At 31.7% G+C, this 43786-nt stretch carries 42 protein-coding genes (1 of these 42 only partly in view); 31 read left to right on the top strand and 11 right to left on the bottom strand.

The annotated features are described in order from the left end of the window. Positions 1 to 338: 338 nt before the first annotated feature. From LQ668_RS04475 to LQ668_RS04465, 3 genes are all read right to left on the bottom strand, one after another. Complete coding sequence (locus LQ668_RS04475) at positions 339 to 1853, bottom strand: peptide MFS transporter (protein ID WP_078357363.1); 1515 nt, start codon at positions 1851 to 1853, stop codon at positions 339 to 341. A gap of 993 nt (positions 1854 to 2846) precedes the next feature. After that, the gene (queF, locus tag LQ668_RS04470; RefSeq protein ID WP_078357364.1) at positions 2847 to 3347 is read right to left on the bottom strand and encodes a preQ(1) synthase; all 501 of its coding nucleotides are present in this window, start codon (positions 3345 to 3347) and stop codon (positions 2847 to 2849) included. After that, entirely contained in the window at positions 3347 to 4231 is an 885-nt protein-coding gene (locus LQ668_RS04465; RefSeq protein ID WP_078357365.1) for a DMT family transporter, read from the bottom strand. The genes queF and LQ668_RS04465 overlap by 1 nt, the downstream gene beginning before the upstream one ends. 374 nt (positions 4232 to 4605) lie before the next feature. Between LQ668_RS04465 and nrdI the strand changes: the two genes are divergently transcribed. The 8 genes from nrdI to LQ668_RS04425 all read left to right on the top strand — a co-directional run bounded on the left by nrdI (position 4606) and on the right by LQ668_RS04425 (position 13308). Next, positions 4606 to 5004: a class Ib ribonucleoside-diphosphate reductase assembly flavoprotein NrdI gene (gene nrdI / locus LQ668_RS04460; RefSeq protein WP_107508988.1), complete on the top strand. Its 399-nt coding sequence runs from the start codon at positions 4606 to 4608 to the stop codon at positions 5002 to 5004. Further along, a complete protein-coding gene (nrdE, locus tag LQ668_RS04455; RefSeq protein WP_107508987.1) occupies positions 4967 to 7072 on the top strand; it encodes a class 1b ribonucleoside-diphosphate reductase subunit alpha in 2106 nt (701 codons plus the stop codon). The genes nrdI and nrdE overlap by 38 nt, the downstream gene beginning before the upstream one ends. Before the next feature lie 27 nt (positions 7073 to 7099). After that, positions 7100 to 8071, top strand: coding sequence for a class 1b ribonucleoside-diphosphate reductase subunit beta (nrdF, locus tag LQ668_RS04450; protein WP_078357368.1), 972 nt, complete (start codon positions 7100 to 7102; stop codon positions 8069 to 8071). Between the two features lie 814 nt (positions 8072 to 8885). Then, entirely contained in the window at positions 8886 to 9302 is a 417-nt protein-coding gene (locus LQ668_RS04445; RefSeq protein ID WP_078357369.1) for a FixH family protein, read from the top strand. 136 nt (positions 9303 to 9438) lie between these two features. Beyond that, the gene (locus tag LQ668_RS04440) at positions 9439 to 10410 is read left to right on the top strand and encodes an ABC transporter permease (RefSeq protein ID WP_078357370.1); all 972 of its coding nucleotides are present in this window, start codon (positions 9439 to 9441) and stop codon (positions 10408 to 10410) included. After that, a complete protein-coding gene (locus tag LQ668_RS04435) occupies positions 10400 to 11365 on the top strand; it encodes an iron chelate uptake ABC transporter family permease subunit (RefSeq protein WP_239775912.1) in 966 nt (321 codons plus the stop codon). Before LQ668_RS04440 ends, LQ668_RS04435 begins: the two co-directional genes overlap by 11 nt. After that, on the top strand, positions 11362 to 12162 hold the full coding sequence (locus LQ668_RS04430) for an iron ABC transporter ATP-binding protein (RefSeq protein WP_078357372.1): 801 nt from the start codon (positions 11362 to 11364) through the stop codon (positions 12160 to 12162). The genes LQ668_RS04435 and LQ668_RS04430 overlap by 4 nt, the downstream gene beginning before the upstream one ends. 105 nt (positions 12163 to 12267) lie before the next feature. Beyond that, complete coding sequence (locus LQ668_RS04425; protein WP_107508986.1) at positions 12268 to 13308, top strand: ferrated catecholamine ABC transporter substrate-binding lipoprotein SstD; 1041 nt, start codon at positions 12268 to 12270, stop codon at positions 13306 to 13308. A gap of 229 nt (positions 13309 to 13537) precedes the next feature. Here LQ668_RS04425 and murB read toward each other — a convergent pair whose 3' ends face one another. Both murB and LQ668_RS04415 read right to left on the bottom strand, forming a co-directional pair. After that, a complete protein-coding gene (gene murB, locus LQ668_RS04420) occupies positions 13538 to 14458 on the bottom strand; it encodes a UDP-N-acetylmuramate dehydrogenase (protein ID WP_078357374.1) in 921 nt (306 codons plus the stop codon). A gap of 70 nt (positions 14459 to 14528) precedes the next feature. Next, entirely contained in the window at positions 14529 to 15050 is a 522-nt protein-coding gene (locus LQ668_RS04415; RefSeq protein WP_078357375.1) for a GrpB family protein, read from the bottom strand. A 95-nt stretch (positions 15051 to 15145) separates the two neighbouring features. Between LQ668_RS04415 and LQ668_RS04410 the strand changes: the two genes are divergently transcribed. After that, a complete protein-coding gene (locus LQ668_RS04410; RefSeq protein ID WP_078357376.1) occupies positions 15146 to 16033 on the top strand; it encodes an EMYY motif lipoprotein in 888 nt (295 codons plus the stop codon). A gap of 35 nt (positions 16034 to 16068) precedes the next feature. On the opposite strand, the gene LQ668_RS04405 is transcribed toward LQ668_RS04410, so the two are convergent. Beyond that, complete coding sequence (locus tag LQ668_RS04405) at positions 16069 to 16305, bottom strand: hypothetical protein (protein ID WP_239700461.1); 237 nt, start codon at positions 16303 to 16305, stop codon at positions 16069 to 16071. A gap of 164 nt (positions 16306 to 16469) precedes the next feature. Here LQ668_RS04405 and ytxJ point away from each other — a divergent pair, with 164 nt between their 5' ends. After that, a complete protein-coding gene (gene ytxJ, locus LQ668_RS04400; RefSeq protein WP_078357378.1) occupies positions 16470 to 16790 on the top strand; it encodes a bacillithiol system redox-active protein YtxJ in 321 nt (106 codons plus the stop codon). Between the two features lie 102 nt (positions 16791 to 16892). After that, positions 16893 to 18014 carry a glycerate kinase gene (locus LQ668_RS04395; protein ID WP_078357379.1) on the top strand — a complete coding sequence of 374 codons (1122 nt, stop codon included), beginning with the start codon at positions 16893 to 16895 and terminating at the stop codon, positions 18012 to 18014. Between the two features lie 70 nt (positions 18015 to 18084). On the opposite strand, the gene pepT is transcribed toward LQ668_RS04395, so the two are convergent. The 4 genes from pepT to gdpS form a co-directional block, all read right to left on the bottom strand. Beyond that, a complete protein-coding gene (gene pepT / locus LQ668_RS04390; protein ID WP_107508985.1) occupies positions 18085 to 19311 on the bottom strand; it encodes a peptidase T in 1227 nt (408 codons plus the stop codon). Positions 19312 to 19347: 36 nt separating this feature from the next. Beyond that, positions 19348 to 19812, bottom strand: a complete 465-nt coding sequence (locus tag LQ668_RS04385; RefSeq protein ID WP_078357381.1) for a threonine/serine exporter family protein — start codon at positions 19810 to 19812, stop codon at positions 19348 to 19350. A 13-nt stretch (positions 19813 to 19825) separates the two neighbouring features. After that, positions 19826 to 20593, bottom strand: coding sequence for a threonine/serine exporter family protein (locus tag LQ668_RS04380; RefSeq protein ID WP_016911793.1), 768 nt, complete (start codon positions 20591 to 20593; stop codon positions 19826 to 19828). A gap of 97 nt (positions 20594 to 20690) precedes the next feature. Beyond that, positions 20691 to 21761 (bottom strand): GGDEF domain-containing protein GdpS, encoded by a 1071-nt coding sequence (gene gdpS, locus LQ668_RS04375; RefSeq protein WP_078357383.1) that lies wholly within the window; start codon positions 21759 to 21761, stop codon positions 20691 to 20693. A 258-nt stretch (positions 21762 to 22019) separates the two neighbouring features. On the opposite strand from gdpS, the gene LQ668_RS04370 reads away from it, so the two are divergent. Further along, positions 22020 to 23075 (top strand): glycosyltransferase family 4 protein, encoded by a 1056-nt coding sequence (locus LQ668_RS04370; RefSeq protein ID WP_078357384.1) that lies wholly within the window; start codon positions 22020 to 22022, stop codon positions 23073 to 23075. A 151-nt stretch (positions 23076 to 23226) separates the two neighbouring features. Here the strand turns inward: LQ668_RS04370 and LQ668_RS04365 are convergent, their stop codons facing one another. Then, positions 23227 to 23877, bottom strand: coding sequence for a YigZ family protein (locus tag LQ668_RS04365; protein WP_078357385.1), 651 nt, complete (start codon positions 23875 to 23877; stop codon positions 23227 to 23229). A gap of 81 nt (positions 23878 to 23958) precedes the next feature. Here LQ668_RS04365 and LQ668_RS04360 point away from each other — a divergent pair, with 81 nt between their 5' ends. The 19 genes from LQ668_RS04360 to LQ668_RS04270 form a co-directional block, all read left to right on the top strand. Beyond that, positions 23959 to 24474 (top strand): hypothetical protein, encoded by a 516-nt coding sequence (locus LQ668_RS04360; protein WP_078357386.1) that lies wholly within the window; start codon positions 23959 to 23961, stop codon positions 24472 to 24474. Between the two features lie 73 nt (positions 24475 to 24547). Continuing rightward, a complete protein-coding gene (fakB1, locus tag LQ668_RS04355) occupies positions 24548 to 25414 on the top strand; it encodes a fatty acid kinase binding subunit FakB1 (protein ID WP_078357387.1) in 867 nt (288 codons plus the stop codon). A gap of 54 nt (positions 25415 to 25468) precedes the next feature. Beyond that, entirely contained in the window at positions 25469 to 26755 is a 1287-nt protein-coding gene (locus LQ668_RS04350) for a DEAD/DEAH box helicase family protein (protein WP_119634265.1), read from the top strand. After that, on the top strand, positions 26752 to 27435 hold the full coding sequence (locus tag LQ668_RS04345) for a ComF family protein (protein ID WP_078357388.1): 684 nt from the start codon (positions 26752 to 26754) through the stop codon (positions 27433 to 27435). Before LQ668_RS04350 ends, LQ668_RS04345 begins: the two co-directional genes overlap by 4 nt. 48 nt (positions 27436 to 27483) lie before the next feature. Continuing rightward, positions 27484 to 28056, top strand: a complete 573-nt coding sequence (gene hpf / locus LQ668_RS04340) for a ribosome hibernation-promoting factor, HPF/YfiA family (RefSeq protein ID WP_107508983.1) — start codon at positions 27484 to 27486, stop codon at positions 28054 to 28056. Positions 28057 to 28222: 166 nt separating this feature from the next. Next, entirely contained in the window at positions 28223 to 30754 is a 2532-nt protein-coding gene (gene secA, locus LQ668_RS04335; protein WP_119634266.1) for a preprotein translocase subunit SecA, read from the top strand. Between the two features lie 12 nt (positions 30755 to 30766). After that, a protein-coding gene (prfB, locus tag LQ668_RS04330; RefSeq protein ID WP_107508982.1) for a peptide chain release factor 2 occupies positions 30767 to 31877 on the top strand; the annotation gives its coding sequence in 2 pieces (ribosomal slippage) (positions 30767 to 30838 and positions 30840 to 31877; 1110 coding nt in all). A gap of 193 nt (positions 31878 to 32070) precedes the next feature. Then, the gene (gene cccB, locus LQ668_RS04325; protein WP_078357392.1) at positions 32071 to 32391 is read left to right on the top strand and encodes a cytochrome c551; all 321 of its coding nucleotides are present in this window, start codon (positions 32071 to 32073) and stop codon (positions 32389 to 32391) included. Positions 32392 to 32738: 347 nt separating this feature from the next. Continuing rightward, positions 32739 to 33677 (top strand): LysM peptidoglycan-binding domain-containing protein, encoded by a 939-nt coding sequence (locus tag LQ668_RS04320; protein ID WP_119634267.1) that lies wholly within the window; start codon positions 32739 to 32741, stop codon positions 33675 to 33677. A gap of 124 nt (positions 33678 to 33801) precedes the next feature. Continuing rightward, positions 33802 to 34377, top strand: a complete 576-nt coding sequence (locus tag LQ668_RS04315) for a TlpA family protein disulfide reductase (protein ID WP_078357394.1) — start codon at positions 33802 to 33804, stop codon at positions 34375 to 34377. Then, positions 34377 to 35027 carry an HD domain-containing protein gene (locus LQ668_RS04310; protein ID WP_016912676.1) on the top strand — a complete coding sequence of 217 codons (651 nt, stop codon included), beginning with the start codon at positions 34377 to 34379 and terminating at the stop codon, positions 35025 to 35027. Before LQ668_RS04315 ends, LQ668_RS04310 begins: the two co-directional genes overlap by 1 nt. A gap of 8 nt (positions 35028 to 35035) precedes the next feature. After that, positions 35036 to 35266 carry a DUF2198 family protein gene (locus LQ668_RS04305; protein ID WP_078357395.1) on the top strand — a complete coding sequence of 77 codons (231 nt, stop codon included), beginning with the start codon at positions 35036 to 35038 and terminating at the stop codon, positions 35264 to 35266. Positions 35267 to 35398: 132 nt separating this feature from the next. Next, a complete protein-coding gene (uvrB, locus tag LQ668_RS04300) occupies positions 35399 to 37381 on the top strand; it encodes an excinuclease ABC subunit UvrB (protein WP_119634268.1) in 1983 nt (660 codons plus the stop codon). Positions 37382 to 37386: 5 nt separating this feature from the next. Beyond that, positions 37387 to 40221, top strand: coding sequence for an excinuclease ABC subunit UvrA (uvrA, locus tag LQ668_RS04295; RefSeq protein ID WP_078357397.1), 2835 nt, complete (start codon positions 37387 to 37389; stop codon positions 40219 to 40221). A 16-nt stretch (positions 40222 to 40237) separates the two neighbouring features. Further along, a complete protein-coding gene (locus tag LQ668_RS04290) occupies positions 40238 to 40564 on the top strand; it encodes an SHOCT-like domain-containing protein (RefSeq protein WP_107508977.1) in 327 nt (108 codons plus the stop codon). 473 nt (positions 40565 to 41037) lie between these two features. Then, positions 41038 to 41970 (top strand): HPr(Ser) kinase/phosphatase, encoded by a 933-nt coding sequence (hprK, locus tag LQ668_RS04285; RefSeq protein ID WP_239738317.1) that lies wholly within the window; start codon positions 41038 to 41040, stop codon positions 41968 to 41970. Continuing rightward, on the top strand, positions 41970 to 42788 hold the full coding sequence (gene lgt / locus LQ668_RS04280) for a prolipoprotein diacylglyceryl transferase (protein ID WP_078357400.1): 819 nt from the start codon (positions 41970 to 41972) through the stop codon (positions 42786 to 42788). Before hprK ends, lgt begins: the two co-directional genes overlap by 1 nt. Positions 42789 to 42806: 18 nt before the next feature. Next, positions 42807 to 43289: an acyltransferase gene (locus LQ668_RS04275; RefSeq protein WP_325883769.1), complete on the top strand. Its 483-nt coding sequence runs from the start codon at positions 42807 to 42809 to the stop codon at positions 43287 to 43289. Between the two features lie 8 nt (positions 43290 to 43297). Next, a protein-coding gene (locus LQ668_RS04270) for a tetratricopeptide repeat protein (protein WP_078357402.1) crosses the window boundary here: on the top strand, positions 43298 to 43786 show its start. Its footprint extends 948 nt past the window's final position; 489 of the gene's 1437 nt are visible here — the first part of the coding sequence; its start codon is at positions 43298 to 43300; its stop codon lies beyond the right edge, outside the window.

Below are 43786 nucleotides of genomic sequence, written 5' to 3'. Positions count from 1 at the left end.
AATACAATCTTAAGATTTTGTACGTGCATGCTTGCCTAGGGGTATGGCTCGAGCCTGTAGTCTCTCACGCATACTATTCCCACAGGCGTCCGCACTTTACAAAATCGTTAACAATATCTATTTAAATACAATCTTAAGATTTTGTACGTGCATGCTTGCCTAGGGGTATGGCTCGAGCCTGTAGTCTCTCACGCATACTATTCCCACAGGCGTCCTCACTTTACAAAATCGTTACCAATAGCTATTTTTATACAAAAAATAAGAGCAGCAATTCATTATTAAAAATGAATTGCTGCTCTTTATGCTCATAACTAGCAAGATACTAGCTTCGATAAAAATTATTTAACGCCGGCCATCAATGTTTTGATTTTTGGACTAGCGATTAATAATAATACTGCAATGACAATTGCTATAATACCAGAATATAAGAAGTAATCATTAGAACTGATACTTGTATAAACTTTAACCATTTGAGCATTTAACCCTTGTGCCATAGCATTTGATAAGAACCAAACACTCATCATTTGAGCTGTAAATGCTTTTGGTGCTAATTTTGTTGTTGTTGATAAAGCGATAGGTGAAATACAAAGTTCACCAAGTGTTACAAGTAAGAAACTAGCGAATAACCAAAATGGGTTAATTAATGATGCGTCACTTGATAAAGGTACAACCATAATAATGTATGAAAGACCTGCTAAGAATACACCAATTGAGAATTTATAAACTGTTGGTGGATTGAATTTACCTAATTTAACCCATAAGATTGAGAACAATGGTGCAAATAAAATGATGAAGAACGGGTTAAGTGATTGGAACCAAGCTGCTGGTATAGAGAAATCAATTGCGCCACCAGTTAACTTAGACATACTTAATTGTGTTTTAGTATCAGCGAATTGTGCTAATACTGTAGAACCTTGTTCTTGAATCATCCAAAATGCTACTGCTGCAATAAATAATGGTATGTACGCATAAACTCTTGAACGTTCGTAATCTTCTGTTTTTTTACTAGCTGTAATTTTAACAAAGTAATAAATTGGTAATAGAACACCTAGAACCGAAATGAAGTTTGCAAAGTTCGGTAATGTTAATTGACCAAATAAACTTAAAATTACGCAAACAATAGCTATTATAACTACGCATATTGCAACGATTTTTGTGATTTTTTTCTTTTCTTCTGCATTCAATGGATCAGGTACTTCGATACCAGCAAGACCTAAATATTTTTTGTTAGTTAAGAAATAAATAACTAAACCAAGAAACATACCTACTGCTGCTACTGCGAAACCAGCATGGAAGCCTACATTAACTTGTAACCAACCGATTAATAGTGGTGATAATAATGCACCTAAGTTAATTGACATGTAGAAAATTGTAAATGCTGAGTCTAATCTTGGATCGTTCTTTTCGTATAATAAACCAACAGTTGAAGAAATGTTTGGTTTTAATAATCCAGTACCAATAATTAAGAATAGTAGTGCGACTAATAATAATGTGAAATTACTAGGTAATGATAATAGTATATGACCAATCATGATGAGTATTCCACCATAGAACAGTGCATGTCGTGTACCTGTAATTCTATCAGCAATCCATCCTCCGATTACACCACTCATGTAAACAAGTGCACCGTAAATAGATACAATTTGTAATGCTAAACCTTGGTCAATGCCAAATCCACCTTTTGCTACTGAATAGTAAATGTAGTAGGCGAGAATTGCTTTCATTCCATAATAACTAAATCTTTCCCAAAATTCGGTTAGGAATAATGTTGACAACCCTTTAGGATGACCAAAGAAACCAGTACGTGGTGTACTTTGAATAATTTCCTCTTTTGTATAATGTTTGTTACCCATTTTTTACTTCCCCTCATAATAAACTGTATTCATTTTAGATGTACTTAAAAATAGCACATGTTAAATTGTAATCGTTTCATAAAATAAACACAAGTTAAAGATTACTAATATTCATACAATAATGATTATTTGCAATAATTAAAACCAGTAGTATCAAGGGATGTAGAAAATAGAATTATTTCTTTAAAAATGTAAACGCTTTCTTATGATAAAGAGTAATAAGTTTATATATGTGAAAAAATAAAATAAGACGTAGATTAAGTCGGAAGTTAATCGAAGAGTTAGACCAAGTTGTAGGTTAAGTCGGAAGTTAATCGAAGAGTTAGACCAAGTTGTAGATTAAGTCGGAAGTTAATCTAAGAGATAGGGCAAGTTGTAGATTAATTCGGGAGTTAATCTAAGAGTTCAGTCAAGTTGTAGATTAAGTCAGTAGTTAATCAAAGAGTTTAAGCAAGTTGTAGATTAAGTCGGGAGTTAATCGAAGAGTTCAGCCAAGTTGTAGATTAAGTCGGAAGTTAATCTAAGAGTTCGACTAAGTTGTAGATTAATTGGGAAGTTAATCTAAGAGTTCAGCCAAGTTGTAGATTAATTGGGAAGTTAATCTAAGAGTTCAGTCAAGTTGTAGATTAAGTCGGGAGTTAATCGAAGAGATAAGCCAAGTTGTAGATTAAGTCAGAAGTTAATCTAAGAGTTCGACTAAGTTGTAGATTAATTGGGAAGTTAATCTAAGAGTTCAGCCAGGTTGTAGATTAAGTCGGGAGTTAATCGAAGAGATAGAGCAAGTTGTAGATTAATTCAGAAGTTAATCTAAGACATACTCAAATTCAACACCATACACTGAAAAGCTCATAGGGCATCAATGACTTTCATAAAAAATAAGAGCAGAGATTCATTTTTAATAATGAATTTCTGCTCTTATTATATTTCTGTTCCACTCCCTGTATATGCTACTATCTGTTATCTATATTTCTGTTCCACTCCCTGTATATGCTACTATCTGTTATCTATATTTTCAGGGTATAGGTCATGGTTCATCATGCGATATTCTGCCATTTTTTCATATTTTGAGTCAGGTCTTCCATAGTTAGTATAAGGGTCTATTGAGATGCCGCCACGTGGTGTGAATTTACCTAAAACTTCAATATAATGTGGATCCATTAATTCTATTAAGTCGTTCATAATAACGTTCATGCAGTCTTCATGAAAGTCTCCATGATTTCTAAAGCTAAATAAGTACAATTTTAAAGATTTAGATTCTACCATTTTAACATTTGGAATGTATGATATATAAATCGTAGCAAAATCTGGTTGACCAGTTATTGGGCATAAAGAAGTGAATTCTGGACAATTAAATTTAACGAAGTAATCTCTACCTTGATGTTTATTGTCGAATACTTCTAACACTTCTGGTTTATATTGATCATGGTATTGATTGTTTTGGTTTCCTAATAATGTGATATCTTTTAATTCTTCTTTATTTCGTCCTTCTGACATTATGATTCTCCTTTTGTAATTGATTCTTTAGGTTTTGGATTTCTTTGAGCTTTTTTGAACATATAATATCCTGCAAGGAATATAATGATGTATCCTAAATAACTTAATAAATCTGGAACTTCTTTAAATATGATGAAACCGAGTAAAGCACTAAATATGACAGATGCGTATACAAATATTGAAATGTCTTTAGCAGCTGCATGACTATATGCGATTGTTATACCAAACTGTCCAACTGTAGCGAATACACCTGACATTAATAATATGATGATTTGTGATAAAGTCATTGGTTCAAATGTGAAAATGACAAATGGGATTAATGCTACTGTTGAAAAGAATGAAAAATAAAATACTGTAGTATAGGATTTCTCACGTTGTCCTAATGGTCGCAAAGCAGTATATGCACCAGCTGCAAAGATTCCGGATAATAAACCTATAACTGCGGGCATTGTATCTGAATCCAATGAAGGCTTAATGATGAAAATTGAACCAGCAATTGCAATAACCATTGCAATAATTTGATATTTCCGAGCTTTTTCATTTAAAAACAACGCACAAAGTAGTATAGTCCAGAATGGATTTAATTTCATTAACATATCCGCATCACTCAATACCATATGATCGATTGCATATATGTTGAGTAAAACACCAATTAAGCCCAGTGTAGAACGTAAAATAAGTAATGGTTGGTTTTCTAATTTTCCGAAAAATGGTGCTTTATATTTGATGACGAAGTAAATAGGTACAATCATCGCGATGAGGTTTCTAAATAGTGATTTTTGAAAAACTGGTAAATCACCAGAAAGTCTGAAGAATACAGCCATTAAACTAAAACCAATTGAAGAAATGAGTATTGCAATGATGCCTTTAACTGTAGAGTTCATTTAAACACCTTCTATTTTTTATCAATGAACATATATTATCATAATTCACTTTAAAAAGTATATGTCATGTTGACTGAAATCATTTTTGAAACTTAATTTTATGAAAGTAATTTTCAAATGTTGATTTATCAACGATTGTCATATGTGGATGGAAAGTCAACCCTATTTTTTTAAAAAAAATAAGGTAATATAAGTGTTATGAATCATTTATAGTGTTATAATAAATCACATAATATAGTATCTACATAAAAAAGCAGACACAATATCTTGTGTTTTGCACATTTAGAATAAAATTGAATAAAGTGTTGGATTTTTTGTATTTTTATTTTATAAATGCAATTTATTAAGTATATATATGTGGCAGGTGAAAGTTAATGAAGATAATTTATTACTCTTTAACAGGTAATGTAAGACGATTCATTCAGAGGGCTGGGTTGTCTGATACAATGGCTCTCACTGAGGCAAACAAAACAAATGCAATTAATGAACCATTTATAATTGTGACAGGTACAATCGGATTCGGACAAGTTCCTGATACTGTACAAGATTTTTTGAATGTAAATCATCAACATCTGAGAGCAGTAGCAGGTAGTGGAAATAGAAATTGGGGACAGAATTTCGCGAAAGCAAGTGATGAAATCGCGAATAAATATCATGTCCCTTTATTGATGAAGTTTGAATTACACGGTAACCAAGAAATAGCAGATGAATTTAAAGAAAAGGTGGTTAATCTCTATGAAAATGATAAACAAACAGAAGCAAAATCATATTGAATTAAACAATAAAGTGACAAAGAGAAGAGAAGATGGATTTTTTGATATTGAAAAAGACCAAGAAGCATTAGAAGTATATTTAGAAGAAATTGCAGAAAAAACAATTCAATTTAATGACCCCATAGAGCGTTTGCACTTTTTAGTAGATCAAGACTTCTATTATGATCTATTTAAAGAATATAGCGAAGAATCACTAAAAGAGATAAACCAATTTGCAGATTCAATTCCTTTTCAATTTGCAAGTTATATGTCAGCAAGTAAATTTTTCAAAGATTACGCTTTAAAGACGAATGATAAATCAGAATATTTAGAAACTTACAAAGAACACGTTATTATTGTGTCTTTATATTTAGCAAAAGGTAATGTTGAACAAGCTAAGCAGTTTGTTGAAGGTATGATTGAACAACGTATTCAACCAGCTACACCAACATTCTTAAATGCTGGTAGAGCAAGACGTGGGGAACTAGTAAGTTGTTTCTTATTAGAAGTGGATGATAGTTTGAATTCAATTAACTTTATTGATTCAACTGCTAAACAATTAAGTAAAATTGGTGGCGGCGTAGCTATTAATTTATCTAAACTACGTGCTCGTGGTGAAGCAATTAAAGGTATAAAAGGAGTAGCTAAAGGTGTACTTCCAGTTGCAAAATCACTAGAAGGTGGATTTAGTTATGCTGATCAACTTGGTCAAAGACCTGGTGCAGGAGCAGTTTATTTAAATATCTTCCATTACGACGTATTAGAATTTTTAGATACTAAAAAAGTTAACGCAGATGAAGACATTAGACTTTCAACAATCTCTACAGGTTTAATCGTTCCTTCTAAATTCTTTGATTTAGCTAAAGAAGGTAAAGATTTCTATATGTTCGCACCACATACTGTTGAACGTGAATACGGTGTAACACTTGATGATATTAACCTTGACGAGTATTACGATGAACTTGTAGCAAATCCTAACATTATCAAAAAAGCTAAAGATGCTCGTGATATGTTAAATACAATTGCGCAAACTCAATTACAATCAGGTTATCCATACTTAATGTTCAAAGATAATGCGAATAAAGTACACCCAAACTCTGAAATTGGCCAAATTAAAATGAGTAATTTATGTACTGAAATTTTCCAATTACAAGAAACATCCATTATTAACGATTATGGAACAGAAGATGAAATCAAACGTGATATTTCATGTAATTTAGGATCATTAAACATTGTAAATGTAATGGAATCTAAGAAATTTAAAGATTCAGTCCATACAGGAATGGATGCTTTAACAGTTGTGTCTGATGATACAGAAATTAAAAATGCTCCAGGAGTTAGAAAAGCGAACAGTGAATTGCATTCAGTTGGCTTAGGAGTAATGAATTTACATGGTTATTTAGCTAAAAACAAAATCGGATATGAATCAGAACAAGCAAAAGACTTTGCTAATGTATTCTTTATGATGATGAACTACTATTCTATTGAGCGTTCAATGGAAATAGCTAAAGAAAGACAAGAAACATATGCTGATTTCGAAAAATCTGATTATGCTTCAGGTAAATATTTTGAAAAATACATTCAATCTGATATTAAACCACAATACGACAATGTTGCAGCATTATTTGAAGGCATTGAAATGCCAAATGCTGAAGATTGGAAAGCATTAGCAGAGGCAGTTAAAGAAAATGGATTATATCATGCTTATAGACTTGCTATTGCACCAACTCAAAGTATTTCATATGTACAAAATGCTACAAGTTCAGTAATGCCAATCGTAGATCAAATTGAAAGAAGAACTTATGGTAATGCAGAAACATTTTACCCAATGCCATTCTTATCACCAGAAACTATGTGGTATTACAAATCAGCATTTAATACAGATCAAATGAAATTAATTGATTTAATTGCAACAATTCAAGAGCACGTAGACCAAGGTATTTCTACAATCTTATATGTTAATTCAGAAATTTCTACGCGTGAACTTTCAAGATTATACGTATATGCTCATCATAAAGGTTTGAAATCACTTTACTATACACGTAATAAATTATTAAGTGTAGAAGAATGTACAAGTTGTTCAATTTAATCATTTTAATAAGATAGGAGATCTAACATGAAGGCAGTAAATTGGAATACACAAGAAGATATGACGAATATGTTCTGGCGTCAAAACATCTCACAAATGTGGGTTGAGTCAGAATTCAAAGTATCTAAAGATATGGCAAGTTGGGAAACACTGACTGAAGCAGAAAAAAACACATTTAAAAAAGCATTAGCTGGACTTACAGGTTTAGACACACATCAAGCAGATGATGGAATGCCATTAATCATGATGCACACTCAAGATTTAAGAAAAAAAGCTGTATATTCATTTATGGGAATGATGGAACAAATACATGCGAAAAGTTATTCTCATATATTTACTACATTATTGCCATCTAGTGAAACAAATGAATTATTAGATACTTGGGTTGTGGAAGAACCACATCTAAAATATAAATCAGATATGATCGTTGGAAACTACCATAAACTATGGGCTAAAGAAGCATCAATATATGATCAATATATGGCTAGAGTTTCAAGCGTGTTCTTAGAAACATTCTTGTTCTACTCAGGTTTCTATTATCCTTTATATTTAGCAGGACAAGGTCGTATGACAACATCAGGTGAAATTATTCGTAAAATATTATTAGACGAATCAATTCACGGTGTATTTACAGGTTTAGATGCACAAAGCCTGAAAAATGAACTTTCACAAGATGAACAAATTAAAGCAGATAGAGAAATGTATCGCATGCTAGATTTACTATATAAAAATGAGTATGAATATACAAAAACTTTATATGATGATATTGGTTTAACAAACGACGTAATGAATTACGTAACATATAATGCGAACAAAGCATTAGCAAACTTAGGATTTGACCCATATTATGAAGAAAAAGCATTCAATCCTATAATCGAGAACGCATTGAATACAAGCACTAAAAACCACGATTTCTTTAGTGTTAAAGGTGACGGTTACGTTATAGCATTAAACGTAGAAGCCCTAAAAGATGAAGACTTTATCTTTGAAGAAAAATAAGAATATAATGATCGTAGCCGAGACAAGTGAATTGTCTCGGCTCTTTTTTGTGTGGAGAAAGTGGGCTTTATAGGGGTGGGCTAGATTATGGGGCGTGGTTGCGGGAGATGATTGTGCGCTAACTGGCAGAATTCTGAATAATGCTCCTTAGATTGCGCTAACTGGCAGAATTCTGAATAGTGCTCCTTAGAAAGCTCTAACTGGCAGAATTCCGGATTATGCTCCTTAGATTACGCTAACTGGCAAAATTCCGAATAATGCTCCTTAGAAAGTTCTAACTGGCAGAATTCTGAATAGTGCTCCTTAGAAAGCTCTAACTGGCAGAATTCCGAATAGTGCTCCTTAGAAAGTTCTAACTGGCATAATTCTGAATAGTGCTCCTTAGGTTGTTCTAACTGGCAAAATTCCGAATAATGCTCCTTAGAGACAGCACCTCATACGGACATTATTCGGAATTATGTCCCTAACAGCACCTCATACGGACATTATTCGGAATTATGTCCCTAACAGTGCCTCATACGGACATTACTCAGAATTATGTCCCTAACAACACCTCATACGGACACTTCTCGTAATTATGTCCCTAACAGCGCCTCATACGGACATTACTCAGAATTATGTCCCTAACAACACCTCATACGGACATTATTCGGAATTATGTCCCTAACGACCTCATGCTTTTTATTAATCTGTATTACAAAATAACAACTATTATCTTTTGCCATAAAAAGTTAACATATTTTTCAATATTAATTGATTTTAATAGAAAGTAATTGTTTATAATGAAGGTAATAGATGAAAGGTGGGTTTAATCTTGAAAAGAATTTTACTTGGCTTATTAACAGTATTAGTTATATCTGTGTTAGCTGCATGTGGAAATGATAAGAAGGAAGAAGAGCATAATCATTCGGAGCATAAATCGTCTGATAAACCTCAAGCTTTGGAAGTAGCATTAAATGTACCGAAAGAGGCGGAAAGTGGAGAAGAGGTTGAATTATCAGCTGAAGTTACACTTGGTAAAGAAAAGGTTAAAGATGCAGATGAAGTAATGTTCGAAATTGTGAAAGATGGAGACAAAGGTTCTTCTGAGATGAAGAAAGTTAAAGAAAATAAAGATGGCGTTTATAAATTGAAATACAAATTCAAAGATGCTGGTAAATACAATGTAACCAGTCATGTAACAGCTAGAGATCAACATACAATGCCTAATAAAGATATTGTTATAAAATAATTTTTAAAGAGGCTGAGACAAATTAAATTGTCTCAGCCTCTTATCATTTTTTGAAATAGCATTGCTTTTAATTTTATTCTTCATTACAATAGAGATAATGATAATCGTTATCAACTAATGAGAAGTAGGGTGTGACATGGGAAAATTTTTAATGCGTTTAGATGTTTTGATTGTATTATTAGTTATCACGACATTCTTCTCGATTTTTATAGGTGTGTCCGAAGTAAAACCGTTACACATATTTAACTTATCTGATGAACAAAAAAATATATTAGTATCGAGTAGAATTCCAAGAACAGTGAGTATTATAATTTCGGGTAGTTCTTTAGCAATTTGTGGTCTTATTATGCAACAGCTTACCCGTAATAAATTTGTTTCACCAACAACAGCTGGAACTATGGATTGGGCTAGATTAGGTATCTTAATTGCGCTCATCGCTTTTCCAGACGCAAATATATTAGTCAAATTACTATTTGCTACATTGTTGAGTTTGTGTGGAACGATGTTGTTTATGCAAATTCTTCAACGAATTCAATTCAAAGATGTCATATTCATCCCACTAGTTGGTATTATGCTCGGCAATATTGTTTCTAGTTTTTCTTCTTTTATTGCTTTAAGAACGAATACAGTTCAAAGTATTGGGAACTTTATGCAAGGTAATTTTTCAATTATTACTAGCGGTAGATATGAAATTCTATACATAAGCATTCCTTTTTTAATACTTGCATTTATATTTGCGAACCAATTCACGATTGCCGGAATGGGTAAAGATTTTAGTGTGAATTTAGGGCTTAACTATCAAAAAGTCGTAAATATTGGGCTGATTATCGCTTCGATTATTACTGCATTAGTTGTTGTAACAGTTGGAACAATGCCATTCTTAGGTTTAATTATTCCAAACTTAATTTCTATATTTAGAGGTGATCATTTAAAAAATGCTCTACCACATACTGCTGTATTCGGGGCGTTGTTTGTTATGATTTGCGATGTGTTAGGTAGATTAATCATCTTCCCATATGAAATTACAATTGGATTAACAATTGGCGTAATTGGTAGTTTTATTTTTATAGTAATGCTGATGAAAGGACGTTCAAGAAATGCTCAATAAATTATCGCCCATACATAAATTAATCCTTTTATCCGTATTAACTGTTCTAATTGCAGCTTTGTATTTATTTTATAATATTAATCCGAATATTTTAGAGTACCAATTAACCGGTCGTGTAAGAAAAGTAATCGCTATGTTGTTAGTAGGAGGAAGTATTGCTGTTTCTACAGTGATTTTTGAAACGATAACCAATAACAGAATTTTGACACCATCCATTATCGGTTTAGATGCTGTATATATGTTTATTAAGACTTCACTAATATTTATATTCGGTTCAACTTCATCAATTGTATTAAACTATCATTTGAATTTCATTATTACACTTGTTGGCATGATTTTATTTAGCTTGTTTTTATTCCAAATATTATTTAGATCTAAAGATCAAAATGTATTCTTTATACTATTGCTTGGTATTGTTTTCGGAACATTCTTCTCCAGTTTATCTAGCTTCATTGAAATGATGATTGATCCTGAAGAATTTTTATCTATACAAAGCGCGATGTTTGCAAGTTTTAATGCTATTAATGAAGAATTGCTTACAATATCAGGGGCGGCATTGTTAATTATGATCATTATAGCGTTCAGAATTAGACCATATTTAGATGTATTATCATTAGGAAAAGATCATGCAATAAACTTAGGTGTTAATTATACAAATGTTACGAGATGGCTGATGGTTATGGTTGCATTGCTTGTAACAATTTCAACTGCGTTAGTAGGACCTATTACATTTTTAGGTTTACTCGTAGTTAATCTCGCACATGAATTTATTAAAGAATTTGAACACAAATATATATTGCCAGCTTCTATACTCATAAGTTGGATTAGTTTGTTTCTAGGTCAATGGGTTGTCGAACATTTATTTGAAGGTAATACAGAAATTAGTATCATGATTAACTTTATTGGAGGTATTTACTTTATATTCTTAATTTTAAAGGAGCGTAATGTAGCATGATAAAAGTCGAAGGATTAACAAAAACTTATCATCAAAATAAAGTCGTAGATGATGTTGATATAGAAATTGAAAAAGGCAAAATCACTTCTTTTATAGGTCCTAACGGCGCTGGGAAAAGTACGGTATTAGCTATGGTCAGCCGATTGATTGAAAAAGATAAAGGAAAAATTAAAATAGATAATCAAGATATTGCTTCAATGAAAAGTAACGAACTTGCTAAAAAGCTCGCTATTTTAAAACAAACGAATCATACGGAATTAAAAATTTCTGTAAGACAACTCGTTAGTTTTGGTAGATTTCCATACTCAAAAGGTAAATTAAAAAGACAAGACAATATTATGATTGATAAAGCACTCGATTATTTAGGGTTAACAAATATTCAAAATAAATATTTAAGTGAATTATCTGGTGGACAGAGACAAAGAGCATATATTGCTATGACGATTGCTCAAGATACTGATTATATATTGTTAGATGAGCCATTAAATAATTTAGATATGAAACATTCTGTACAAATTATGAAAATTTTAAGAAGACTTGTTAAAGAAATGAATAAAACGATTGTAATTGTTATACATGATATAAACTTTGCTTCTTGTTACTCGGATAGAATTATCGCGATTAAAGATGGAAAAGTAGAAATCGCTGGTTTTAAAAACGAGGTCATCAATGAACCGGTATTGAGTGATATTTACGATCTAGATATCAAAATACAAGAAATAAATGGACAACGTATATGTGTTTATTTTGATAATGAATACATTGAAGTAGATGAAATTAAAACTTTAGCTATGTAGTTAATAATACTTTAATCAATGAAAGGAGTGATGCTTGATTTTACATGGGCAGATAGGTTCTTGGACACATTTTATATCATTTAATCAGAAGGAGAATCATGAACTATGAAGAAAGTATTTGGTTTTATTATAATTAGCTTGTTATCAGTAGTGCTTGTAGCTTGTGGAAGTAACTCAAACAGCAAAGACGAAAAGTCATCAAAAGATGATACTAAAAGTGGTTCTCAAACTATAGAAATTCAATCGAAATATGAAGTTAGTGGCGAGAAAAAAGACGGCAGTGACTCTAAAAAAATTGAAGAAAAAGTAAAAGTACCAGTAAATCCTAAAAAAGTAGTCGTATTAGATTATGGTGCTTTAGATACAGTAGAAGCTTTAGGTGCTAAAGATGCAGTTAAAGGTGTGCCAAAAGGGGAAAATGGCGCGTCATTACCTGGATTCTTAGACACGTTTAAAGGCGATGACGTTGTGAACACAGGTTCAGTAAAAGAAGTGAATTATGACAAGATTGCTGAAATTCAACCAGATTTAATCTTATTCTCTGGTCGTACAGCAGGTACAGAAGTACAAGATGAATTGAAAAAAGCAGCTCCAGATGCAGCTAGATTATACGTTGGCGCTGATGATAAAAACTTATTAAAATCAGTGGAACAAAATACAACTAATTTAGGTAAAATCTTTGATAAAGAAGATAAAGCAAAAGAATTAATTGCTGGTTTAGATAAGAAAGTAAAAACAGCAAAAGAAAAAGCTGAAAAATCAGATGACAAAGCAATGTACTTACTAGTTAACGAAGGTGAACTATCTACATATGGACCTGGTGCTAGATTTGGTAGCTTAATTTATGATGTACTAGGCGTTAAACCAGTTGATAAAAATATTAAATCAAGTGGTCACGGTCAACCAATCAGTTATGAATATGTAACTAAGAAGAATCCAGACATTATTTACGCAATGGATAGAGGTAAAGCAATCGGTGGTAAAGAAAGCTCAAACAAAGCATTATCAAACGATGTCATTAAAGATGTAAAGGCAATTAAAGATAAAAAAGTAGTTAATGTTGATCCACAATTATGGTACTTAGCTTCAGGTGGCGTAAGAACAACTGAAAAACAAGTAGACGAAGTAATTAAAGGTTTAGAATAAATAAAAAGAGGCTGGGACATAAATACCCATTCTCAAATAAAAAGAGCTAATCCATATTTTCGGATTAGCTCTTTTTTCTTTATTTATAAAATCTACGATTTTGTACGTGCATGCTTGCCTAGGGTATGGTTCTAGCCTGTAGTCTCTCACGCATACTATTCCCTCAGGCGTCAGCACTTTACAAAATCGTGACAAAATATCCATTCTTATACAAAAAAATAAAGCACTTTTAATCTTCTAACTGTTCTCCTATAATTCTTACTTCTCTTTTTAATTCTATGTCGAATTTTTCTTTTACTACATTTTGTACATGTTTTATTATATTTTCATAGTCTGTAGCAGTACCGTTATCTACATTCACTATAAATCCGGCATGTTTTGTAGAAACTTCTACTCCGCCGATTCTATGACCTTGTAAATCTGCATCTTGAATAAGTTTGCCTGCAAAATGATTAGGAGGTCTTTGGAATACACTTCCACATGAAGGATATTCTAATGGTTGTTTATCTTCACGACGTTGTGTTAAGTCATCCATCGTAGCTTGGATTGAATTAATGTCACCGTCTTTTAATTTAAATGTTGCTTCTAATACAACTAAATGTTTACGTTGAACGATACTTGTACGGTAGTCTAATTCTAAGTCTTCACCTTTAATTACATGTAATCGGCCTGTGTCATCAACAGCTTTAATGTGATCTATACAATCTTTCACTTCGCCACCATATGCACCAGCATTCATATAAACTGCACCACCAACAGAACCTGGTATACCACAAGCAAATTCTAGTCCTGTTAAATGATGATCTCTAGCACGTCTTGATACATCTATTATAGCTGCGCCACTTCCACAAGTAATTGTTTGATTATTAACGGTTATTTCGTTGAATTGTAATAAGCTTATTACGATACCTCTTATACCACCATCTCGAATGATGATGTTAGATCCATTTCCTAAAAATGTGAGAGGGATTTGATTGTTATATGCAAACTCTATAATTTTTTGAACTTCAATATGTGAAGTTGGTGATAAATAAAAGTCAGCTTTACCGCCTGTTTTAGTGAATGTATATTTTTTTAGTGGCTCGTTCACTTTTATAAGTGATTTAGGGAGGAAAGTAGATAACGCCTCCAAAATTGTATGATTGTCCAACGTACAACGTCCTTTCTATATTGTGCTCATATTACTATTATATCAAGATTTATAATCTTAAGCGAATAGGTTAATTTTTATGCTCATTTAATAATTGTTGAAACCATTTTTGTTTTTGATTTTCATAGTCTTTAATGCTAAATGAGCTATGTAGTGCTGCTAATTTAAATGAGTCATAAGTTTGTATAATATTTTTATCATTTGTTAAAAGTGACTCTACAGTTAAATAATCATAAAGCATTTGGTTGTTTTGTTCAAGAATATGTAAACGCGTAATTTGTTTTAAGCTGATCAAATCTTCAAATTGAGCCATCATAACTTTTTTGTTATAGCCATTATGTAATCGATATATACGGTGATAGTTCAGTCTTTTTTCATCTAAGCTAGTAATATCATGTAAAGATTTTACAGTTACAAGGACATCAACTATTGGCTCAGTAGAATAATTCGTTTGCTTTGTCCCACCTATATGGTAAACATCTAAAACAGGTGTATCTAATAAATGAATTAATAAATGTTGAATTCTTTCAAAATTTAGTTTAAAATCATCAGTTGACTTTAGTTGAATAAAAGGTTGAGGAAGTTTTAACATAAAGACTCCTTTCTTTAATCATAATTGAATATACAATATAACATTTTAATTATCCATGAAATTAGGTATAATACAAGTGAAACAGAGGTGCAATGATGAAAATTAAATTACTTTATTTAATGATGTTTGTTCTTGTCTTTATTATTGCAGCTTGTGGTAATGAATTACATTCAGATCTTCAAAATTATAAAAAGGATATGAAACCTATTTATAAAAAAGAAAATTCAATTCTTAATGATATAGATAAATTAAACTTAAACCGGTTAGATCAACTTATTGGCACGGAAGTAACAGTTGAGAAGCGTAAAGAGTTGGATGAACTTCAAAATAAGCTTGAAAAGCAGATAATACCTGAAGTCAAAGATCTAAAAAAACAAGCTGAAAATATAGATGCAAAGACAAATGATGTTAAAGATGCTCATAATATATATGTGAGTAACGTAGCAAAGAAAGAAAAAACAATAACAGAATTAAATGAATATATTTCATTGTTCAAAAAATCTATTGAGTCTAATGAAAAAATATTAGAATATACAAGTGTTTTTGAACAAAATAAATCTGATGCAGAGAAAAATGCAAAGCTAGCCAAAAATAATGCAGAAGAAAAAGAAGATTATGAAGCACTCGTTTCAGTTATTGATAAAAACAGTGAAGAGTTAAGTAGTAAAGCAAAATATTTAAATGAAACTCAGAATGTTCAAGATAGAGCAGATTATATTGAGAGTGAAATTATTCCATTGTTTTCTAAAAATGTTAAATCATTAAATCAAACGAATATCTCATCTAAAAGAGTTAATCAAATGAGACAAGCTCAAATAGAGGTATATTATACGCTCATTAATTATTATAAAGAACGTAAAAAAGGGATTGTAATTGAAGATAAACTTCAAAAAATACAAGTATCAAACGGTATGAATGCTCAATTTACTTATCTAGGTAAAGATGAAAAGTATGACAAAGCAATCGAAAGGTTAGATAAATAAAACACACCAAATACATTAATTTTGGTGTGTTTTCTTCATTTTTTATTTATGGTATCTTCATTTTTACGATTCTTTGATAAATATATGTTTTTGCCTACTAATGATACGAACCAAATAGAAAATGCGATTATAAGAATAAACGATAATGCAGGTTGATTTGTAAAATCAAATAAAAACAGTATAGAAATAATAAGTAAACATGCATTAATCGTATCAATCATGCCCCATCTTTTAATAAGTGTGGGTTTAGCATCTTTGGACAAAACTGGCACCTCCTTAATATATAACTAGTATACCAAAATTGTCTTGTGGTTAATATTATAGTTTAAGGGTAAAGATAATAAAGCCAATTATTAAAAATAGAATTTGCCATATAAATGGATAGATGATATAGTGTTCAATTGTATTGGTTAAATTATGATAGAGGTGAATTAAAATGGTCGTGAAATTAACTTCCATCGATCAATTTGAAAAAGTACTCAATGATAATCCAAACGTATTTGTTATGAAACATAGCGGTACTTGTCCTATTTCAGCAAGTGCATATGATCAATTTAACAAATTCTTATATGAAAGAGACATGGATGGTTATTATTTAATTGTTCAAGAAGAAAGAGAATTGTCTGATTATATAGCTGACAAAACTGGAGTCAAACATGAATCGCCACAAGCATTTTACTTTGTAAATGGGAATGCTGAATGGGATGCGAGTCATGAAAATATCACAGTAGCAAGTTTATCGAAAGCAGAAGAGTAATATTGATAATAAGCAAACAGTCAAAAAAGACTGTTTGTTTTTTTGTTAAATGTGTAAAAAAACAGTATAATGAATTATGATAAAAAGCATGAGGTGAAAATTATGAGAGTATTAGTTGCGATGGATGAGTTTGATAGTATTTTATCTAGTTACCATGCAAATCGATTTGTCGAAGAAGCAATAAAGTCTCAATTTAATGAAGCGGATATTGTACAAGTTCCATTATTTAATGGGCAAAGAGAAGTTATAGATTCAGTATTATTATGGCAATCCGGAACAAAATATTCAGTAGATCATCATGATGCATATATGAGACCGAAATCATCTGTATATGTAGTGACTGAACAGAATATAACAGTTATAGAAGCAGGGGATATACTATCTTCAAGTGAAGAAATCATTAGTCCACTTAATACAAGTTCGTATGGATTAGGTGAAGTCATTTTAGAAGCACTGAATGAAGAAAGCAAAGAAATGTTGATATCAGTAGGGAATGTAGCAAGTTATGATGGTGGGCTTGGTATGTTACAAGCGTTAGGTGCTAAATTCTATGACGCAGAAGGCGCTTTAGTAGATGTTAGTAAAGGCGCTAAATGGATGAAATATATTAGAACAATTGATTTATATGATTTAGATAAAAGATTAAAAGATAAAAATATTAAAGTCATTACAGACTTTGAATCTAAATACTATGGTAAAGACAGCCGAATTATGAAAGAGCAAGAATTAAATCAAATTGCTAAAGACGATGCTGTTTCAATCGATAATGCATTGTGGTATATCAGCGAATTATTTAAAAGTCAGCATAAAATATTATTAGGTAAAGAAGAAAGAGGCGGATCAGGAAGCGGATTAGCTGCTTTATTTAATAGTTTATGGGATGCCCAACTTGTTACTGGTGGGGATGTAGTCAATGAGCTTACGTATTTAGATCAATTAATAGAGCAAGCAGATTTAATTGTATTTGGTGAAGGTTTACAACCTAATCAACAATTGTTGGAGACAACTTCAGTGAGAATAGCAGAATTATGTAAAAAACATCAAAAAATAAATATTGCGATATGTGCAACAGATGAAAAATTCGATCAATATTTAGAACAAGATGTTACTGCAATGTTTAAAGTATTTAATAAAGACCAATATACGATGAGTGATTTAGAAATGGGCATTGCCTTGAGACATTTAACAACGCAGTCACTTAGATTACTAAAATCATCGTTATAATTAAAAGATTAAAAAAACCATGCATAGCCGTTAAGTAAGTCTTAACAGGTATGCATGGTTTTTTGATTTATTATGATTGCTTTTCAAATTCAGAAACGATACCGATAATTGTGTGGACTGCTTTTTTCATGACATCTATTGAAGCATATTCAAATGGTCCATGGAAGTTTGCTCCGCCTGTAAATAAGTTTGGCGTTGGTAAGCCCATATACGATAATTGTGAGCCGTCAGTTCCGCCTCTTATTGGTTCAATGATAGGCGTTATACCTAATGACTTGATAACTTTCTCTGGTATGTCAACAAGCTCAGGATGTGGCTTGATTTTTTCACCCATATTGAAATATTGATCACGAATCGTTACATTAATCAGTTCACTATCATATTTATGATTTAAAATTTTGGCTATATCTAATAAATGATTTTTTCTTCGTTCGAATTGTGCTTTATCATGATCACGAATAATATATTGAAGTGTTGCTTTTTCAACTGTGCCAGACATATCTGTTAGATGGTAAAAACCTTCGTATCCATCCGTTTGTTCTGGTACTTCATGATTAGGAAGTTGATCATTAAAAGCCATGGCTAAAGTATTAGCATTAACCATAACATCTTTAGCTGAGCCTGGATGGACGTTGACGCCATTCACTTCTACTATTGCAGCTGCAGCATTAAAACTTTCAAATTGTAATTCACCTTCAAGACTGCCGTCTAATGTATAAGCAAAATCTGCATTAAATCGTTCAACATCAAAGTTATGTGGGCCTTTGCCTATTTCTTCATCTGGTGTAAAACTAAATCTAATGTCACCATGTTTAATTTCAGGATGTTCATTCAAATAAATAATGGCTTCCATAATTTCAACGACACCTGCTTTATCATCTGCACCAAGTAAAGAAGTACCATCTGTCGTCATCAAAGTATGTCCAATTACTTTGTTTAATTGTGGAAATGTTTTTGGACTAAGTATTTTATCTGAATTTCCTAATTGTATATCTTGACCGTCGTATTTTTCGACTATTAAAGGTTTAACATTTGATGCGTTATAGTCTGGAGAAGTATCGATATGAGCTAATAAACCTATAGTTGGAACCTTTTTATCGGTATTTGATGGAAGTGTTGCCATTAAATAACCTTTATCATCTACATCTACTTCAAGGTTTAATGCCTTTATTTCTTCTTGAAGCAGATTAATTAAGTCCCATTGCTTCTCAGTAGATGGTGTAGTTTGGCTAGATGGATCAGCTTGTGTATCTATTCTTACATATCTTTCTAATCGATCAATTAGACGTTGTTTCAAATTGCTCGCTCCTTTTTACTTCTATTTACGTATTTATTATACGCTCTTTTGTTTCCTAGAAGCAAAAGAATGCTTTGAACGAACATAGATTTGGAAGATGATTTCTGAACATAAAATACCAAATGCGATAGCACCAGAAATCAATGTAGCTTGTAACGTTGTATTGATTGCAACGTCATAATTATTAATAACTAAATTTTTAGTAGCGTCATATGCTAGACCACCTGGTACAAGAGGAATAATACCGGCTACTATAAATATGATCATTGGTCGTTTGTAATAACGGCTCATAATATGACTCATTAAAGCTAATGCAAAGCTACCATAAAATGAAGCTTGTACTTTATCAATACCAAAATCTAACGAAATTGTGTAAATCATCCAACCCATTGCGCCAACGATACCGCAAGCTATTAAAAGTCTCTTAGGTGCATTGAAAATGACAGAGAAAAATAACGTTGCTGTAAAACTTAATAAAATTTGATATATATAATCTAACATTTAAAGCACCTCCTTAACTTAGTAATAACACGATTGCAACACCAGCACCGATAGCAAAAGCCGTTAGTGCCGCTTCAACGCCTTTTGAAATACCTGCAAGTAGTTGACCAGCCATTAAATCTCGAATTGCATTTGTAATAAGTACACCAGGTACTAGAGGCATTACTGAAGCAATAGTTATTAAGCTTAAATTTACGCCTATAAAGAAATTAACACTTATGGTTGCAATTGTAGCGATAATCAATGAACTTATGAACTCAGTAAAGAATTTAATTCTAATTGTGTTATGAACAATAGACATAGTTAAATATCCTGTACCACCAGCTATAAATGATGGAATCACTTCAGCTTGTTTACCACCAAACATAGGTAAGAAACAAGCTGAAGCAATCGCTGCAGCTAATACTTTTAACCAAAAAGGAAACTGCAATGCAGCATGATGCAAATGTATGAGTTCCGATTTAGCTTCGTCTATCGATAATTCATTATTCGCGATTTTTCGTGAGATTTGATTCGTTAATGAAATTTTTTCTAAATCTGTTGTACGTTCATCTATTCTTATTAGACGAGTGTTTGTTCTGTCGTTAAGAGAAAAGATAATAGCAGTAGAAGTTACGAAGCTATGTGTGTTTTCTAAGCCATAGCTTGTCGCAATTCTTGCCATTGTATCTTCAACTCTATACGTTTCAGCGCCACTCTCTAAAAGTATTCGACCAGCTGTCATGACAACATCAATTATTTTATTTTCATCTATAATAGTGAAGTCTTGTATCTCTTCCATATTAACCTCCAGTTTCACATTGAATTAATGTTAATACATATAATAAAAACTTTCCAACAAAAAACATAGAATTGCTATAGGCAATTCTATGTTCATTTTATAATTTAATAATTGGATTGAACATTACTTTGTTTTGACCTTGTAATTTTGCTTCATGTAACATATCATCGGCATCTTTAAAGACACGACGTTTAGATTTGTTGTCTTGTTCACTTAAGTAACCTACGCCAATAGAAACAGATAACTTTATCGTTTCTTTATTTGGTAAATGGAATGTAGACTGTTGAACACTATCGCGAATGCTTTCAGCTAATTTAATCGCACTGTCTAACGTCTCACCAACAATTATAATCGAAAATTCTTCTCCACCGTTACGAAAAGCCTTAACATCTTTTGGTAAATAATTTATCAATAACTGTGACATTTGTTTAAGAACAGCGTCTCCAGCTTTATGACTATATGCATCATTTACATTTTTAAAGCCATCTATATCAATTAATAATAAAGCCATAGATTGATCATTTTCAGTAATTTGTTCTGTAGTCTTGTTTAAATAACGATCAAATTCTTTAACATTTCCTAATCCTGTTAAATAATCTACTGATTCTTCATTTTCATATCTTGAAATTAAATTTTTCAATATCCAAATGTCTCGATAAACACTTGCACTTATAATACTAAGAATAAAGGAAACGGGTACAAGAAACAACCACTCATTTAGCCATGAGTCTGGATTTAAAAAGATAAGCGTTATAGCTATAATAATGATGCTTATCAAATATAATAATTGAATACTAACAAAATCACTTTGTTTAAGAAATGGACCAATCACACCAACTACAACTGCTATAATAAGCAAATGCAGATTATCTAAAAATGGTGTTCCAAATGCGAACATGTCAACAAGTAATACAACACCTGCACTTAAAACAGAATAAAATAAATTAGTAAACCTTCCTAAGAAGAGAATTGGAATAAAACTTAAAGTAATAACATATTCATGATATTGTATAGGATTTGATACTAATAATATGGAAACACCTGTCATTAAAAGGGTGATATAATTTTGAGAAAAAGTCACTGTTCTTGTTTCGTTATATTGCATTCGATGGTATAGATAAAATGCTGCAATAGTCACTGATATATTAAATATAATTGCTTGTATCATTTAACACCATCCTTCTTTTAGTAAGCCATATGATATTGTAATCTATTAGGTGGCTTTTGTCACGATATAATAGGATATTTTGTTAAAAAAGTTTCTTTTTTCACATGAACGATATAATGTTCTGTTATGCTTTAAAATTCTTCCTACTAAAAAATGTGGTATACTATTGTTTTTATAGCATGTAGAATAAAACTTTGATATTCTAAAAGTAATATATAAATTAAAATAATGTTTCAATTTAAAAATGAAGGTGAATCCATGTTTACTTTGCAACTAATATTACTAACCATGATTGTAAGTTTAATACTAACACCTTTAGTCATTGTTCTTTCAAAAAAAATTGGTGCAGTTGATATGCCAAATGTTAGAAAAGTTCATACTAAACCAGTATCTGTATTAGGCGGATCAGTCATTTTATTATCTTTTCTTATCGGATTATGGTGGGGAAAACCTGTTGAACATGAAACAATTCCTATTATATTAGGTGCAATTGTTATATATTTAATTGGTTTAGTTGATGATCTTTATGATATGAAACCACTTGTTAAACTTGCTGGACAGATTGCAGTTTCTTTAATTGTAGTCTTAAACCATGTAACGCTTGATTTTATTACGCTACCTTTTGGTATAGTAATAGAATTTGGTATATTCAGTATTCCAATGACAATATTTTGGGTAGTTGCAGTTATGAATGCAATTAACTTAATTGATGGGTTAGACGGATTAGCGTCAGGAATATCTTGTATAGCTTTAATAACGATAGGATTTATCGCAATACTACAACAAAATATATTTATAATGATGATATGTGGTGTATTAATAGGTTCTTTATTAGGATTCCTAGTATTTAATTCACACCCTGCAAAAATATTCTTAGGAGATAGTGGGGCATTACTTCTAGGGTATATCATTGGTGTCTTATCGTTATTAGGTTTTAAAAATATTACATTAATATCGTTATTCTTCCCAATGGTTATTCTTGCAGTTCCATTTATTGATATGTTATTCGCTGTGATTCGTAGATTACATAATCGACAATCTATCGTACAAGCAGATAAATCACATTTACATCATAAGTTATTAGATTTAGGTTATACACATAGACAAACTGTCGTCTTAATATATATGATAGCTATTCTATTTAGTATATCGAGTGTGATACTTTATTTATCACCACCATATGGCGTCTTAATGATGTTTATTATGATTTTAATTACAATAGAGTTAATCGTAGAATTCACAGGTCTCATAAATGCAAATTACAGACCAATTCTTAACTTTTTAACAAGAACAAAATATAAAAAAGAACGCTAATAGAAATTAGCGTTCTTTCAGAGTGTCGACAAAGTCATAGACTTTGCCGGCATTTTTTTATGCGCATGCTTTCCGCGGGAAAAATAAGTATATAGGTTTTTAACGGCAAGTTTTGTGAGTATTGCTTGTTAGACTATATAAACAACCTTGATTAGCGTTCTTCTTCTTTATTATATGGAAATGGTAAGGCAATCATATCTTGTTTCGTTAAGTCATATTTTCCTTGATTAACTTCATTTAAGAAAGAGATGAAGTTGTCTTCTTCTGATGCGATGACGTTAATTGTATATGTTACTTTGTCTGTATATGATGTGTCGACTAATTGATAATCTGTTTGTTGTAATTCGTGTTCGAAGCGTCCTGTTTGATCGTAATCGAGTGTGATTTCAAATGGAATAGCGTCTAATAATATGATGCGTCCTATTTCTTTAATGACTTGGCTAACTGCGCTACCATATGCTCTAATAAGTCCGCCGGCACCTAATTTAATGCCACCAAAATATCTTGTAACGACGACTACGACATTGTGGAGTTGCTGCTTTTTTAATACTTCTAACATTGGTACACCAGCAGTTCCTGATGGTTCTCCGTCATCATTGGCTTTTTGTATAAGCATGGTTGGACCTATAATATAACTTGAACAATTGTGAGTGGCATCATGATGTTCTTTTTTCTTGCTTTGTATAAACGCTTTAGCTTCTTCTTCTGTTTCTGCAGGATATATACTTGCAATAAACCTTGATTTATTGATAACAATCTCAGTTTCATGTGCTGATTTAATTGTAATTAGTCCTTCTGCCATGTTTATACTTCTCCCTTTACATCTTAATCTGTTACGATATATTATATACTATTAAAAATGGACGGGAAAGGATTGTATGAATTGAAGAATAAATTATTACTTTTATGTATAGTGTTATCGTTAGTGTTAGTGGCTTGTGGTTCAAAAGAAGAGGAGAAACCAACGACTGATGAAGCAGGAGATAAACATGGTATAAAAATAGATGAAAAAGGAAATCCTAAAGAAACAATTCAAGTGAATGATAAGACTGAAAAGGCAGTAAAAGAAGTGATAGAACAAAATAGAAAGTCTTTAAATGAAGGGAATGTCGATGAATATATAAAAACAATAGATTCAAATTCTAAACAACTTGATGTTAAAGAAGAAGAAAAAGTATTAAAAGATACACTTAAAAATTATAAGTTTGATAAAAAGATATCCAATATTAAATTCTTAGAGGATAAAAAAGACCAAGTTGTTGTATTTTATAGTACAGAAACAACAGCACATCCAAAAGATGGTAGTAAAGAAGAGAAGAAATCCTTTAAAGAAGCTGTAACACTAATTAAAAAGGGCGATACTTACAAAATTAGTCATGTAGAACCGTATGCAATTTAGTCAATAAACTCCTTTTCAAATAAGTGAGAATTAGATATGATTGATATGGAAGAGAATCAAGGAGGATAACTTTATGAAAATTGCTGTTCTAACAGATTCAACAGCATATTTAGATCAAGCTTATTTAGATAAATATCAAATTAAAACAGTCGCGCTAAACGTTATTTTTAATGATGAAACATATAAAGAATTATCGGAACTGAAGACAGATGATTTTTATAAAAGAATGAGAAATGAAACGCAATTGCCGACAACTTCTCAACCTGCTATGGGTGAATATGTCGAGTTGCTCGAAAGCTTAAAAGAAGATGGCTATACAGATGTAATAGCCGTTCACTTATCAAGTGGTATAAGTGGTACTTTCCAAAGTGCAGTAACAGCAAATGCTATGGTTGATGGAATTCAAGTTCATCCATTCGATTCTGAAATTTCTTGTGCTGTTCAAGGGTTCTATGCTTTAAAAGCTGCTCAGCTTGTAGAACAAGGCATGACAGTTGTAGATAATATACTTGAACAATTAGAAAGCATGAAAGAAACGACAAACGCTTATTTCATAGTTGATGATTTAAACAACTTGAAAAAAGGCGGACGTTTAAACAGTGCACAGGCTTTAGTAGGTACAATGTTACAAGTTAAGCCTTTGTTACACTTTGAGGACACTAAAATTGTTCCATATGACAAAGTGAGAACTAAGAAAAGAGCTATAAAACGTATCGAAGAACAAATTGCTACAGAAGTGGAAGGTTACAAAAACTTATCTATTGTTATTATTCATGCTAATGACAAAGAAAGTGCAGTTTCTTGGAAAGCACAAATAGAAGAGAAGTTTCCTGAAGCGAATGTTATATTGAGTTATTTCGGACCAGTAATTGGCACACACTTAGGTGAAGGTGCATTAGGATTAGGATTTACAACGACAGAATTAGATTTATCTATATAAAATAAAAAAGCACAAAAAGCTTAAGCTTTTTGTGCTTTTTTATTGGAGGTTACGATGAAATTATATGGACGAATATGTCATGATTTAAACAATTTAACAACGGAAACAGTAAAAGTCAGTAAACCTGGTGTTTCAAAGGTACATGAAAAATATATTTGTAACCAATGTGGTAACACTGATCAAACGTTATTCTTTAATTATTATTGTCATCATTGTAATGCAACAACAACTTATTGCAGATACTGTATAAACCTAGGCAAAGTTCAAAGTTGCAAAGCTATTTATATCATTGAAAGTGAGAGACAGAAATCATTATGTAAATATCGATTGAATTTTGAGCTTAGTGAACAGCAAAGACATGCATCAGACAAAATTAAACAAGCGGTATTAAACAGTGAACATTTATTACTTCATGCGGTGACTGGTGCAGGCAAAACAGAAATGATATTTGAAGGTATTTCAGTAGCTAGACAAAATGGAGATAACGTTGCTGTAGTTTCTCCAAGAGTCGATGTTGTTAAAGAAGTATATTTAAGATTAGCAGAGGCTTTTAAAGATGAGCAAATCGATTTAATGTATGAAGGCAATTTTGGTCAATATAATAGTACTTTTGTTGTAGCAACTGTACATCAATTAATGCGTTATGATAGTCATTTTGATGTTGTTATTGTCGATGAAGTTGATGCATTTCCTTTAGATATGGATAATCAACTTATGCATACGATTCATAAAGCATCTACACTTCACGCAAGTCACATTTATTTAACTGCAACTCCAAATCAACAACTCCAAGCGAAATTTACGGATTCTCAAATAATTAAACTTCCAGCAAGATATCACGGTCATTCTTTACCCCTTCCTGAATTTCAATTCAATGCGATAAAAGAAACAAAATTAAATCAAAAATTGCTAAAACTATTAAAGAAACAAATAGAAGATAAAAGGAAAACTTTTGTGTTTTTCCATGATATAAGTTACATGAAAAAAGTATTTAATATGTATGAACACTACTTTTCAAAAATTGAGTATGTTTCAAGTGTTGATTCAGAGCGACATGAAAAAGTTAGCCTATTAAGAAATGATGAGATCGACATCATGTTTACGACGACGATTTTAGAGAGAGGTGTCACGCTTGAATACTTAGACGTCGTTATCGTGCATACTGAAAAATTTACAAGCAGTGCAATTATTCAAATAGCTGGTCGGGTGGGGCGTAAATTATCATGTCCTACTGGAAAAGTTGTTTGCTACCACGAAGGTATTACGAAAAATATGTTACATGCAAAAAATGAAATCTCAAAAATGAATAGTCTTGCACGTAAGAAAGGATGGATAACATGAAGAAATGTGTTATATGTCAAAATTCAATAAATGAAGAGATAAATTTATTGAATCTTTTTTCGTCCACATCTACTATATGTAAAAATTGTGAGCCACAACTTACCTTTAATCTCAATGATAGACGTTGTAAACGTTGTTTAAAAGTGCTTTCTTCAGAGGAAAATGAATGTCTAGATTGTCTTTGGTTATCCAATAGGTATCAATTAATCAATCAACTTTATACGATATATGATTACCAAGGACTTATAAAAGAATTAATGCATCAATACAAATTTATGGGAGACGTTGCAATTGCTCAAATATTTCAGTTACCTAAAAATATTTTGAAACAGTATGACTACATAATTCCTGCACCAATTCATCCAAATAAACTCGCAACTAGAACATTTGATCATGTTACTTTCGTATTAGATATTCAAAATGTAAATTATATACAAATATTTGAGACTGAACTCAGACAAAAACAATCTGATTTAACAAAAAAACAAAGGTCTTTACAACTCAACCCATTTAGAATAAATCAAGAAATAGAATTAGAAAATAAATGTATTTTACTCGTAGATGATATTTATACAACAGGGCTGACAATTCACCAATTAGCTGAACTTTTATTTATTAGAAAAATCAGAAAAATAGATACCTTAACATTTGCAAGAGGGGGAAATAATGGTAAAATATAACTAGGAAGAAACACAAGAGAAATAGAGCGTTAAAGGAGTCGGTGCTTTATGATCAGATTTGAAATTCATGGTGAAAACATCACAGTGACTGATCCGATAAGAAATTATATTGAGGACAAAGTAAGTAAACTTGAAAGATACTTTACTAATGTCCCAGAGGCAATAGCTCATGTTAAAATTAAAACTTATCAGGATTCTCGCAGTAAAGTTGAAGTAACTATTCCGTTGAAAGATGTTACTTTAAGAGCTGAGGAAAGACATGAAGATTTATATGCTGGAATCGACTTGATAACAAACAAACTTGAAAGACAAGTGCGTAAGTACAAAACAAAGGTCAACAGAAAGTATCGCGATAAAGGGCGAGATAAAGATGTATTTGCAACAAGTGTAGATGCATCATCACCAGAAGAAAGTGAAGATAACGATAGTGATAATGAAATTGAAATTATCCGTTCTAAACAATTTGCGTTAAAACCTATGGATTCTGAAGAAGCAGTATTACAAATGAATTTATTAGGACATGATTTTTACATTTTCACAGATGCAGAAACAGATGAAACAAGTATTGTTTATAAACGTAAAGATGGAAAATATGGATTAATTGAAACTTCTATACAATAAAGTAAGAACACAAGGACTGGTGCAGAATTTCTGCATCAGTTTCTTTGTCTATTAATAGCTTTTCATTTACAGAGGTGGTAATCTTAAATAGTATAAAAAGTGATATAAAAGTGTTATGATATATTGTTGTAAGATTACTAGTTTCCTAGTTGAAGGAGAGAACAAAATGGGTTTTTTATCAAAAATAGCTGATGGTAATAAACGAGTAGTAAAATCACTCGAGAAGTTAGCAAATCAAGTCATTAATTTTGAAGATGAAATTGCTAAGTTAACAGATGAGCAATTAAGAGAAAAGACAGAACAATTTAAAAAAGAATTAGCTGAAATAGAAGATTATAAAAAGCAAGAAAAGTATTTAGAAAAATTACTACCAGAAGCATATGCAATTGTTAGAGAAGCGTCTACAAGAGTATTCAAAATGACACCATTTAAAGTGCAAATTATGGGTGGTATTGCGATTCATCGTGGCGATATTTCTGAAATGAAAACTGGTGAAGGTAAGACATTAACAGCAACTATGCCTGTTTATTTAAATGCATTAACAGGTAGAGGTGTTCATGTTGTTACTGTCAATGAATATTTATCAAGTTCACAAAGTGAAGAAATGGCACAACTATACAATTTCTTAGGACTATCTGTAGGTCTGAATTTAAATTCAATGAATACAGATCAAAAGCGTGAAGCATACGCATCAGATATTACGTATAGTACAAATAATGAGCTTGGGTTCGATTATTTAAGAGACAACATGGTTACTTATAAAAAAGACCGCGTTATGAGACCATTAAACTTTGCAATCATTGATGAGGTAGATTCAATTTTAATCGATGAAGCGAGAACGCCACTTATCATTTCTGGTGAAGCTGAAAAATCAACAACTTTATATACTCAAACAAACGTGTTTGTAAAAATGCTTAAAGATGATGATGACTTTACTTATGATGAAAAGACTAAAGCAATCACATTAACTGAGCAAGGTATTGATAAAGCAGAACGCATGTTTAAAATAGATAATTTATTCGACGTTAAAAATGTGAACTTAATGCATCATATTAATATAGCTTTAAAAGCAAACAGAACGATGTTTAAAGATAAAGATTATGTTGTTGAAGATGGCGAAATTATGATTGTTGACCAATTTACTGGTCGTACAATGCATGGACGTCGATTCTCAGACGGTTTACACCAAGCAATTGAAGCTAAAGAAGGTTTAGAAATTCAAAATGAATCTAAAACAATGGCTTCTATTACATTCCAAAACTTCTTTAGAATGTACAATAAGTTGTCTGGTATGACTGGTACAGCTAAGACGGAAGAAGAAGAATTTAGAAATATTTATAATATGACAGTTACACAAATACCTACAAATAGACCGATCCAACGTCTAGATGAAGCGGATTTAATTTTTTCATCTCAAAAAGGTAAATTCGATGCTGTTGTTAATGACGTTATTGAATTTTACAAAAAAGGACAGCCTGTATTATTAGGTACTGTGGCTGTAGAAACAAGTGAGTATATTTCACAACTATTGAAGAAAAAAGGCGTTAGGCATAATGTATTGAATGCTAAAAACCATGAACGTGAAGCAGACATCATTTTAAATGCTGGTCAAAAAGGTGCAGTTACAATCGCAACAAACATGGCTGGTCGTGGTACAGACATCAAACTTGGAGACGGTGTTGTTGAATTAGGTGGACTAGCAGTAATCGGTACAGAACGACATGAATCAAGACGTATCGATGATCAGCTAAGAGGTCGTTCTGGTCGTCAAGGTGACGTTGGGCGAAGTAGATTCTACCTATCACTACAAGATGAATTAATGGTCAGATTCGGTTCTGAACGTATGCAATCACTAATGGGTAAATTAGGAATGAATGATGATACACCTATCGAATCTAAAATGGTTTCTAGAGCAGTTGAATCAGCTCAAAAACGTGTTGAAGGTAATAACTTTGATGCTCGTAAACGACTATTAGAATATGATGATGTATTAAGAAAACAACGTGAAATCATTTATGGTGAACGTAACGATATAATTGAAAAAGAAGACGTACAAGATATTGTGAAAGATATGATTAAATCATCTCTAGAACGTGGCGTTAATTATCATTTATCAAATAATGAAGAAGAAATTGATTATGATGCACTCGTACAATTTATCGATGATTCTTATTTACAACAAGATTCAATTAAAGCAGATGATATTCGTGGTAGAGATTATGAAGATATCATTGAAATTGTTCTTGAAAAAATTAAGGCTCAATATGATGCACAACAAGAAGACTTTGGTGACCAAATGTCTGAATTTGAACGCATGATTGTTTTAAGAACAATTGACCGTAAATGGACAGACCATATCGATACGATGGACCAATTACGTACAGGTATTCATTTAAGATCTTATGGCCAAATCAATCCACTTCGTGAATATCAAAACGAAGGATTAGATTTATTTGAAACGATGTTGAACGAAATTGAAGATGAAGTAAGTAAATATATTCTTAAGTCAACAATTGATCGCGGAGAACAAGTTGAACGTGAACAAGTTGAAATAGGCGAAGCTAAACACGTAGGTGCCAATGATGGTAAAGAAAAAGTCAAACCTAAACCTATCGTTAAAGATGAACAAGTAGGTCGTAATGATCCGTGTCCATGTGGAAGCGGAAAAAAATATAAAAACTGTCACGGCCAAGCATAAAGGAGTAAACTTATGGAATTAACGGAAATTAGACAAACTTTAAATAAAAACAATGAAAAATTAATGAATATCAGGGGGTCTCTTTGACTTAGAAAATAAAGAGACGAACATTCAAGAATATGAAGAGATGATGGTTGATCCGAGCTTTTGGGACGATCAAAATAAGGCGCAAGATATTATTAATAAAAATAATGCTTTAAAATCAGTAGTAGGAGATTATCATAAATTAGAACAACAAACGGATGATTTATTAACTACTGTTGAACTTCTTCAAGAAGAATATGACGAAGATATGCATGAAATTTTAGAGCAAGATTTAAAAACATTAAAATCAGACATCGATCAATTTGAATTAAAATTATTGCTTAATGGAGAACATGATGAAAATAATGCGATTTTAGAGCTACATCCTGGAGCTGGTGGAACTGAATCACAAGATTGGGGATCCATGTTACTTCGGATGTATCAACGATTTGCTGAACAAAAAGGATTCAAAGTTGAAACATTAGACTACCAATCAGGCGATGAAGCTGGAATTAAGAGTGTTACAATTCTAATTAAAGGACATAACGCATATGGCTACTTAAAAGCTGAAAAAGGTGTTCATAGATTAGTGAGAATTTCTCCATTTGATTCATCTGGAAGAAGACATACATCTTTCGTTTCATGTGATGTTACGCCTGAATTTAATAATGAAAAAATTGAAATTGAAGTTAATTCTGAAGATATTACAGTTGATACGTATAGAGCATCAGGAGCAGGTGGACAGCACGTAAACACTACTGACTCTGCAGTACGTATCACACACCAACCAACAGGAATAGTCGTAACTTGTCAAAACGAAAGATCTCAAATTAAAAATAGAGAACAAGCGATGAAAATGTTGAAAGCTAAACTTTACCAAAAAGAACTTGAAGAACAAGCTGCAGCCCTTGATGAAATTAGAGGGGAGCAAAAAGAAATTGGATGGGGCAGTCAAATACGTTCATACGTATTCCACCCATACGCTATGGTTAAAGATCATAGAACTAATGAAGAAACTGGTAACACTAATGCAGTGATGGATGGAGATATAGAACCTTTCATTGATGCATATTTAAGAAGTCAAATTGATGAAAAGTAATATTGAGTTGAATGAGGCTGGGACAATTTAATTGTCTCAGCCTCTACTCATTGTATTGGCAGTAGCTGACTGGATTGAGCGGTGTGTCGTATATATGCATGATTTTGATTGTGAATTCTTGCACAAAAGGATACCTAATTACTAAATTTCATGATAAAATATATTTGATAATATATTGAATGGAGTGTTATACATGAAAATCAAAATGGGCATGATTTCTGTATTGGCATTATCATCGTTAATCTTTGCTGGTTGTGGTCAATCAAACGATGATAGTAAGACGGAGGAATATAGTTCAAAAGGGGAAAAGATTTTTAAAAATAATTCTTGTGTTGGATGTCATGGTAAAGATCTTGATGGTGCTTCTGGTCCTTCATTAAAAAAAGTTGGGGCTAAAATGTCAGAAGCAGATATCGAAAAGATAATTAATGAAGGTAAAGGTAGTATGCCGAGCAAAGTTGTAGATGAGAAAGAAGCTAAAGAAGTAGCAAAATGGTTGGCAGAACAAAAATAATACAACTCATTTAAACCTTATAAATAATATATTAGATGTGTTATTTATATGAAATGGAAAATTTCTAGATAAATATCATCACCTTTTCAAATGTATAAATAGAGTAAAAAAGCGCACCATTAATTGTAAAAATACAATTAATGGTGCGCTTTTAAATACTTTCATGACAGTCTTTAGTAACAATTTTTTCTGAAAAATTATCAGACAGTAACGTTTATATTACGAATTTGTAACAAAGAAAAATGAGGTTCGATTATATGATATATTATTTCCAGTATTAGTTGGGGGTAACCCTATAAAATAAAAATATAAATTAAATCATATAAAACTCGGGAGGATATGTCATCATGAAGAAGACATTCATTACTTTAGCGTCAGTCACAGCTTTAACTACATTATCAAATACTACTGCATTTGCATCGGATATTAAAGTTAAAGATGGAGAAACTTTAGAAACGATTGCACAGGAATACGGGACTTCAATTTCAGAACTTAAATCATTAAACAATATCACAGGCGATGTTACAGTCGGACAAAACTTAAAAGTGTTAGAAGATAATATATATACAATTCAAGAAGGCGATACACTTAATACAATAGCTGAGAAATTTGATGTATCTGTTACAGAATTAAAAGAATGGAACAATTTGACTTCTGATTTGATTATTGTTGGAGAGAAATTATCAGTAGCTCAAGAAGGTTCAGAAGCGACAGCTCAACCTACTAGTTTAACAATTCATGCACCAGAGGCATCATCACAAGAAGAAACTGTCTTGAGAAATGTATCTGAACAAACTTCAAATGAAAATGTATTTAATAGTGAAGATGCACATGCTTATGAAGTACCAACGTTTAATTCAAATAACTCAACTCAAACTGCACAACAAACACAACATGCTCAAGCAACACAAGATGCACAACCAGCACAACAAACACAACCAGTATCATACAGCAGACCATCTTCAGGTGGAGGTAATAACTTGTATACTTCAGGTCAATGTACTTATTATGCATTTAGTAAACGTCCTGATATTGGAAACACTTGGGGAAATGCAAATAACTGGGCGAATGCAGCAGCTCAATCAGGTTATACTGTAAATAATAACCCATCTGCAGGGGCTATATTACAGTCAACTGCTGGAGGATATGGTCACGTTGCATATGTTGACAAAGTGAATTCTGATGGATCTATCCAAGTTTCTGAAATGAATTATCAAGGTGTTGGTATTGTGTCTTCACGTACAATTTCAGCATCAGCAGCAGGAGCTTATAACTATATTCATTAGGTTTTAAAATTAGATCATATTTCAAGCAAGTAGTTAATTCTATGTAAGAATTTTAACTATTTGCTTTTTTTTATAACTATAGTTGATATAATAAACGTAAATAAGTGTATTGAGGTTTGAAAACATGAAAAAATGGTTAAAAATCATACTAGTATTATTTTTAATAAGCTTAATCGGTATTAGTGTATATAAAGTACTTGATATTAATAAGTTTCAAACTAAAGAACAGTTTAAAGAACAACAAGGGAAGAAGTCATTTCAAAACAGTCATCCTGCAACAGGTTTAAATGTAAATGATGAAACAGTTAAGAAATTTACAACGCAAAAGGCTACAAATTTAAAAGAAGTTACTTCTAAAAATGATATAACTATTATTAATTTGTTTGCTTCTTGGTGTGATCCTTGTAAAAGAGAAATGCCTGAACTTGTTAAATATGCAAAAAATAAAGAAAATGGTGTCGAGCTGATTGGTTTAAACGTAAAAGATAAACGTAAATCAGCTGAACAATTAATTAATGATGTAAATGTAAACTATAATGTTTATATTGCAGAAGATGATTTTCTTAAGAAATTTAAATCATATAATATCCCTACGACATTATTCGTAGATAAAAATGGCAAAATAAAAAAAGTGTATTTAGGTGAATTATCTGAGAAGACACTGAACAACTTAGTTACACAAGTTAAGGAGGAAAATTAATGGGGGTACATCAATATTTTAAAAGTTTATCTGACTTGGAAAAATTAGTGAGATGTCCAGGTAAATTTAAATATCAAGACCATAACGTTGCAGCTCACTCGTTTAAAGTAACAAAAATCGCCCAATATTTGGCGACAGTTGAAGAACAAAATGGTCAAGAAATAGACTGGAAGCTTGTATACGAAAAAGCATTGAACCATGACTATCCTGAAATATTTACTGGTGATATCAAAACGCCTGTTAAATATGCCTCTTATGAAATTAAAAAATTATTTTCTCAAGTTGAGGAAGAAATGATAGATAAATTTATAACTGAAGAATTTCCAGAGCAGTATCAAGATATATATAGACATAGATTGCAAGAAGGCAAGGATGATAGTATAGAAGGGCAAATACTTAGTGTTGCAGATAAAATCGACTTATTATATGAATCTTTTGGTGAGATACAAAAAAGAAACCCAGAACCATTATTCTTTGAAATATATGAAAGTTCATTAGAAACGATTATGCAATTTGATCATTTGTCATCTGTACAAGATTTTATACAGCATATTATACCTGATATGCTACAAGAAAAATTTATTCCACGTTCGGAATTAAGAGAAATAACAATGACAATTCTTGAAAAACGTGAAACAAAAAGGAGTTAGTGAGTTGAATGATTTGGCCGATTCTAGCTTTGTTTCTCCCTTGTTTAATGGTTATTATTTTTACACAAATTGCTCAAAATAAATGGATTGGATTACTCGTATCCAGTATAATAATTGGTGTTTCTGTTTATAAAGGCTTCTTTAATGATGAAGTGATTATCCTATTAGATGTTGTAAGTTTAGTAATAGGTTTTTATATAGTGGATTCACTCGAAATCGATAAAATTGAATCAAGATAGAAAAGAGGATTAATCAATATGATTTTTCCTCTTATTTGTATTTAATAAACAATTAAACGAACAAATGTTTGGTCATTTTTACAAATTTTTGATAAAATATATTTATATATTACAAAATTTAAGGAGGTTACTATGCAGCATTATCCTTTTAAAATATATTCAGATTATTCACCTCAAGGAGATCAACCTGAAGCAATAAAATCACTCGTTAAAGGTATAAAAGATGGAAAAAGACATCAAACATTATTAGGTGCAACAGGAACAGGTAAAACGTTCACTATGAGTAATGTTATTAAAGAAGTTGGAAAGCCAACACTTATAATTGCACATAATAAAACATTGGCTGGCCAATTATATAGTGAGTTTAAAGAATTCTTTCCTGAAAATAGAGTTGAATACTTTGTAAGTTATTATGATTATTATCAACCAGAAGCATATGTACCTCAAACAGATACATTCATAGAAAAAGATGCATCAATTAATGATGAAATAGATAAATTACGACATTCTGCTACAAGTGCATTATTTGAACGAGATGATGTTATTGTTATAGCGAGTGTCAGCTGTATTTATGGTTTAGGTAACCCAGAAGAATATAAAGATTTAGTTGTAAGTACACGTGTAGGAATGGAAATGGAACGTAATGAATTATTAAGAAAGCTTGTCGATAACCAATATTCAAGAAATGATATCGATTTTAGACGCGGTACTTTTAGGGTAAGAGGAGATGTAGTTGAAATATTTCCTGCATCAAGAGATGAATTATGTGTGAGAGTTGAATTTTTTGGTGACGAAATTGACCGAATTAGAGAAGTGAACTATTTAACGGGTGAAGTTATTGCTGAAAGAGAGCATTTTTTATTTTATCCGGCATCTCACTTCGTAACTCGTGAAGAAAAGATGAAAGAAGCAATTGAACGTATTGAAAAAGAACTTAAAGAACGATTAGAGGATCTTAGAAAAGATAATAAATTATTAGAAGCACAACGTTTAGAGCAAAGAACGAATTATGATTTAGAAATGATGAGAGAAATGGGATTTTGCTCAGGAATTGAGAACTACTCAGTTCATTTAACTTTAAGACCTAAAGGGTCAACACCGTACACTTTAATGGATTATTTTGGTGATGATTGGCTTGTTATGATTGATGAATCACATGTTACGATTCCTCAAATTAGAGGGATGTATAACGGAGACCAAGCTAGAAAAGGTGTTTTGGTTGAACATGGATTTAGACTACCAAGTGCGTTAGATAATAGACCACTTAAATTTGAAGAATTTGATCAAAAAACAAAACAACTCGTTTACGTTTCAGCAACTCCAGGTCCTTATGAAATTGAACATACTGATGAAATGGTTGAACAAATCATTCGTCCTACGGGATTGTTAGATCCGATAATAGAAGTTAGACCAAGTGAAAATCAAATTGATGATTTAATGGCTGAAATTAATGAACGTGTCGAAAGAAATGAACGCGTATTAATTACAACATTAACGAAAAAAATGAGTGAAGACTTAACGACTTATTTGAAAGAAGCGGGTGTCAAAGTAAATTACTTACACTCTGAAATTAAAACATTAGAACGAATAGAAATTATTCGAGATTTAAGATTGGGTGTTTATGATGTATTAGTCGGTATAAACTTGCTTCGTGAAGGTTTAGATATACCTGAAGTATCATTAGTAACTATTTTAGATGCCGATAAAGAAGGTTTCTTAAGATCAGAACGTTCACTTATACAAACAATTGGACGAGCAGCACGTAATGATAAAGGTAAAGTAATTATGTATGCAGACAAAATTACTGATTCAATGAGAACGGCATTAGATGAAACTAATAGAAGACGTGAAACACAACAAGCCTATAACGAAGAACATGGTATTACACCACAAACAATTAATAAAAAAATTCGCGATGTAATCTCAGCAACTGTAGATACAGATGAAGTAAACGAAAAAGATAAGAAAAAAGCACCGAAGAAACTTACGAAAAAAGAAAGAGAAAAGACAATCGAGCGCATAGAGAAAGAAATGAAAGATGCAGCGAAGGATTTAGACTTCGAGCGTGCATCTGAATTACGAGACATACTATTTGAATTAAAAGCAGAAAGGTGACTGAGATGAAAAACAAATCCATCATCGTAAAAGGTGCAAGAGCACATAATTTAAAAGATATAGATATTGAAATACCAAAAGATCAACTTATTGTTATGACTGGTTTATCAGGTTCAGGAAAGTCATCATTAGCGTTTGATACAATTTATGCTGAAGGTCAAAGAAGATATGTTGAATCTTTAAGTGCCTATGCTAGACAATTTTTAGGGCAAATGGATAAACCAGATGTAGATTTAATTGAAGGTCTATCTCCGGCAATATCAATAGATCAAAAGACTACAAGCAAAAACCCTAGGTCAACGGTAGCAACGGTAACAGAAATATACGATTATTTAAGATTGTTATATGCCAGAGTTGGTAGACCAATTTGTCCCAACCATGGTATTGAAATTAAATCACAAACTGTACAACAAATGGTCGATCAAGTTATGGAGTTAGAAGAAAGAACTAAAATACAAATTCTGTCTCCAATAGTTTCAGGCCGTAAAGGTACGCATAAAAAATTAATCGATGACATTGCTAAAAAAGGTTATGCAAGATTAAAAGTTGATGGTGATATTTTAGATGTAGACGATGTTCCAGAACTAAATAAAAATAAAAATCATTCAATTGATGTTGTAATAGATAGACTGGTTATTAAACCGGGGATAGAAGCGAGATTAGCTGATTCATTACAAACAGCATTAGAATTAGCTGAAGGAAATGCAATTGCAGATATTATTGATGGTGATGAAATTAAATTTTCTGAACATCATGCATGTCCTATTTGTGGATTTTCGGTAGATCAATTAGAACCTAGAATGTTCTCATTTAATAACCCATTTGGTGCTTGCCCATCTTGTGATGGATTAGGTAGTAAATTAACTGTAGATATAGATTTAGTTGTACCAGATAATACTTTAAGTTTGAATGAGGGAGCTTTATTACCTTGGCAACCAATTAGTTCGAATTATTATCCAACTTTATTAAAACAAGCATGTGAACATTTTAAAATTGATATGGATAAACCTTTTAATAAGCTAACTAAAAAAGAAAAGAACATCATCTTACGCGGACATGAAGATGAAATTGAATTTAAATTTAATCAAGATTATGGCGTTAAAACTAATCGAACGAGAACAATGGCTTTTGAAGGTGTGTTAAATAACATTGAAAGACGTTATCATGATTCACCATCAGAATACGTAAGAGAAGTAATGCAAAAATATATGGTCGAAAAAACATGTGAAACATGTGATGGCTATCGATTAAATGAAAAAGTTTTATCAGTTAAAATTGATGGACAACATATTGGTGAAGTTGTGAGATATTCAATTTATAATGCAATTGAACACTTTGATCATTTGAATTTAGATGAAAGAGAACAAAAAATTGCTAAACTGATTTTAAAAGAAATACATGAAAGATTATCATTCCTAAATAATGTTGGTTTAGAATACTTAACATTGAATCGTGCTTCAGGAACACTATCAGGTGGTGAAGCGCAACGTATCAGATTAGCAACACAAATTGGATCAAGATTGTCTGGTGTATTATATGTGTTGGATGAGCCTTCAATTGGGCTTCATCAAAGAGACAATGATCGTTTAATAGATACATTGAAATCCATGAGAGATATGGGTAATACTTTAATCGTTGTTGAACATGATGAAGATACAATGAAAGCTGCAGATTATTTAGTCGATATTGGTCCGAAAGCTGGGGTCCAAGGTGGTCAAGTTGTTGCGAGTGGTACACCAGAAGAAGTAATGAACAATGAAAATTCATTAACTGGTCGATATTTAAGTGGTAAAGAAAAAGTATTTGTACCTTCAGAACGAAGAAAAATAACAAAACGAAAAATATCTGTTAAAGGTGCTTCAAGTAATAACTTGAAAAATATTGATGTGGATTTCCCATTGTCAGTATTGACATGTGTTACGGGTGTTTCAGGTTCAGGTAAAAGTTCATTAGTAAATGAAGTATTATATAAAGGGTTACAAAAACAATTGTATAATACTAAAACAAAACCTGGTGCTCACAAATCTATCAAAGGTGTTAAAGAAATAGAAAAAATTATAGACATCGACCAATCTCCAATTGGTAGAACACCACGTTCGAATCCAGCAACATATACAGGCGTGTTTGATGACATTAGAGATGTGTTTAGTCAAACTAATGAAGCAAAAGTTAGAGGCTATCAAAAAGGTAGATTTAGTTTTAATGTTAAAGGTGGCCGTTGTGAAGCTTGTAAAGGTGACGGAATTATTAAAATTGAAATGCATTTTCTACCAGATGTATACGTACCATGTGAAGTTTGTGATGGAAAAAGGTATAATAGAGAAACATTAGAAGTAACTTACAAAGGAAAAAGTATTTCTGATGTGTTAGAAATGACTGTAGAAGATGCTTATCACTTTTTTGAAAGTTTACCGAAGATAAATAGAAAGTTAAAAACTATCGTTGATGTTGGTCTAGGATATGTTAAATTAGGCCAACCAGCAACAACATTATCAGGCGGTGAAGCACAACGTGTTAAACTAGCATCAGAGCTTCATAGACGCTCAAACGGTAAGTCGTTATACATTCTTGATGAACCAACAACTGGTTTGCATGTAGATGATATTAAACGCTTGTTAAGTGTATTGAATAGACTTGTTGAAAATGGTGACTCTGTCATAATTATAGAACATAATTTAGATGTCATTAAAACAGCTGACTATATCATTGACTTAGGTCCTGAAGGTGGAGATGGTGGTGGTGAAATTATCGCAACTGGAACACCAGAAGATATAGTGAAAGTAGACGCATCTTATACTGGTAAATATTTAAAACCGATCCTAGAGAGAGATCGAACATAAACCGGGAGGGAATTATATGAACGAAGTACAATTAAAGATATTAGACCTTATTGAAAGTGGTAAAGTAACAGTAGATGAAGCGGTGAAATTACTTGAAGCAACTTCAAATAATCAAAAGAATGCTTCAGCTTTCACGAGTAAATCTAAAGAAAATGTAGAAAATTTATTTGAAGATTTGTTGAGTAAAGTTAAAACAACTGCTAAATCAGGTAAAACTGAATTTGATAAACAGTTTAACGATAGAGAAACAACTGACCAAGACCCAATACAGCAACTAGACGAATCTTTAAAAAATATTATAAGATCATTCAATAAAAATAATGATCAAAATACTGGTATTTAATCAATAATCAAAGGGACACTGGTCCTTTTCACAAGTAAATTCTCCCAGTCTGTTATATATTTAATGGACTGGGAGAATTTTTGTGTATTGAATACTAAATAATGCTCCTTAGATAGTTCTAACTGGCAAAATTCTGAATAGTGCTCCTTAAAAAGTTCTAACTGGCAAAATTTTGAATAATGCTCCTTAGAAAGCTCTAACTGGCATAATTCTGAATAGTGCTCCTTAAAAAGTTCTAACTAGCAGAATTCCGAATAATGCTCCTTAGAAAGTTCTAACTGGCAAAATTCTGAATAGTGCTCCTTAAAAAGTTCTAACTGGCAAAATTCTGAATAGTGCTCCTTAAACAGCACCACATACGGACATTACTCAGAATTATGTTCTATTAAAGATACTGTCCTAATATTTATAATGATTGCAGTTATTGTTAAAGTTCATTAGAATTAATATATATTAACCTAGAGGTGAACCCTATGATATCAAGTAGTAAATTAATAGAACAATTTAATATGGAAGTCCTTGCAGGTAAAGTAGGACTACATCGTAAAATAACTGAGACTGATTTATCACGCCCAGGCTTAGAGATGGCGGGGTATTTTTCGCATTACTCATCTGACCGAATTCAAGTATTAGGTACAACTGAATTATCTTTTTATAATTTATTACCAGATGAAGAAAAACAAGGTAGAATGGCTAAATTATGTCGTCCTGAAACACCAGCAATTATTATTACGCGTGGATTAGATGCTCCAGAAGAATTAATCCAAAGTTGTAATGAGACCAATACACCGCTTCTAAAAAGTGAATCTTCAACGACGAAATTAATGGGGCAAGTAACAGGATATTTAGAAAGAGAATTAGCTCCTGAAACTTCTTTACATGGTGTATTAGTTGATGTGTATGGTGTTGGTGTTCTTATTACAGGAGATAGTGGTGTTGGTAAAAGTGAAACTGCACTAGAACTTGTAAAACGTGGTCACAGACTTGTAGCAGATGATAATGTCGAAATTAAAGAAATTAATAAGAATGAACTAATTGGGAAAGCACCAAAAATAATTGAACATCTGCTTGAAATAAGAGGACTTGGCATTATTAATGTTATGACTTTATTTGGAGCTGGATCTATATTAATGGAGAAAAGAATTAAGCTGAATATTAATCTTGAAACTTGGAATAAAGAAAAGATTTATGACCGAGTTGGATTAAATGAAGAAACTTTAAAAATATTAGATTCTAAGGTTACTAAGAAAACCATTCCTGTTAGACCGGGTAGAAACTTAGCTGTTATTATCGAAGTTGCTGCAATGAATTATCGATTAAACAACATGGGTATTAATACGGCAGAGGAATTTAATAATCGACTTAATGCAGAAATTTTGAAAAATGCACGTAAGGAGAATGAATAATGGGTGTGTTAGGTATTGACCCAGTAGCGGTACAATTAGGACCTCTAGCAATAAGATGGTATGGCATCATTATTGCTTCAGGTATCTTAATCGGCTATCTATTAGCTCAAAGAACGGCGAAAAAAGTTGGAATAAAGGAAGAAACATTAATTGATTTAATTATTTGGTGCGTTGTTATGGCAATAATATGCGCAAGGATTTATTATGTAGCATTTGAGTGGGGTTATTATAGTCAGCATTTAGTAGAGATACCACTTATTATGAACGGCGGAATTGCAATTCATGGTGGGTTAATTGGAGCGTTTATAACTGGATTCATAATATGTAGAATGAAAAATTTATCATTTTTCCAAATGGTTGATATTGTGGCACCAAGTATTATATTGGCACAAGCTATTGGTAGATGGGGAAATTTCATGAATCAAGAAGCACATGGTGGTCCTGTATCACGTAGTTTCCTTGAAGATTTACATATACCAGAATTTATAATTAACCATATGCAAATAGATGGTATTTATTATCATCCAACATTCTTATACGAATCTGTCTGGAATATAGTTGGTTTTATTTTATTATTATTAATACGTCCACAATTGAAAATTGGTGAGACTTTCTTTGCTTATTTAATTTATTATTCAATTGGTAGGTTCTTTATTGAAGGTTTAAGAACGGATAGTTTAATGCTTACAGAAAGCTTGAGAATCGCTCAAGTGATTTCGATTGTTATCATTGTAGTTTCAATAGCATGTATTATTTATAGAAGAATACGTTATAATCCGAAAAAATTCAGAGATGTTAAAGGTTATTATCATAACTAAACTGAAAGAAGTGTTTATGTGAGAGCATTAAAAACTAAAAAAGTATCTGGGGCAAACCCATTATGGAAAATGTACGAAACAATACGTTTTATAAAAGTTTTGAAAAATGTTATTATCATTGAACTTAGTAGATATATGCCGAGTGTTAAATGGAAGCATTTTATATACAGAAAATGGTTGAATATGAAAATTGGTCAAGAGACAGCTTTTGCATTTAAAGCTACACCTGACATCATGTATCCAGAGTTAATCACAATCGGTGAAAATTGTATTATAGGTTACAACGCTACCATTCTATGTCATGAATATTTAGTAGAAGAATATAGAATTGGGAATGTGAATATAGGGAACAATGTATTAATCGGAGCAAATGCAACGGTACTAGCAGGTGTTAATATAGGGAATAATGCGGCTATTGCTAGTGGGACAATCGTTACGAAAGACGTTCCCGATGGCATGATGGCATATGGTAATCCTATGCAACTTAAACAGAGGTGGTGAGTTAATCGTTGGGAGACAATTCAAATATAATACATGTAAAGTTTGATAAAGACTTTTACTATCATAAGGCAATGGAAAAAATGAGAGAACAAGAATATGTATATGCTGAGTCTTTATTTAAAAAAGCACTTGAACAATCACCTGATGATTTTGTAATTATACCACCTTATACTGAGTGTCTAGTGGAACTTAACCAAACTACAAGAGCAGAAGAAATGATGTATGATCAAATAGCAAAAGATAATTATGTTACAGATTATTATTTTTATTTGAGTCAAATGTTTATAAAGACGAACGAACCTAATAAAGCATTTTTATTTGGGCTTCGCTATGTAACAGAAGAAGATGATCAAGATTATTTTGAAGAAATGATTCAAATGTTCGAAGTGAAGTATGATAATCAAACGGTCGTTGAAGAAGAGGCTGAAAGATTTGTAATTCAACATATTTTTCAATATTTATTTGCAAATGGTAGGCTACAAGAAGCAAATGATTAT

The sequence above is a fragment of the Mammaliicoccus sp. K-M42 genome, assembly GCF_022386375.1.
GTDB classification, from domain to species: Bacteria; Bacillota; Bacilli; order Staphylococcales; family Staphylococcaceae; genus Mammaliicoccus; species Mammaliicoccus fleurettii.
Note: the sequence above shows the minus strand (reverse complement) of the source record. Positions and strands in the feature narration are given on the sequence as shown.

What these genes read in the sequence shown, in the direction of transcription:
- uvrB (WP_119634268.1), top strand. Translation starts at nt 35,399, where the DNA reads ATGCAGCATTATCCTTTTAAAATATATTCAGATTATTCACCTCAAGGA.
- LQ668_RS04320 (WP_119634267.1), top strand. Translation starts at nt 32,739, where the DNA reads ATGAAGAAGACATTCATTACTTTAGCGTCAGTCACAGCTTTAACTACA.
- ytxJ (WP_078357378.1), top strand. Translation starts at nt 16,470, where the DNA reads ATGGTCGTGAAATTAACTTCCATCGATCAATTTGAAAAAGTACTCAAT.
- LQ668_RS04415 (WP_078357375.1), bottom strand. Translation starts at nt 15,050, where the DNA reads ATGTTAAAACTTCCTCAACCTTTTATTCAACTAAAGTCAACTGATGAT.
- LQ668_RS04290 (WP_107508977.1), top strand. Translation starts at nt 40,238, where the DNA reads ATGAACGAAGTACAATTAAAGATATTAGACCTTATTGAAAGTGGTAAA.
- gdpS (WP_078357383.1), bottom strand. Translation starts at nt 21,761, where the DNA reads ATGATACAAGCAATTATATTTAATATATCAGTGACTATTGCAGCATTT.
- uvrA (WP_078357397.1), top strand. Translation starts at nt 37,387, where the DNA reads ATGAAAAACAAATCCATCATCGTAAAAGGTGCAAGAGCACATAATTTA.
- LQ668_RS04365 (WP_078357385.1), bottom strand. Translation starts at nt 23,877, where the DNA reads ATGGCAGAAGGACTAATTACAATTAAATCAGCACATGAAACTGAGATT.
- cccB (WP_078357392.1), top strand. Translation starts at nt 32,071, where the DNA reads ATGAAAATCAAAATGGGCATGATTTCTGTATTGGCATTATCATCGTTA.
- LQ668_RS04410 (WP_078357376.1), top strand. Translation starts at nt 15,146, where the DNA reads ATGAAAATTAAATTACTTTATTTAATGATGTTTGTTCTTGTCTTTATT.
- LQ668_RS04380 (WP_016911793.1), bottom strand. Translation starts at nt 20,593, where the DNA reads ATGGAAGAGATACAAGACTTCACTATTATAGATGAAAATAAAATAATT.
- nrdI (WP_107508988.1), top strand. Translation starts at nt 4,606, where the DNA reads ATGAAGATAATTTATTACTCTTTAACAGGTAATGTAAGACGATTCATT.
- hprK (WP_239738317.1), top strand. Translation starts at nt 41,038, where the DNA reads ATGATATCAAGTAGTAAATTAATAGAACAATTTAATATGGAAGTCCTT.
- secA (WP_119634266.1), top strand. Translation starts at nt 28,223, where the DNA reads ATGGGTTTTTTATCAAAAATAGCTGATGGTAATAAACGAGTAGTAAAA.
- LQ668_RS04345 (WP_078357388.1), top strand. Translation starts at nt 26,752, where the DNA reads ATGAAGAAATGTGTTATATGTCAAAATTCAATAAATGAAGAGATAAAT.
- queF (WP_078357364.1), bottom strand. Translation starts at nt 3,347, where the DNA reads ATGTCAGAAGGACGAAATAAAGAAGAATTAAAAGATATCACATTATTA.
- LQ668_RS04385 (WP_078357381.1), bottom strand. Translation starts at nt 19,812, where the DNA reads ATGTTAGATTATATATATCAAATTTTATTAAGTTTTACAGCAACGTTA.
- nrdF (WP_078357368.1), top strand. Translation starts at nt 7,100, where the DNA reads ATGAAGGCAGTAAATTGGAATACACAAGAAGATATGACGAATATGTTC.
- fakB1 (WP_078357387.1), top strand. Translation starts at nt 24,548, where the DNA reads ATGAAAATTGCTGTTCTAACAGATTCAACAGCATATTTAGATCAAGCT.
- LQ668_RS04315 (WP_078357394.1), top strand. Translation starts at nt 33,802, where the DNA reads ATGAAAAAATGGTTAAAAATCATACTAGTATTATTTTTAATAAGCTTA.
- LQ668_RS04350 (WP_119634265.1), top strand. Translation starts at nt 25,469, where the DNA reads ATGAAATTATATGGACGAATATGTCATGATTTAAACAATTTAACAACG.
- nrdE (WP_107508987.1), top strand. Translation starts at nt 4,967, where the DNA reads ATGAAAATGATAAACAAACAGAAGCAAAATCATATTGAATTAAACAAT.
- LQ668_RS04310 (WP_016912676.1), top strand. Translation starts at nt 34,377, where the DNA reads ATGGGGGTACATCAATATTTTAAAAGTTTATCTGACTTGGAAAAATTA.
- LQ668_RS04425 (WP_107508986.1), top strand. Translation starts at nt 12,268, where the DNA reads ATGAAGAAAGTATTTGGTTTTATTATAATTAGCTTGTTATCAGTAGTG.
- LQ668_RS04475 (WP_078357363.1), bottom strand. Translation starts at nt 1,853, where the DNA reads ATGGGTAACAAACATTATACAAAAGAGGAAATTATTCAAAGTACACCA.
- LQ668_RS04305 (WP_078357395.1), top strand. Translation starts at nt 35,036, where the DNA reads ATGATTTGGCCGATTCTAGCTTTGTTTCTCCCTTGTTTAATGGTTATT.
- LQ668_RS04465 (WP_078357365.1), bottom strand. Translation starts at nt 4,231, where the DNA reads ATGAACTCTACAGTTAAAGGCATCATTGCAATACTCATTTCTTCAATT.
- LQ668_RS04395 (WP_078357379.1), top strand. Translation starts at nt 16,893, where the DNA reads ATGAGAGTATTAGTTGCGATGGATGAGTTTGATAGTATTTTATCTAGT.
- LQ668_RS04430 (WP_078357372.1), top strand. Translation starts at nt 11,362, where the DNA reads ATGATAAAAGTCGAAGGATTAACAAAAACTTATCATCAAAATAAAGTC.
- hpf (WP_107508983.1), top strand. Translation starts at nt 27,484, where the DNA reads ATGATCAGATTTGAAATTCATGGTGAAAACATCACAGTGACTGATCCG.
- LQ668_RS04370 (WP_078357384.1), top strand. Translation starts at nt 22,020, where the DNA reads ATGTTTACTTTGCAACTAATATTACTAACCATGATTGTAAGTTTAATA.
- LQ668_RS04435 (WP_239775912.1), top strand. Translation starts at nt 10,400, where the DNA reads ATGCTCAATAAATTATCGCCCATACATAAATTAATCCTTTTATCCGTA.
- LQ668_RS04440 (WP_078357370.1), top strand. Translation starts at nt 9,439, where the DNA reads ATGGGAAAATTTTTAATGCGTTTAGATGTTTTGATTGTATTATTAGTT.
- lgt (WP_078357400.1), top strand. Translation starts at nt 41,970, where the DNA reads ATGGGTGTGTTAGGTATTGACCCAGTAGCGGTACAATTAGGACCTCTA.